This window comes from Burkholderia glumae LMG 2196 = ATCC 33617 (genome assembly GCF_000960995.1).
Lineage (GTDB): Bacteria > Pseudomonadota > Gammaproteobacteria > Burkholderiales > Burkholderiaceae > Burkholderia > Burkholderia glumae.
Map to the genome: position 1 here is coordinate 1028571 of NZ_CP009434.1, position 57369 is coordinate 1085939.

The 57369-nt window shown below is 69.8% G+C and carries 48 protein-coding genes and 1 riboswitch (1 of these 49 cut by a window edge); of the genes, 33 read left to right on the forward strand and 15 right to left on the reverse strand.

From position 1 onward, the window contains the following. The 3 genes from KS03_RS05680 to KS03_RS05690 all read right to left on the reverse strand — a co-directional run. Positions 1-33, reverse strand: the 5' end (the start) of a protein-coding gene (locus KS03_RS05680; protein WP_015877758.1) for a zinc-finger-containing protein. 426 nt of this gene lie to the left of the window's left edge; the window shows 33 of its 459 coding nt (coding positions 1-33); the start codon lies at positions 31-33; its stop codon lies off the left edge, out of view. 223 nt (positions 34-256) lie between these two features. After that, a complete protein-coding gene (locus KS03_RS05685) occupies positions 257-1786 on the reverse strand; it encodes a sensor domain-containing diguanylate cyclase (RefSeq protein WP_015877757.1) in 1530 nt (509 codons plus the stop codon). Between the two features lie 212 nt (positions 1787-1998). Next, on the reverse strand, positions 1999-2850 hold the full coding sequence (locus tag KS03_RS05690) for a LysR substrate-binding domain-containing protein (protein WP_015877756.1): 852 nt from the start codon (positions 2848-2850) through the stop codon (positions 1999-2001). 131 nt (positions 2851-2981) lie between these two features. On the opposite strand from KS03_RS05690, the gene KS03_RS05695 reads away from it, so the two are divergent. Next, the gene (locus tag KS03_RS05695; protein WP_015877755.1) at positions 2982-4190 is read left to right on the forward strand and encodes an aspartate aminotransferase type Ic; all 1209 of its coding nucleotides are present in this window, start codon (positions 2982-2984) and stop codon (positions 4188-4190) included. 56 nt (positions 4191-4246) lie between these two features. On the opposite strand, the gene KS03_RS05700 is transcribed toward KS03_RS05695, so the two are convergent. Further along, the gene (locus KS03_RS05700; RefSeq protein WP_015877754.1) at positions 4247-4648 is read right to left on the reverse strand and encodes a hypothetical protein; all 402 of its coding nucleotides are present in this window, start codon (positions 4646-4648) and stop codon (positions 4247-4249) included. A 198-nt stretch (positions 4649-4846) separates the two neighbouring features. Here KS03_RS05700 and KS03_RS05705 point away from each other — a divergent pair, with 198 nt between their 5' ends. Then, positions 4847-6466, forward strand: coding sequence for a methyl-accepting chemotaxis protein (locus KS03_RS05705; protein ID WP_015877753.1), 1620 nt, complete (start codon positions 4847-4849; stop codon positions 6464-6466). An 86-nt stretch (positions 6467-6552) separates the two neighbouring features. Here KS03_RS05705 and KS03_RS05710 read toward each other — a convergent pair whose 3' ends face one another. From KS03_RS05710 to KS03_RS05720, 3 genes are read right to left on the reverse strand one after another with little or no spacing between them, the layout of a single operon-like run. Beyond that, positions 6553-7584 carry an alpha/beta fold hydrolase gene (locus tag KS03_RS05710; RefSeq protein ID WP_035981565.1) on the reverse strand — a complete coding sequence of 344 codons (1032 nt, stop codon included), beginning with the start codon at positions 7582-7584 and terminating at the stop codon, positions 6553-6555. A gap of 5 nt (positions 7585-7589) precedes the next feature. Beyond that, positions 7590-9239 (reverse strand): flavin-containing monooxygenase, encoded by a 1650-nt coding sequence (locus tag KS03_RS05715; protein ID WP_015877751.1) that lies wholly within the window; start codon positions 9237-9239, stop codon positions 7590-7592. Continuing rightward, on the reverse strand, positions 9236-10141 hold the full coding sequence (locus tag KS03_RS05720; protein WP_015877750.1) for an SDR family NAD(P)-dependent oxidoreductase: 906 nt from the start codon (positions 10139-10141) through the stop codon (positions 9236-9238). Before KS03_RS05720 ends, KS03_RS05715 begins: the two co-directional genes overlap by 4 nt. A gap of 101 nt (positions 10142-10242) precedes the next feature. On the opposite strand from KS03_RS05720, the gene KS03_RS05725 reads away from it, so the two are divergent. Beyond that, positions 10243-10932, forward strand: coding sequence for a TetR/AcrR family transcriptional regulator (locus KS03_RS05725; protein ID WP_373429764.1), 690 nt, complete (start codon positions 10243-10245; stop codon positions 10930-10932). A gap of 412 nt (positions 10933-11344) precedes the next feature. Further along, positions 11345-11734, forward strand: coding sequence for a cytidine deaminase (locus KS03_RS33330; RefSeq protein ID WP_015877748.1), 390 nt, complete (start codon positions 11345-11347; stop codon positions 11732-11734). 27 nt (positions 11735-11761) lie between these two features. On the opposite strand, the gene fnr is transcribed toward KS03_RS33330, so the two are convergent. From fnr to KS03_RS05745, 3 genes are all read right to left on the reverse strand, one after another. Next, positions 11762-12526, reverse strand: a complete 765-nt coding sequence (fnr, locus tag KS03_RS05735) for a fumarate/nitrate reduction transcriptional regulator Fnr (protein WP_015877747.1) — start codon at positions 12524-12526, stop codon at positions 11762-11764. Then, positions 12520-12936 carry a response regulator gene (locus KS03_RS05740; RefSeq protein ID WP_015877746.1) on the reverse strand — a complete coding sequence of 139 codons (417 nt, stop codon included), beginning with the start codon at positions 12934-12936 and terminating at the stop codon, positions 12520-12522. The genes fnr and KS03_RS05740 overlap by 7 nt, the downstream gene beginning before the upstream one ends. A gap of 136 nt (positions 12937-13072) precedes the next feature. After that, entirely contained in the window at positions 13073-13705 is a 633-nt protein-coding gene (locus tag KS03_RS05745; RefSeq protein WP_015877745.1) for a helix-turn-helix transcriptional regulator, read from the reverse strand. Positions 13706-13922: 217 nt separating this feature from the next. On the opposite strand from KS03_RS05745, the gene KS03_RS05750 reads away from it, so the two are divergent. The 5 genes from KS03_RS05750 to KS03_RS05770 all read left to right on the forward strand — a co-directional run bounded on the left by KS03_RS05750 (position 13923) and on the right by KS03_RS05770 (position 19579). After that, positions 13923-15458 (forward strand): amino acid permease, encoded by a 1536-nt coding sequence (locus KS03_RS05750; RefSeq protein ID WP_015877744.1) that lies wholly within the window; start codon positions 13923-13925, stop codon positions 15456-15458. A 630-nt stretch (positions 15459-16088) separates the two neighbouring features. Continuing rightward, the gene (locus KS03_RS05755; protein WP_015877743.1) at positions 16089-16805 is read left to right on the forward strand and encodes an ABC transporter permease; all 717 of its coding nucleotides are present in this window, start codon (positions 16089-16091) and stop codon (positions 16803-16805) included. Further along, positions 16802-17764 (forward strand): glycine betaine ABC transporter substrate-binding protein, encoded by a 963-nt coding sequence (locus KS03_RS05760; protein ID WP_015877742.1) that lies wholly within the window; start codon positions 16802-16804, stop codon positions 17762-17764. The genes KS03_RS05755 and KS03_RS05760 overlap by 4 nt, the downstream gene beginning before the upstream one ends. Positions 17765-17777: 13 nt before the next feature. After that, positions 17778-18431, forward strand: a complete 654-nt coding sequence (locus KS03_RS05765; protein WP_015877741.1) for an ABC transporter permease — start codon at positions 17778-17780, stop codon at positions 18429-18431. Then, positions 18428-19579, forward strand: a complete 1152-nt coding sequence (locus KS03_RS05770; protein WP_017424514.1) for an ABC transporter ATP-binding protein — start codon at positions 18428-18430, stop codon at positions 19577-19579. Before KS03_RS05765 ends, KS03_RS05770 begins: the two co-directional genes overlap by 4 nt. 39 nt (positions 19580-19618) lie before the next feature. Here KS03_RS05770 and KS03_RS05775 read toward each other — a convergent pair whose 3' ends face one another. Next, positions 19619-19804: a hypothetical protein gene (locus KS03_RS05775; protein WP_017432969.1), complete on the reverse strand. Its 186-nt coding sequence runs from the start codon at positions 19802-19804 to the stop codon at positions 19619-19621. Between the two features lie 171 nt (positions 19805-19975). Beyond that, entirely contained in the window at positions 19976-21016 is a 1041-nt protein-coding gene (locus KS03_RS05780; protein WP_035984125.1) for an AraC family transcriptional regulator ligand-binding domain-containing protein, read from the reverse strand. Positions 21017-21135: 119 nt separating this feature from the next. On the opposite strand from KS03_RS05780, the gene KS03_RS05785 reads away from it, so the two are divergent. From KS03_RS05785 to cyoD, 6 genes are all read left to right on the forward strand, one after another. After that, a complete protein-coding gene (locus KS03_RS05785) occupies positions 21136-23169 on the forward strand; it encodes an NADPH-dependent 2,4-dienoyl-CoA reductase (protein WP_015877738.1) in 2034 nt (677 codons plus the stop codon). Between the two features lie 588 nt (positions 23170-23757). Next, a complete protein-coding gene (locus KS03_RS05790) occupies positions 23758-25311 on the forward strand; it encodes a complex I subunit 4 family protein (protein WP_015877737.1) in 1554 nt (517 codons plus the stop codon). 242 nt (positions 25312-25553) lie between these two features. Beyond that, positions 25554-26444 (forward strand): ubiquinol oxidase subunit II, encoded by an 891-nt coding sequence (cyoA, locus tag KS03_RS05795; protein WP_015877736.1) that lies wholly within the window; start codon positions 25554-25556, stop codon positions 26442-26444. A 2-nt stretch (positions 26445-26446) separates the two neighbouring features. Further along, positions 26447-28462, forward strand: a complete 2016-nt coding sequence (cyoB, locus tag KS03_RS05800; RefSeq protein ID WP_015877735.1) for a cytochrome o ubiquinol oxidase subunit I — start codon at positions 26447-26449, stop codon at positions 28460-28462. Then, the gene (gene cyoC, locus KS03_RS05805; RefSeq protein WP_015877734.1) at positions 28462-29073 is read left to right on the forward strand and encodes a cytochrome o ubiquinol oxidase subunit III; all 612 of its coding nucleotides are present in this window, start codon (positions 28462-28464) and stop codon (positions 29071-29073) included. Before cyoB ends, cyoC begins: the two co-directional genes overlap by 1 nt. Then, the gene (gene cyoD / locus KS03_RS05810; protein ID WP_015877733.1) at positions 29074-29415 is read left to right on the forward strand and encodes a cytochrome o ubiquinol oxidase subunit IV; all 342 of its coding nucleotides are present in this window, start codon (positions 29074-29076) and stop codon (positions 29413-29415) included. It begins immediately after the preceding gene. A 101-nt stretch (positions 29416-29516) separates the two neighbouring features. On the opposite strand, the gene KS03_RS05815 is transcribed toward cyoD, so the two are convergent. After that, positions 29517-30002 (reverse strand): hypothetical protein, encoded by a 486-nt coding sequence (locus KS03_RS05815; RefSeq protein WP_197964221.1) that lies wholly within the window; start codon positions 30000-30002, stop codon positions 29517-29519. Between the two features lie 320 nt (positions 30003-30322). Between KS03_RS05815 and KS03_RS05820 the strand changes: the two genes are divergently transcribed. The 3 genes from KS03_RS05820 (at position 30323) to KS03_RS05830 (ending at position 32810) form a co-directional block, all read left to right on the forward strand. Beyond that, a complete protein-coding gene (locus KS03_RS05820) occupies positions 30323-31060 on the forward strand; it encodes a response regulator (RefSeq protein ID WP_015877731.1) in 738 nt (245 codons plus the stop codon). Continuing rightward, positions 31044-32291, forward strand: coding sequence for an ATP-binding protein (locus KS03_RS05825; protein WP_015877730.1), 1248 nt, complete (start codon positions 31044-31046; stop codon positions 32289-32291). Before KS03_RS05820 ends, KS03_RS05825 begins: the two co-directional genes overlap by 17 nt. A gap of 99 nt (positions 32292-32390) precedes the next feature. Then, positions 32391-32810: an HIT family protein gene (locus KS03_RS05830; RefSeq protein ID WP_015877729.1), complete on the forward strand. Its 420-nt coding sequence runs from the start codon at positions 32391-32393 to the stop codon at positions 32808-32810. Positions 32811-32942: 132 nt separating this feature from the next. Here the strand turns inward: KS03_RS05830 and KS03_RS05835 are convergent, their stop codons facing one another. Next, positions 32943-34574: a phospholipase D family protein gene (locus tag KS03_RS05835; RefSeq protein WP_015877728.1), complete on the reverse strand. Its 1632-nt coding sequence runs from the start codon at positions 34572-34574 to the stop codon at positions 32943-32945. A gap of 396 nt (positions 34575-34970) precedes the next feature. Between KS03_RS05835 and KS03_RS05840 the strand changes: the two genes are divergently transcribed. From KS03_RS05840 to KS03_RS05905, 14 genes are all read left to right on the forward strand, one after another. Then, positions 34971-36260 (forward strand): DUF445 domain-containing protein, encoded by a 1290-nt coding sequence (locus tag KS03_RS05840; RefSeq protein WP_015877727.1) that lies wholly within the window; start codon positions 34971-34973, stop codon positions 36258-36260. Between the two features lie 125 nt (positions 36261-36385). Continuing rightward, complete coding sequence (locus tag KS03_RS05845) at positions 36386-37969, forward strand: Na+/H+ antiporter (RefSeq protein WP_015877726.1); 1584 nt, start codon at positions 36386-36388, stop codon at positions 37967-37969. Positions 37970-38209: 240 nt separating this feature from the next. Then, the gene (locus tag KS03_RS05850; RefSeq protein ID WP_017923256.1) at positions 38210-39850 is read left to right on the forward strand and encodes an acetolactate synthase large subunit; all 1641 of its coding nucleotides are present in this window, start codon (positions 38210-38212) and stop codon (positions 39848-39850) included. A gap of 51 nt (positions 39851-39901) precedes the next feature. After that, positions 39902-41338, forward strand: a complete 1437-nt coding sequence (locus tag KS03_RS05855) for an aldehyde dehydrogenase family protein (RefSeq protein ID WP_015877724.1) — start codon at positions 39902-39904, stop codon at positions 41336-41338. A 459-nt stretch (positions 41339-41797) separates the two neighbouring features. Further along, a complete protein-coding gene (locus KS03_RS05860; protein WP_015877723.1) occupies positions 41798-42895 on the forward strand; it encodes a hybrid sensor histidine kinase/response regulator in 1098 nt (365 codons plus the stop codon). Positions 42896-43129: 234 nt separating this feature from the next. Next, positions 43130-44809 carry a methyl-accepting chemotaxis protein gene (locus tag KS03_RS05865; RefSeq protein WP_015877722.1) on the forward strand — a complete coding sequence of 560 codons (1680 nt, stop codon included), beginning with the start codon at positions 43130-43132 and terminating at the stop codon, positions 44807-44809. Positions 44810-44829: 20 nt separating this feature from the next. Then, positions 44830-45345 (forward strand): chemotaxis protein CheW, encoded by a 516-nt coding sequence (locus tag KS03_RS05870; protein WP_015877721.1) that lies wholly within the window; start codon positions 44830-44832, stop codon positions 45343-45345. Continuing rightward, the gene (locus KS03_RS05875; protein WP_039203802.1) at positions 45342-46871 is read left to right on the forward strand and encodes a CheR family methyltransferase; all 1530 of its coding nucleotides are present in this window, start codon (positions 45342-45344) and stop codon (positions 46869-46871) included. The genes KS03_RS05870 and KS03_RS05875 overlap by 4 nt, the downstream gene beginning before the upstream one ends. Next, positions 46855-47580, forward strand: coding sequence for a chemotaxis protein CheW (locus KS03_RS05880; RefSeq protein WP_015877719.1), 726 nt, complete (start codon positions 46855-46857; stop codon positions 47578-47580). Before KS03_RS05875 ends, KS03_RS05880 begins: the two co-directional genes overlap by 17 nt. Then, on the forward strand, positions 47577-50072 hold the full coding sequence (locus KS03_RS05885) for a hybrid sensor histidine kinase/response regulator (RefSeq protein WP_015877718.1): 2496 nt from the start codon (positions 47577-47579) through the stop codon (positions 50070-50072). The genes KS03_RS05880 and KS03_RS05885 overlap by 4 nt, the downstream gene beginning before the upstream one ends. Continuing rightward, on the forward strand, positions 50069-51094 hold the full coding sequence (gene cheB / locus KS03_RS05890; RefSeq protein WP_017433817.1) for a chemotaxis response regulator protein-glutamate methylesterase: 1026 nt from the start codon (positions 50069-50071) through the stop codon (positions 51092-51094). Before KS03_RS05885 ends, cheB begins: the two co-directional genes overlap by 4 nt. A gap of 189 nt (positions 51095-51283) precedes the next feature. Next, positions 51284-52873, forward strand: coding sequence for a helix-turn-helix transcriptional regulator (locus tag KS03_RS05895; protein ID WP_015877716.1), 1590 nt, complete (start codon positions 51284-51286; stop codon positions 52871-52873). 189 nt (positions 52874-53062) lie between these two features. Beyond that, positions 53063-53248, forward strand: coding sequence for a CsbD family protein (locus tag KS03_RS05900; RefSeq protein ID WP_015877715.1), 186 nt, complete (start codon positions 53063-53065; stop codon positions 53246-53248). 181 nt (positions 53249-53429) lie between these two features. Next, positions 53430-53498: riboswitch (Fluoride riboswitch) on the forward strand. An 83-nt stretch (positions 53499-53581) separates the two neighbouring features. After that, positions 53582-54886, forward strand: coding sequence for a voltage-gated chloride channel family protein (locus tag KS03_RS05905; protein ID WP_045678796.1), 1305 nt, complete (start codon positions 53582-53584; stop codon positions 54884-54886). Between the two features lie 39 nt (positions 54887-54925). On the opposite strand, the gene KS03_RS05910 is transcribed toward KS03_RS05905, so the two are convergent. Then, entirely contained in the window at positions 54926-55885 is a 960-nt protein-coding gene (locus KS03_RS05910) for a LysR family transcriptional regulator (RefSeq protein ID WP_015877713.1), read from the reverse strand. 170 nt (positions 55886-56055) lie between these two features. Between KS03_RS05910 and KS03_RS05915 the strand changes: the two genes are divergently transcribed. Beyond that, positions 56056-57270, forward strand: coding sequence for an FAD-dependent monooxygenase (locus KS03_RS05915; protein WP_015877712.1), 1215 nt, complete (start codon positions 56056-56058; stop codon positions 57268-57270). Positions 57271-57369 lie beyond the last annotated feature (99 nt).

Here is a 57369-nt window from a genome sequence, read left to right on the forward strand (position 1 = left end):
AGGCAGGGCGGGAACGGGGCGGCCAACGCGCATGGCGGGGGATCGGGCGAGCGGGATCGGAGTGGAGCCAGCCCACAGTATACGGATCTCGTCGCGCGGTTCGCACGAGGGCGAGCTCCGGGTCGCCGGGGCATGCGCTGCGTCATGCCGGCCGCGCGCCGGCCGGCACGGCGCGCTCGCACCGGGCGCGGTCGGCCGGCCCGCCATCCGCGGGCCGCCGCCCGGGGTGCCGGCATATCGCCGGCAAGCCGGCCCCTCAGGCGAGCACGACGCCTTGCGGATCGCAGATACGGTTGCGGCCCGCCGTTTTCGCGTGGTAGAGCGCGGTATCGGCGAGGCTCACGAACGCGAGGTCGCTCGCCACCGGCGTGTCGCCCGAGGTGACGACGCCGATGCTGACGGTGACGCGGCCGTGGCGGCTCGTCGAGTGCGGGATCGCCAGTTCGTAGATCGAGTCGCGCATGTGCTCGCCGATGTGGGTGGCGCCGGCCGCGTCGGTTTCGGGCAGCGTCACCACGAACTCCTCGCCGCCGTAGCGCGCCACGCTGTCGGACGGGCGCCGCACGCATTGCGTCAACACGCGGCCCACCTCGCGCAGCACCTCGTCGCCGGCCGGGTGCCCGTAGCGATCGTTGTAGGCCTTGAACTGGTCGATGTCGACGAACAGCAGCGACAGCGGCTTGCCGGTACGTTGCGCCCGCAACCATTCGCTGTGCAGCGTGGCATCGAACGCGCGACGGTTGCCGAGCCCGGTCAGCGCGTCGGTGCGCACCAGCCGGTGCAACTGCTGCTCGGCCTTCTGGCGCAGGCGCAGCTCGTGCGACAGCAGCACCGCGCCGGCCAGCACGACGACCGAGAACACCGTCACGATCAGGCCGAGCCACCCGGCGCGGCGCCGCCATTCCAGGTAGATGTCGTCCTCGGCGGGCGCCACGTTGACGATGATCGGCAGCGTCGACAGCCGCCGGAACACATAGAGCCGGCGGGTGCCGTCGAGCTTGGCGAAGCCGGCCACCGAGCCCGACGGATGGACCATCGCGTTGCGATACACGATGGTGTTGCTGACGTCGCGGCCCACCATGGCCTGGTCGAACGGCAGCCGCGTGATCAGCGCGCCGTTGGTGCCGATCACCGACGCCGAGCCGTGCGGGCCGACCGACAGCCCGTCGAGCAGCGAGCGGAAATAGTCGACGCTGAGCGCGCCCACCACCACGCCGCCGAACGAGCCGTCTGCGTTGTCGATGCGCCGCGTGAGCGTGATGATCGGCATGCCGCGGTGCATCGGCGAGGCGAACGGCCGGCTGATGTAAAGGCCAAGCCCGGGATGGTCGCGATGGATCGCGACGTCCTCCCGCATCGCTAGGTTGCCGGCCGGCGGCGTGTCGGAGCGCGAATCGAGCACGATGTTGCCGTGCGCGTCGACCACGTAAATGGTGCCGAGATGGCGGCCGGTGGTGGCGCGATCGAACAGCACGAGGTTGCGCAGATGCGGCGGCAGCGCCATCACCTGCGGCTGGCGCATGCCGTCCGTCACGGCCTGCAGCGACAGGTCGTATTGCTCGATGCTGCGCGCGATGTCGCGTTCCAGCACCAGCACCAGGTTGCGTGCATTGCTCTGCGCGCGCTGGTAGGCGTCCGAGCGCGACTGGTAGAGCACGAGCGCGCTCAGGGTCCAGAAGAACGCCAGCAGCAGCGCGCCGGCGATCAGGACGCCGTTCGGCGTCAGCAGGCGCGCGGGATGCATCTTCGAAAGAAGACGCGGCGAATCGGGCTGGCGATCGGGCATTGAGTGGCTGGCGGAACGGATCGGGCGACGTCGCGGCGCGTGGCATGCGTGCCGCGGCGGCGTGCAGACGGGATCAATTATCGGAGCAAAACGGCCCGGCCAGATCGGCTCGACACAGTTCGTGGCGCATGCGGCACACTGTTTTACGTTGCTGCACTGCAGCATCGGCCCTGGGGCGAGACCCTTAGCCCGCGAGCGGGACCGCCGCCCGGTCAGAGGCTCAGGTCCGACAGCAGCTGATCGGCCAGGAAGTCGCACGGCGGCCGGTTCGAGCGCGCGCTGCGCGCGAGCACGATGTCGAGATCGGGCAGCGGCGGCAGGCCGTGCGCCGGTCCCTGCTGCGAGAAGTGGGCAGGCACCGCGCAGCGCGCCAGCGGCGCCACCGCGAGCCCCGCCTCCACCATGCTGAAGAGGCCCATCAGGCTCGGGCTTTCGTATGAGGTGCGAGACGCGATGCCGACGGCCTCGAGCGCGCGGATCGCGTTGGCGCGCGCCACGCTGCCGGTGCCGAACAGCGCCACCGGCAGGGGCCGCTCGTCCCACACCGCGCCGCCCGACGGCGGGCCGGCCCAGACCATCGGCTCGGTGCGCACGAACGCGCCGTTCAGCCCGCGCATGCGCGTCACGCAGGCCAGGTCGATCTTGTTGTCCTTCAGGAGCGGCGCGAGCGCCCGGCTCGGCAGGCACACCACCTGGATCTCCACCTTCGGATAGCGTGCCGAGAACTTGCGCAGCACCGGCGGCAGCAGCGAGGACGCGTACTCGTCGGGCACGCCGATCGTCACGCGCCCCTTCACCTCCGGATGCACGATCGCGGCCCAGGCCTCGTCGCGCAGCGCCAGCAGGCGGCGGGCGTAGGCCACGAGCGTCTCGCCGTCGGGCGTCGGCATCACGCTGCGCGGGCCGCGCACGAACAGCGACTTGCCGAGCGACTGCTCCAGCGCGCGGATCTGCATGCTCAGCGCCGACTGGGAGCGATGCACGCGGGCCGCGCCGCGCACGAAGCTGCCCGCTTCCGCCACGGCCACCACCATGGCCAGCACGTCGAGGTCCAGTGCCTTCATGATCATCAGAAAAACTGATTGAAAGCGTCAATATAACTCGTTTGTCTGATGGATGGCCGGCGCGCATACTGGTTGGTCCGGTAGTTCCTGGACAGCCCCCAGACGCCGCGACGCGGCAGGAGCCACGATCGATGTTTTCGACCTATGACGGATTCCGGCAACGAGGCATGCGCCTCGACATCTCGCGCGGCAAGCCCGCGCCCGAGCAACTCGATCTGGCGACGCAGCTGTTCGCGGCGGCGGGCGACCCCGGCCACGTCGCGCGCGACGGCACCGATTGCCGGAATTATGGGGGCGGGCTCGGCCTGCCGGAAGCGCGCGAGTTCGGCGCGGCCCTGCTCGGTGTCGAGGCGGCGCACGTCGTGGCGGCCGGCAATTCGAGCCTGGCGCTGATGCACGACGTGCTCGCGTTCGCCGCGCTGCACGGCCTGCCGGGCGGCACCGCGTGGCGCGACGGCCGCGCGGCGATGCTGTGTCCGGTGCCCGGCTACGACCGGCATTTCACCGTCTGCGAGGCGCTCGGCATCCGCATGATCGCCGTGCCGATGCGCGACGACGGCCCCGACATGGCGGTGGTCGAGTCGCTGGTGCGCGACGACGCGTCGATTCGCGGGATCTGGTGCGTGCCGCTCTACAGCAACCCGACCGGCGCGATCTATTCGGCCGAGACGGTGCGGCGGCTTGCGGCGATGCCGGCCGCAGCAGCCGATTTCGTGCTGATGTGGGACGACGCGTACCGGTTTCATCACCTCGGCGACACGCCGCACACCACACCGAACGTCATCGAGGCCTGCGCGGCGGCCGGCCATCCCGATCGCGCGATCGTGTTCGCCTCGCTGTCGAAGGTGACGCTGGCCGGCGCGGGCGTGGCGTTCCTCGCCGCGTCGCCGCGCAACGTCGAATGGTGGGCCCGGCATGCCGGCGCGCGCTCGATCGGACCGGACAAGCTCAACCAGTTGCGGCACGTGCATGCGCTGCGCGACCGGGCCGGCGTGGAGGCGCTGATGGCGCGGCACCGCGCGCTGCTGCGGCCGAAGTTCGAGGCGGTGGAGGCGGCGTTCGCCGCGCGGCTGTCCGGGCTGCCCGGCGTGGCGTGGACGCGCCCGCAGGGCGGCTATTTCGTCAGCCTGCAGGTGCCGCCCGGGCACGCGAAGCGGGTGGTCGCGCTGGCCGCGGCGGCGGGGCTGGTGCTGACGCCGGCCGGTGCCGCGTATCCGTATGGCGACGATGCCGACGACCGCCACCTGCGCATCGCGCCGTCGTTCCCCTCGCTCGAGGCGGTGCGTCTGGCCGCCAACGGGATCTCGGTGTCGGTGCGCCGGGCGCTGGAGCTGGATTGACGGCGGCGGCCGCCTGACGGCAGGCGGCATGTCACCGGAGGCTCATGGCCGGATCTTCATTTCTCGCAGCTGAGGTCCTGCTTACGCACGTCGACGATGACGGGGAAGGTGCCCTGGTCGAGTTCGATGCGCGCGACCACGGAGGTGGTCGTGGCGCCGCTGTCGTCATAGACGCTGACGCGCTCGTGGCGCAGGCTCGTCACGCCGACGCAGGCCGAGGTGCGCCCTTCGTCGGAAACCTTGCACTGCAGCGGGTTGCCGGTCAGGTAGCGGAAGCGGTCCTGGTCGCGGCTCGCCAGATACTCGCGCAGGCTCTGCGGGGCGCCCGCCACGCCGGTCACGTAGCCGATCGCGCAGGGCTCGCCCGCGGCCGCCGCGATGGCGGGCGCATCGGCCAGCGCGGGCAGGGCCGTCAGCGTGAGGACGGCGGCGCAGGCCGCCGCGATCGATTGCTTCATGGTGCCAATACCGGTGTCGGATCGAAGTGCGCCATTGTAATCGGGCCGCGCGACCGGCGCCCGCAGAGCAGGGGCCGGCAGGCCGTAAAGCAGGTCAAGAGGCGTTCGACAAGCTGTTCAAGAGGCGCATGCGCCTGCCGTTAACCCCGTCGTTGCCCCTTCCCCAGAATCGAGTACTTTCTTCCCCTGGTGCCAAAAATGCTCAGCAATATCAAGGTCGCTTCCGGCCTGCTATGCGTTCTGGTTACGTTTTGCGTGTTCCAGATCGCCACGGCGGCGTTCGGCTGCTGGGCGCTGTCGCGCACCCATGCCGACGTCGCCGACCTGTCGAATATCGCAATCCAGCAGTCCAACGCGGCCAGCGCCGCCACCCAGTTGCTGATGGACGCGCGCATCAACCTGTCGCGCGCCGGCACGCGGATGGTCAAGGGCGGCGAGGAGCCGGTGCCGATCGTGCAGCATGCGCGCGAGTCGCTGGCCGCCTCCGATCGCAGCTTCGCGAGCTTCATGGCCGCGGCCACCCTGAACGACGAGAACGTGATGCGCGCGGCCGCGCTCAACGAGCGCTATCAGGCCTATCACAAGGCGCTGGGCGAACTCGCGCAGTATCTCGACGCCGGCAACATCCAGGCCTTCCTCGGCCAGCCGACGCAGTCGTTCCAGGATGCCTACCTGGCCGAGCTGCGCAACTTCACGCAGTTCGGCGACCGCGCCAATCACGCCTCGATCGATGCGATCGACACGCGCCTCACGCTGTTTACCGACGCGGCGATCGGCATCGTGGTGCTGCTGCTGGCGGTCACGGCCTTCGTCTACCTGATGCTGCGCCGCGGCCTGGTGGAGCCGCTCGAGGAAGCCGGCCGCCACTTCGACCGGATCGCCGCCGGGCGTCTCGACACGCCGATCGCGCTGCGCGGCAGCAACGAGATCGGCCGCCTCTACGCCGGCCTCGCCAACATGCAGGCGAGCGTGGCGCGGACCGTCAAGACCGTGCGCGAGGCGGCCGACGCGATCCACCTCGGCGCCGACGAGATCGCCACCGGCAATGCCGACCTTTCCTCGCGCACCGAAAGCCAGGCGGCCTCGCTGGAGGAAACGGCGGCGAGCATGGAGGAACTGACCACCAACGTGCATCACAACGCCCAGCATGCCAGCGAGGCCAATCAACTCGCGGCGAGCGCGCTGTCGGCCACCGCCACCGGCAACCAGGTGGTGGGCGAGGTGGTGGACAAGATGCGCGGCATCGCGCAGAGCTCGGAGCGCATCGCCGAGATCATCTCGGTGATCGACGGCATCGCGTTCCAGACCAACATCCTGGCGCTGAACGCCGCCGTGGAGGCGGCACGCGCGGGCGAGCAGGGCCGCGGCTTCGCGGTGGTGGCCGGCGAGGTGCGCTCGCTCGCGCAGCGCAGCGCGCAGTCCGCCAAGGAGATCAAGTTGCTGATCAGCGAATCGGTCAACCAGATCCGCGGCGGCTCGCAACTCGTCGAGAACGCGGGCGGGGCGATGCGCAACGTGTCGGTCTCGATCGAGCGGGTCGCGCAGATGATGTCGGAGATCAGCGCCTCGTCGCACGAGCAGAGCACCGGCATCGGCCAGGTCAACCAGGCTGTCAACCAGATGGACGAGATGACCCAGCAGAACGCGGCGCTGGTCGAGCAGGCGGCGGCCGCGGCGGCCTCGCTGCACCAGCAGACACAGCGCCTGAAGGAAGCGGTGTCGATATTCCGGATTGCCGACGCGGTGCTGCATCCGGCGGCGGCCTCGCCGTTCGGCGCCGGCGCGCGCCTGCCGGGCATTGAGCCGCGCCTCGCGTAAGCCGCGGCTCGCGGGGGGCGCGAGGCGGCCGGACGAACTGCCCGGCTGCCCGGCGCGCCGTTGCGCTCGCGCGTTGCGCGCCGGTGTCAGCGCCCGGTGGCGAGGCGCACGGCCGGCTGCGCGGTGCCGCCCCGCACGAGCTCGGACGGCGCCGGTTCCGGCCGTGCCGCGTCGGGCTGCGGCGCGGCGGCCGCCGCGGCCACCGCGAGCAGCCAGTCGGTGGTCGCGCCGGGCTGCGTGACGGGCAGCATGTGGCCGCCGTCGACGGCCCTCAGCTCGACGCTGCCGAGCTTGTGCTTGAGACCCTCGCCGTGCTTGTGGAAATCGAGGATCGCATCCTGGCGCCCGTAGAGCATGCTGACCGGCACGCCGAGCGTGGGATAGCGCCGCTCCATGTCGGGCAGATCCTCGGGCGCGGCGACCAAGTCCGACGAGGCCGCGTAGAACGCCTCGGGCCGCAGCCCCATCAGGCCGCCGCCCTTCAGCGGAAAATCGCGCGGCACCGGTTCGGGCGCGAAGATCGCGTCGATCGCCTTGCGGCTTTGCAGGATCATGATCGGAATGCCCATCGTCAGCGACGCGAAGCGGCGCAGCGCCGCCGGGCGCAGCGCGAGCCCGCGGAACGCCTTGGGCGGCGCCGTCTCGGTGTGCGTGAGCGGCGCGATCAGCGCGATGCGGCTCACGCGTTCCGGGTAGTCGAGGCCGACCGCGAGCGCGATCGCGCCGCCGAGCGAATGGCCCACCAGCACGGGCCGCTCGAGGCCGAGCGTCTCGATGAAGCGTGCGATGCTGCGGGCCTGCGCGTAGACGTTCGCGCGCGAGCCGGGGCCGCGCGTCGAGCGCCCCGAGCCGGCCCGATCGACGAGGATCACGCGATGCGATTGGGCGAGCCGCGCCAGGTCCAGGTAGACGAAGTTGCGCAGTTGCCCGCACAGGCCATGCACCATCACGATCGGCGGGCCGCTGCCGTATTCGACGTAATGCAGGCGGTCGCCGTCGATCTCGACGAACTTGCCCTCGGGCGGAAAGCGGCGGCGCACCTGATGGGCGGTGAACAGCGTAAACGCGAACAGCACGGCATAGAGGGCAAGCACGACGGCGATCAGTTGGACGATCATGATGTTCACCTTCTCTCGTAGGCGGGTTCGGAAGCGGCGTGACGCTCGGCCGGCGCGGCGGCCTGGCCGGCTTGCGCCGGCCGCCGCGCGAAGCGCATCGCGCCGTCGACGAGCGAGCCGAAGCGCAGCAGCGCGAGGTCGCGTGCGTAATTCTGGTGCGATTTCCACGGATTGCGCGGGCCCTGCTTCGGCAGCAGCGCGGCCGCGCGCTGGATGTAGCCGGAGCTGAGCTCGACGGCCGGCGCGAGCGGCATGGCGGCGTCGTCGAGGGTGGGCGTGCAGCTGTCGTAGCCGTGCGCGCGCATGTGGTTGAGCAGCCGGCAGACGTACAGCGCGATCAGCTCGGCCTTCAGGGTCCACGAGGCGTTGATGTAGCCGAACGAGGTCGCGAGGTTCGGCACGCCGCTTGCCATCATGCCCTTGTACGACACGGCCTCGCCGAACTCGACGGGGCACCCGTCCACGCTCAGCGTGGCGCCGCCCAGCATGCGCACCTTGAGCCCGGTGGCGCTGACGACCAGGTCCGCCTCGAGCGTGCGGCCGCTTTTCAGCAGCAGGCCCTCCGGCGTGAAGCGCTCGATCTCGTCGGTGGCGATCGACGCGTCGCCGGCGCGGATCGCCTTGAACAGGTCGCCGTTGGGCACCAGGCACAGCCGCTGGTCCCAGGGCGCGTAGCGCGGCGTCAGATGCTTCGCGACGTCGAACTCCGGCCCGAGCTGGCGGCTCGCGGCGCGCAGGATGAAACGCTTGGCCGCCTCGGGGCGGCGCCGCGCGAACCGGTACACGGACATCGTCAGCAGCACGTTGCGGACCCGCACCAGCCGGTGCGCGAGGCCGGCCGGCAGCCAGCGGCGCAGCCGCGCCGCCAGCTTGTCGCGCGCCGGCATCGAGACGATGTAGGTCGGCGAGCGCTGCAGCATCGTGACATGGGCGGCCTCGCGCGCCATCGACGGCACCAGCGTGACCGCCGTCGCGCCGCTGCCGATCACGACCACGCGCTTGCCGGCATAGTCGAGATCGCGCGGCCAGTGCTGCGGATGCACGATGCGGCCGCGAAAGCTTTCCATGCCCGGCCAGCTAGGCGCGTGGCCTTGCTCGTAGTCGTAGTAGCCGCTGCACATGTAGAGGAAGCGGCAGGTGAAGCGCAGCGCCTGCCGCGGCTGGCCGTCGGTGCCGTCGCCGCGCAGCACCTCGACCTGCCAGCGTGCCGTGGCCGAGTCCCAGTTCGCGGCCGTCACGCGATGGTGGAAACGGATGGTGCGCTCGATGTCCGCCTCGCGCGCGGTGTCGCGAATGTAGTCGAGGATCGTCCCGCCTTCGGCGATCGCTTGGTCGCTGTGCCAGGGCCGGAAGCTGTAGCCGAGCGTGAACATGTCGGAGTCGGAGCGCACCCCGGGATAGCGGAACAGATCCCAGGTGCCGCCCAGCGTCGCGCGGCTTTCGAGGATCGCGAAGCTGGCCCACGGGCAGCGCTGGCGCAGATGGTGCGCCGCGCCGATGCCGGACAGGCCCGCCCCCACGATCAGCACGTCGAAATCGGTTGCCGCCTCGGCCGGTTCGGTGCCGCTCGCGCGCTCGGCGGGATCGGCGTCGCGCCCGTGCGGGCGCGACGCGGCGCGGTGGGCCGCCTCGCGCGGCAGGTGAGTGGTGCTCATGCCGCGTCCCTCGTCTCGGCGGAGTGGTTCGCGGCGGCGCCGGCGCCGTGCCGCCGCAGGTTGCGTTCGCGCGAGCTGCGCACGAAGCGCAGCACGAACACCTGGTAGGCGGCGCCGAACAGCCGCGCGATCCGGTCGAGCCGGCGCGCGTCGGCGCCGATCAGCACGCGCCGCGCGTTGCGCGCCACGCCGGCGAGGATCTGCCGCGCGGCCTCGTCGGCGCTGGTCGCGTCGATCAGCTTGTTGGCGGCGCGCCGGTGCGCGTCGGGGCTCTGGCCCGTCAGCGCGGCGATCCGCTCGTCGATGCGCGAGGCCGTGGCGATGTTGGTGGCCACGCCGCCCGGATGCACGCAGGTCGCGCTGACGGGCGCGCGTTCCAGCTCCAGCTCCATGCGCAGCGCCTCGGTGAAGCCGCGCACGGCGAACTTGCTCGCGTTGTAGGTGCTCTGGGTGGGCATCGAGACGAGCCCGAACAGGCTCGAGGTGTTGATCACGTGGCCGTCTCCCGATTCGCGCAGGTAGGGCAGGAACGCCTGCGTGCCGTGCACGACACCCCAGAAGTTGATGTCCATGATCCACGCGAAATCCTCGATGCGCACGTGCTCGGCCGGCGCCGCGAGCGACACGCCCGCGTTGTTGAACACCAGATTCACGCGGCCGTGCGCCTCGCGCGTGGCCTTGGCCCAGCCGAACACGGCCTCGCGCGAGGCCACGTCGAGCCGCTGCGAACTCACGCGCACGCCGTGCGCGCTGCACAGCGCGACGGTCTGTGCCAGGCCGATCTCGTTGATGTCGCTCAAGGCGAGGTGGCAGCCGCGGCGCGCAAGCTCCACGGCAAGGCTGCGGCCCATGCCGGAGCCTGCGCCGGTAATGGCGGCGACCTTGTTGGAAAAATCCTTCATCGACGCTCCTTGCGGGCTTGCCGCCCGGCCGAAACACGGATTAAATGTGGTGTTGAGTGTCACCAATTTAATGATGCCATTGTTTGATGTCAAATAGCGAAATGGAGAAACCCCTCGAAACTGCGGACCAGGGGCGTCCCTACGGCGGGGTGGCCCGCGCGGCGCGCGACGCGGAGCGCCGCGCCGCGCTGATCGACGCCGGCACCCGGCTGTTCGGTTCGCAGGGCTTTCGCAGGACCACGGTGCGTGCGATCTGCCGCGAGGCGCGGCTCAACGACCGCTATTTCTACGCGGCGTTCGCGAATACCGAGGCGCTGCTGCAGGCGACCTACCAGCATCATGCGCAGCGCCTGCGCGAGGCGATCGGCGCGGCGCTCGACGGTGCCGGCGAGCGCCTCGACGCGCGTGTCGAGGCGGGGCTGCGCGCGTTCTTCGCGTTCCTGCGCGACACTTGCGCTGCGCGCGTGCTGCTGCTGGAGGTGATCGGCGTGAGCGCCGAGACCGACGCCACCTACCAGCGCAACCTGCTTGAATTCGGCCGGCAGATCGTTGCGCTCGCGCGCGCGGGCGACAGCGAGGACCCCGAGCAGCGCGCCGACGCGCGGCTGACCGGGCTCGCGCTGGTGGGCGCGATGACGAACGCCGGCACGGCCTGGCTGCTGACCGGCTATCGCGATCCGGAGGCGCGCATGGTGCGCAATTGCCGCCGCGTGCTGCTCGGCACGCTGGCGATGTTCGATGCCGACTGCAGTGCGGCGCGGGCCGACGCCGACGCACATGTCGGCGCCTGAGGCGGCCGGCGTGCCTCGCATGGCCTCGTATGAGGTGAAAGTGCTGTGGCAATGGCCCGAAATCCATCCAGTGCGGCATCGCGCGGCCGATCGCGCCGGACGCGCCGACCAGGCACGGATCGCCCACGCCGGCACGGGCGACGCTGGCTTCATGGCGAGCGCCGGGCCCGGCCCGGACCCCCGCCGTCCTGCTCGCGGCGCGGGCCGCGAGCAGCGGGGCGGTCTGGAACCCGCCGCGTTCGAGCGCGCCCGGAGCGACGGGAAGGGGGACGGGGGAGGGCCGCCCCCTGGCGTTCGGCCGCCGGCGCGGCTAGGATGCCGGCGGCGCGCAGCGGCCCGCCACCGGCGCGCGCACCCGCGGCGGGGCGGCGCGCCCCGAGATGACACGACACGAAGCGGCGAGGAGCAGACGATGGACCACGACACCCTGATCGAAACGGCGCGGCGCGCGCGCGAGCATGCCTACGCCCCGTATTCACGGTTCCAGGTCGGCGCGGCGGTGACGACGCACGACGGGCGCGTCTTCGCGGGATGCAACGTGGAGAACGGCGCATACGGCCTGAGCAACTGCGCCGAGCGCACGGCGCTGTTCGCGGCGATCGCGGCCGGCTGCCGGCCTGGCGATTTCGCGGTGCTGGCCGTGATCGGCGACACGCCCGAGCCGATCGCGCCGTGCGGCGCGTGCCGGCAGGTGATGGTCGAACTCGGCGGGCCGGCGCTGTCGGTGGTGCTGGCCAACCTGCGCGGCGCGCGGCAGGAAACGACCGCGGCGGCGCTGCTGCCGGGGGCGTTCCGTCTCTGAGCGTGCGGCGCGGCGCGCCGGCACGCGTCAGACCTGCACGAGCCGCTGCGCGTCGGTGATGCGGATCTGCCGGCCGCGCGAGTCGATCATGCCGCTGCGCTGGAACTTCGACAGCATGCGGCTCACGGTTTCGAGCGTCATGCCGAGGTAGCAGCCGATTTCCTCGCGCGTCATCCGCAGGTTGAATTCGGCCGGCGAATAGCCGCGCGCCTTGAAGCGCGCCGAGAGGTTCAGCAGGAACGAGGCCACGCGTTGCTCGGCCGTCATGGTGCCGAGCAGCATCATGGCGCGCGATTCGCGCACGATCTCGCCGCTCAGCAGCTGATGCACGTGCTGCTGCAGCAGCCGCATCTCGCGGCACGCCGCCTCGAGCTGCGCGAACGGGATGACGCAGACGGTGCTGTCCTCGAGCGCGATCGCCTCGCTGTGATGCTCGCCGTCGCCGAGGCCGTCGAGCCCGAGCGTCTCGCCCGTGATGTGGAAGCCGGTCACCTGCTCGTGGCCGTCCCGGTGGATCACGAGCGTCTTGAACGAGCCGGTGCGCACCGCGTAGAGATTGGTGAACGGGTCGTGGGCGCGAAACAGCGCGTCGCCGCGCTTGACGTGGCGGGTCATGCAGATCAGCGTGTCGAGCCGGCGGAATTCGGCGTGCGTGAGCCCCGACGGCATGCAGACGTTGCGCGTCGCGCAATTCGAACAGCGCGCGCCGGGCTGCTTCAGCGCGTCGAACTGCGTGGCCGCGGGCGGCGGCACGTCGGAGGCGATGGTGGCGGGCTTCGTGGCGGTCAGCATGAGGGGACTCGTTCGGGGGCAGGTTGAGGGCGGCGCGCGTGGGCGAGCGCGTCGATCGTGTGGCATGCCAGCTCGAATTCCGTGGTCTTGTCGAAGAAGTAATGCGCGCCGGCGTCGCGGCTCGCCGCGCGGAAAGCCGGCCCGGACAGGTTCGTCAGGATCACGGTGGTCACGTGCGGCGCGAAGCGGGCCAGTTCGCCGAGCAGTTCGAACCCGCTGCCGGACGGCAGACGCAGCTCGATCACGGCCACGTCCGCGCCGCTCGACACGATGCCGGCGAACGCCATCGCGTGGTCCTCCGATTCGCCGACCACCGATACGCCCACCAGCGGTTCGAGCAATGCCGCCACGCGCCGGCGGATCGCGGCAGCCGGCTCGACGACGTAGACACGGAGGAGGGTAGCGTCCATGCGAGCCAGTATTGCAGCCGGGCGCAGCGAAGGGAATCGGCGTCGAATGAAATTGGGGTAGGTGTTTCGCTGAAATTTGTAGGCCATTTCCTACAAACCCGGCGCGGGTGCCGGCAAGGTGCGTCCGGCCGGCGCCTTATTTGGCGTCGTTGTAGACGGTGGCGCGCGACACGCCGAGATGTTGCGCGATCACTTCCATGGCGCGACGCACTTCCAGATAGCCCTCGGCGCGCAGCGCCTGCATCAGCTCGCGGCGCTGCTCGGTCTTCAGCGAGCGCGGCGTGGTCGCGAGCGTCATCGCGAAGCGGTCGATCCGCTCGCGGATCGCGTCGGCGTTGGCCGGGTCGAGCGTCTCGCCGAGCTGGTCCGGCCCGGTCTGGCAGAACTGGTTCAGCAGGCCCTGGATGCCGCGGAACAGCGTGACGTCGACGTTCAGGCACAGCGCGGCGACATAGTCGCCATTGGCGTCCTTGATGCCGATCGAGGCGCTTTTCGCGGGCCGCCCGTCCGCGAAGCGGTTCGCGTAGTTCGTCAGCAGCGGGGGGTAATCGCTGTCGGCGATGCGCGCGAGGCCGAGTTCGGTGGTCGGATCGCCCACCGCGCGGCCCGACAGGTTATTGTGGATCGCGATGATCGAGTTCTCGGGAGTGCGCAGGTCGTGTACCACCACCTCGGTGAACGGCGCGAACATCTCGCCGAGCCCTTGCGCGATGGTGCGGACCTGCTCGATCAGCGAGGCCTGTTCCGACACGGAAGTCTTTCGGGGCATATTGGACGTTTTATCCGGAATTTGACGGTATTGTAACCACCGCCCGGGATTGCCTCGCGCGCCGCGCGCGCCAGGCGCAGCGGGGCGGCGGGCGAGTCGGGTAGAATCCGGGCTGCGCGCCAGACGCGCCGGCACCGGTTCGCGGTCACGCCGCCCGACCCGGGCGGCCCACGGCACGCGCGACCGATGCCGCCAGCCCGCCCTCAGCCCGTCCGTCATGTCATTACAAGATCCGAATTCCGAGCACACCGCCACCGCTTCTCCGCACCTCAAGCGCAGCCTCAAGGCCCGCCATCTGACGATGATCGCGATCGGCGGCTCGATCGGCACGGGCCTGTTCGTGGCCTCGGGCGCATCGATCTCGCAGGCCGGCCCCGGCGGCGCGATGCTCGCCTATCTGCTGATCGGCCTGATGGTCTACTGCCTGATGACGAGCCTCGGCGAGATGGCCGCGTTCATGCCGGTGTCCGGCTCGTTCGCCACCTACGGCGCCAAATACGTCGAGGAGGGATTCGGCTTCGCGCTCGGCTGGAACTACTGGTACAACTGGGCCGTGACGATCGCGGTGGAACTGGTGGCCGCGCAGCTCGTGATGGGCTACTGGTTTCCGCACGTACCCGGCGTGTGGTGGAGCGCGGCGTTTCTCGCCGTGATGTTCCTGCTCAACGCGCTGACCGTGCGCGGCTTCGGCGAGGCCGAATACTGGTTCGCGCTGATCAAGGTGGTGACCGTGGTGGCGTTCATCGGCATCGGCCTGCTGATGATCTTCGGCATCCTCACGGGTGGCCCGACGCCGGCGTGGCGCAACTTCACGGTCGGCGACGCACCGTTCGCGGGCGGCCTGCCGGCCATGATGGGGGTGGCGATGATCGCCGGCTTCTCGTTCCAGGGCACCGAGCTGATCGGTATCGCCGCCGGCGAATCGGAGAACCCGCACACCACGATTCCGCGCGCGGTGCGGCAGGTGTTCTGGCGCATCCTGCTGTTCTACGTGCTGGCGATCTTCGTGATCGGCATGCTGGTGCCGTACACCGATCCGAGCCTGCTCAAGAGCGACGTGACCGACGTGGGCGTGAGCCCGTTTGCGCTGGTGTTCCGCCATGCCGGCCTCGCGTTCGCGGCCGGCGTGATGAACGCGGTGATCCTCACGGCGGTGCTGTCGGCCGGCAATTCGGGCATGTACGCGTCCACGCGGATGCTCTACGACCTCGCCAGGGAAGGCCGCGCGCCGCGCGTCTTCGCCCGGCTCTCGAAGGGCGGCGTGCCGCGCAACGCCCTGATCGCGACCACGGCGGTGGGCGCGCTTTGCTTCCTGTCGTCGCGGTTCGGCGACAAGACCGTCTACCTGTGGCTCCTGAACACCTCGGGCATGACGGGCTTCATCGCCTGGCTCGGCATCGCGGTCAGCCACTACCGGTTTCGGCGCGGCTTCGTGAAGCAGGGCTTCGCGCTGTCGCGGCTGCCGTATCGCTCGCGCCTGTTTCCCTACGGGCCGATCTTCGCGTTCGTGCTCTGCCTGGTGATCGCGCTGGGGCAGGACTACCAGGCATTCCTCTCGAACCGGATCGACTGGGTCGGCGTGCTGGCCACCTACATCGGCATCCCGCTGTTCCTGGTCGTCTGGCTCGGTTATCGCGTCACGCATCGCGGCAGCCGCCTGGTGCGCTACGAGGACATGGAAATCGCGCCGTGGCTCGACGACGACACGCGCCGCGAGGCACGCCAGATCAAGCAGCAAGCGGAGACGGCGTGAGCGCCGTCGCGCTGCCCGGCCCGCTGCGGCGGCCGCGCAGCGCGTGCGGGACGTGACCCCTGGCCTGGCCCGGAGCCGGCCGATCGCCCCGGTTTTCCCGAGCGCCTTCGTTGCGCCGCGTAGGCGGCAGTTCTGGGCCGGCGTCGTCGTGCCCGATTTCGAGGGCGGCACGGCGCGGGGCCTGGAACGGCGCGATCGTACCCTTGAAGGGTAGACGTTTTCGCGGAACCTCCTTTATACTACCGCGCATGTCGCCGACTTTTCCGGTGAGTTGCACGCCGATGCGTGCATGATCGCCGCAACCGGAAAGCCGGTTCAAGTACCCCGTCAACCGGAGCAACCTGCTCCTGCGGCATGGGCCTGACCATGCACCGCATCCTTGCCGTCCTCGGGCGGCGCCTGGCCTGGGCGACGCACGCGCGTCGTGCTGGCTGAACATGACAATCGAACGAGCGCGCTGGCGTTCGAGCAGGGCTTCGGCCCCGCGCCTGGCCGGCCGGACGCGCTGCCGTTTTTGTCGGTTCGATCCCGGCCTGCCCGGGATCCGTACCTTCCCATTCGCGACGCCTCACGGCGTTCCCGCGGCGTGTGGCGGTCCGCATGCGCCGCTCCGATAAGGAGGCACTTTTCATGACTCGACGCACTGTCCGTATCGCGGGCAGCCTGTTGCTGGCCATCATCGTGTTGGGCTGGATCGCGCAGGCGATCGGCGCGGACACATGGCGGCAATACTCGGGCGACCTCGTCTACTACACCGGCCGGCACCTGATGCTGGTGGGCTATTCGATGGCGCTCGCGATCCTGGTGGGCATTCCGGCCGGCGTCGCGCTGAGCCGGCCGTCCGCCGCGCGCCATGCCGAGCGCTTCATGCAGGTGTTCAACATCGGCAACACGGTGCCCTCGCTCGCGGTGCTCGCGATCGCGCTGGGCATCTTCGGCATCGGCGAGGCGCCCGCGATCGTCGCGCTGTTCCTCGCCTCGCTGCTGCCGATCACGCGCAACGCCTACGAGGGCATGCGCAACGTGCCCGCGGCGCTGCGCGAGGCGGCGCGCGGCATCGGCATGACGCCGTGGCAATCGCTGGTGCGCGTCGAACTGCCGAATGCGCTGCCGATCATCATCGGCGGCGTGCGCACCGCGCTGGCGATCAATGTCGGCACCGCGCCGCTCGCCTACCTGATCGGTGCCGACAGCCTCGGCACGCTGATCTTCCCCGGCATCTATCTCGACAACCAGCAGATGCTGCTGCTCGGCGCCGCCGCCACGGCGGTGCTCGCGCTGCTGCTCGACGGCATCGTCGCGGCCGGCAGCCGCCACGTGCTGGCCCGCAATGGAGGTGCCGCATGAGCGTCGCGCAATTCGCCCGCGCCGTCCGGGCTGCCGGTGCCGCGCTGGCACGCCGCTGCGCGGCCGCCGTCGCGCTGGTGCCGATCGTCTCGCTGGCCTCGTTCGGCGCGCTCGCCACTGCGCCGGCTGCGGCGCAGTCCTTGACGGTGGGCGGCAAGAACTTCACCGAGCAGTACGTGCTGGCCGAGATCACCTCGCAATACCTGCGCTCGCGCGGCTACACCATCGAAACCCGCACGGGCCTCGGCAGCGTGCTGCTGCGCAGCGCGTTCGTGAACGGCCAGATCGACCTGATGTGGGATTACACGGGCACCGCCGCCCTCGTCTACGACAAGATCAAGGACAAGCTCTCGCCCGACGAGATGTACCGGCGCGTGAAGGAGATCGACGCCAGGCGGGGGCTGGTGTGGCTCGACGCGTCCCCGCTCAACAACACCTACGCGCTGGCGCTGCCCGCCGAGGCCGCGAAGCGGACCGGCATCCGCACCATCTCGCAGCTGGCCGCGAAGATCGCGAGCGACCCCAAGGGAACGCGCCACACGTTCGGGATGGACGCGGAATTCGCCAATCGCCCCGACGGCCTGAAGCCGCTGGAAGCCGCCTATCATCTGCAATTCCGCCGCTCGGAGATCCGCCAGATGGATGCCGGGCTGGTCTACACGGCGCTGCACAACGACCAGCTGACGATCGGCCTCGTCTACACCACGGACGGCCGCGTGCGCGGCTTCGGCATCGTGCCGCTCGAGGACGACCTGCACTTTTTCCCGCCCTACAACGCCACGCCGGTGGTGCGCGCGGAGGTGCTCCAGCGCAATCCGAAGCTCGCCGCGCAGCTCAACGCGCTGTCGGCCGCGCTCAACAACGACGTGATGCTGGACATGAACAAGCGGGTGGATATCGACGGCGCCTCGGTGCAGCAGGTGGCGGCCGATTTCCTGCGCACGCATCCGTTACCGTGACCGGGAGACGACCATGACCGTCCAAGCCTATCTGGCCGCCAACTGGCCCGAACTGCTCCAGCTCACGCTGCAGCACATCTATCTCGTCGGCATCGCGGTGGGCTGTGCGATCGTCGCCGGCGTGCCGCTCGGCATCGTGATCAGCCGCCACGAATGGCTCGCGCCGCCGCTGCTCGGCATCGCCACCGTGATCCTCACGCTGCCCTCGATCGCGCTGTTCGGCCTGATGATCCCGATCTTCTCCCGCTTCGGGCAGGGCATCGGCGCGGTGCCCGCGATCACCGCCGTGTTCCTGTATTCGCTGCTGCCGATCATGCGCAACACCTATCTGGCGCTGCGCAACGTCGACGCCGGCATCAAGGAGGCGGGCATCGGCATCGGCATGACCTCGTGGCAGCGGCTGCGGCTCGTGGAGCTGCCGCTCGCGGTGCCGGTGATCCTCGGCGGCGTGCGCACGGCGGTGGTGATGAACATCGGCGTGATGACCATCGCGGCCGTGATCGGCGCGGGCGGCCTCGGCTCGCTGATCGTCCGCGCGATCGGCCAGAGCAGCATGATGAAGCTGCTGGTGGGCGCGGTGCTCGTGAGCGTGCTCGCGATCGTCGCGGATCTGCTGCTGCAGGCGCTGCAGCGCGCATTGACACCGAAGGGAGTGCAGAAGACATGATCGAACTCGACCAACTGACGAAGAGCTTCGCGCAGAAGGACGGCCAGCCGGTGCGCGCCGTCGATTCCGTGAGCCTGACGGTGCCGGAAGGCGAAATCTGCGTGTTCCTCGGCCCCTCCGGCTGCGGCAAGACCACCACGCTGAAGATGATCAACCGGCTGATCACGCCGAGCTCGGGGCGCGTGCTGATCGGCGGCGAGGACACCGCGAGCCTGAACGAAGTGGACCTGCGCCGCCGCATCGGCTACGTGATCCAGCAGATCGGCCTGTTCCCGAACATGACGATCGAGGAGAACATCACGGTGGTGCCGCGCCTGCTCGGCTGGGACAAGCAGCGCTGCAAGGCGCGCGCGAGCGAGCTGATGTCGATGGTGGCGCTCGACCCGAAGCTGTACCTGAAGCGCTACCCGCGCGAGCTGTCGGGCGGCCAGCAGCAGCGCATCGGCGTGGTGCGCGCGCTGGCGGCCGACCCGCCGGTGCTGCTGATGGACGAGCCGTTCGGCGCGGTCGATCCGATCAACCGCGAATCGATTCAGAACGAGTTCTTCCAGATGCAGCGGCAGCTGAAGAAGACCGTGATCATGGTGAGCCACGACATCGACGAGGCGATCAAGCTCGGCGACCGCGTGGCCGTGTTCCGGCGCGGCAAGCTGGTGCAGTACGACCATCCCGACACGCTGCTCGCGCATCCGCGCGACGAGTTCGTGGGCCAGTTCGTGGGCCAGGACAGCACGCTCAAGCGCCTGCTGCTCGTGAAGGCCGGCGACGCGGCCGCGCAGCCGCCCACCGCGCGCGCCGACACGCCGCTCGCCGAGGCGTTCTCGATCATGGACGACAACGACAGCCGCTACCTGACCGTGGTGGACGACACGCGGCACGCGCTCGGCTTCGTCGCGCGGCGCGCCGCGCGCGGCGCCGCGGGTACCTGCGGCGAGCGGCTCAGCGCGTTTCCGGCCACCGTTTCGGCGGAGGACAACCTGCGGATCGTGCTGTCGAAGATGTACCAGTACCGCTCGTCGTGGATGCCGGTGCTCGACGCGGACGGCGCTTATCTCGGCGAGGTCACGCAGGATTCGATCGCCGACTACCTGAGCTCGGGCCGTTCGCGCCAGCAGACCGGCCAGCCGCCGCGCGTCGTGGCGGCGTGAGCGCCGCCGCCCGCGCCGGGCGGTCCAGCGCGGCGCGCCTCAGTGCGGCGCGTTGGCCAGCCGCAGCAGGGCCAGCAGTTCGTCGACGCTGAAGCGGCCGTCGAGCGTGATGCGGCCGCCTACCCAGTTGGGGCGGTTGTGCGCCGCGTCCCAGTCGATCCAGCCCGGCGCGCCGCGCAGGATGGCGGCAGCGCTTTGCTGCGAGGTGCGTTCGTTGTCCGACATCGAGATTCGATTCCTTGTGGGTGCCGCGCGTCGATCGGATCGGCCGGCGCGACGCGCGTGGGGCGGAGTAGGGCCGGCCGACGCAGGCAAGTGATTGTCGGCCGTGCGGCGGCGTCTGGGTATCGGAATGGCTGGAGATGGTGCCGGTTTCCGCTCTGCCGGCGTGCGGCCTCAGGCGCCGTGCCGGTAGGCGCTCGGCGTCATGCCGGCCCACTTGCGGAAGGCGCGCGTGAAGTTTGCCGGATCGCTGAACTGCAGGCGCGCGGCGATCGTCTTCAGGTCGAGGTCGGAGGCGCGCAGCAACTGCCGCGCATCGCGGTGGCGCGCCTCGTCGAGCAGGGCGCGATAGCCGGCGCCGGCCTCGTCGAGCCGGCGCCGCAGCGTGCGCGTGGAGACGTGCAGGCGGCGCGCGAGCGCGTCCGGGGCCGGATAGCCGTCGGCGCCGAGCACCAGCTCCGCGCGCACGCGCTCGACCCAATCGCCCTCGTCGTGGCGCACCGCCGCGTAGTCGCGCTCGACCTGCGCGAGCGCCTGGCGGTGCGCGATCTCGTCGGCGATCGCGAGCGGCCAGTCGAGCGCCTCGCGCCCCACCCACAGCGCATGCGCGTCGCAATCGAAGCGCACCGGCGGCAGGCGTTCGCGATAGCGCGCGAACCAGGGCGGCTGCGGCCACGCGAAGCGCAGCTCGAGCGGTGGCGGCCCGTCGGTTGCGCGTGGGCCGAGCAGCAGCGGCAGGCTCTGCGCGAGGCCGGTCAGCACGAACTCGAACAGGGTGTGATGGCGCAGCACCGGGCTTGCCTGCAGGCCGGCGAGCGTCAGCGTCGCGCCGTCGCCGTGCTCGGCGTAGGTCAGCGTGTATTGCCGGTTGCGGGTGCGGAAATAGCGAGCGTTGACGGCCAACGCGGTGCGCAGGTCGGGCGCGGTCAGCGCGGCATAGCCGAGGAAGCCGTGCGCCGACGGCCGCAGCCGCAGCCCGAGCTCGAAGCCGAGCCCGGCGTCGCCGCTCAGGCGGATCGCGTTCAGCACCAGCCGCGCCCATTGCGACGGCGCGATCCGCGCGTCGGGCTGCGCCAGCACCTCGTCGCGCAGGCCGGTGCCGGCGCGCACCTCGCGCGCGTCGAGCCCGCGTTCCTCGAACACCTGCAGCAGCAGGCGCGGGTAGGCGACCGGGATCGTCGGCCGCCGCAGCCCGAGGCCGTCCTTGTTTCCCATGCCGGTCACCACGTCGATTTTGGCCACGAATGACAAGCATTATGGCTGTTTGACCCCTCACGCTCAAGGCGCCGCGCGCCTACGATCGGCGGATCACAAAAAAGAGACGCCCCGCCATCATGACGACCTCGTTTCCGCATCTGCTCGCGCCGCTCGATCTCGGCTTCACAACGCTGCGCAACCGCGTACTCATGGGCTCCATGCATACCGGCCTCGAGGACAGCCGCAAGACGCTGCCGCGGCTCGCCGACTATTTCGCCGAACGCGCGCGCGGCGGCGTCGGGCTGATCGTTACCGGCGGCTTCGCGCCGAACCTGGCCGGCTGGACCAAGCCGTTCGGCGGCACGCTGGCGAGCCACGCTGCCGCGCGCCGCCATCGCGCGATTGCCGACGCGGTCCACGCCGAAGGCGGCAAGATCGCGCTGCAGATCCTCCATACCGGCCGCTACGGCTATCACCCGCTCGCGGTCGCGCCGTCGCGCATCAAGTCGCCGATCTCGCCGTTTACGCCGCGCGCGCTGTCGGCGGCCGGCGTCGAACGGCAGATCCGGGCGTTCGTGCGCTGCGCGGTGCTGGCGCGCGAGGCCGGCTACGACGGGGTCGAGATCATGGGTTCCGAGGGCTACCTGATCAACCAGTTCCTCTCGCTGCGCACCAACCGGCGCGACGACGCCTGGGGCGGCAGCTACCAGAACCGCATGCGCTTTCCGGTGGAGATCGTCGCGCGCACGCGCGAGGCGGTCGGCCGCGACTTCATCATCATCTACCGGCTGTCGATGCTGGACCTGATCCCGGACGGCAGCGACTGGGACGAGACGGTGCGGCTCGCCAAGGCCGTGGAGCGCGCCGGCGCGACGCTGATCAACACCGGCATCGGCTGGCACGAGGCGCGCGTGCCGACTATCGCCACCTCGGTGCCGCGCGGGGCGTTCGCCTGGATCACGCGCAAGATGAAGGGCGAGGTCGGCATCGCGCTGGTGACCACCAATCGCATCAACCGGCCGGAGCTGGCCGAGCAGATCCTCGCGGACGGGGCGGCCGACATGGTGTCGATGGCGCGGCCGTTGCTGGCCGATCCGGAGTTCGTGAGCAAGGCCGCGAGCGGACGCGCCGACGAGATCAACGTCTGCATCGGCTGCAACCAGGCCTGCCTCGACCACGCGTTCAAGAACCGCATCGCCTCCTGCCTCGTCAATCCGCGCGCCTGCCACGAGACGCTGCTGAACTTCGCGCCGGCGGCGCGCGCGAAGCGCATCGCGGTGGTGGGCGCAGGGCCGGCCGGGCTTTCCTGCGCGACGCAGCTGGCGCGGCGTGGGCACCGCGTCGAGCTGTTCGACGCGGCCGGCGAGATCGGTGGCCAGTTCAATCTGGCCAAGCGGATTCCCGGCAAGGAGGAATTCCACGAAACGCTGCGCTACTTCGCGCGGCAGATCGAGCTGACCGGCGTGACGCTGCGGCTGGCGCGGCGCGTGGATGCCGACCAACTGATCGCGGGCGGCTACGACGAGGTCGTGCTGGCCACCGGCGTGGTGCCACGCGATCCGCGCATCGCCGGCGGCGACGGCCCGAACGTGCTCGGCTATGCCGACGTGCTGAGCGGCCGGCGGCCGGTGGGCGCGCGCGTCGCGGTGGTGGGGGCGGGCGGGATTGGCTTCGACGTGGCCGAGTACCTGGTCCACGCGGGCACCTCGCCGTCGCTCGACGCGGCAGCGTGGCGGGCCGAGTGGGGCGTCACCGACCCGGCGCTCGCGCGCGGCGGCATCGCGCCGGCGCGGGTGACGCCGCCGGCGCGGCAGGTGACGCTGCTGCAGCGCAAGCCGGCGCCGCTCGGCAAGGGGCTCGGCAAAACCACCGGCTGGATTCATCGCGCGACGCTGAAGATGAAGGCGGTGGAGATGATCGGCGGCGTCAACTACGAACGCATCGATGCGCGCGGCCTGCATGTGACGTTCGGCGAGAAGCGGGAGCGGCCGACGCTGATCGAGGCCGACACGATCGTGCTGTGTGCCGGGCAGGAGCCGCGCCGCGACCTCGAGGCGCCGCTCCGCGCGGCCGGCCTCGCCGTGCATCTGATCGGCGGTGCCGAGCTGGCGGCCGAACTCGACGCGAAACGCGCGATCGACCAGGGTGCCCGGCTTGCCGCGCGGCTCTGAGCGGCATGCCGGCGGCCGGGGCCGGGCACCGCCGGCATGCCAGCGAAGCGCGGCTCACTGCAGGCCCGACGGGTCGCATGGGCGGTTTTCGCTCGCACGACGCTGACGGTTTAGGAAGACAAAGCTTTCAGTTTCGTTGCGAATGCAGTGGCTGCCCGATGGCCGCTTTCTTCATAAATGAAAGTATTTTGTAAAGTAATATGTAGTGGTGTTGAAAGTTTTGGAGGGGACGCAGATCGCTTCGCCTTCGCGTCCAAACTGCCAAATTGACGTCGATTTTGATTTGTCAAGCCCCTCTTTGATGCAGCCTGACCGTCTCGCGCCCGCCACGGCCCTCAAAAAAAATATAATAAAAACAATGGTTTGATTGTTTCGAAAAAATGCAACGGAATGTTGCGATGCAAAAGGTCGCACTTCCCTTTATCCTCGTTAACCCGGCGCGAGGTGGTTTCTTTTGTTACGTAGCTTTCATTGAGATTACAGCGCAGGCGCACCGCCATCGCGGGCGCATCGTCCTTACAAATCTTACGTTTCTTTCGTTCTAGTCGACTGACTCTCTGACCGGGTCTTCATAGGGTTTTTGCTGCCATGCAATCTGTACCATTCCTGAGCCTCGCGATCTGGACGCCGATCGTGTTCGGCGTGGCCGTCCTGCGCATCGGTTCGGATCGTTATCCGCACCGGGCTCGGTGGCTCGCGCTGGTGGGCGCGATCGTCGGCCTGCTGCTCACCGTGCCGCTCGTCGCCGGCTTCGACGCGCACAACACGGCGGTGCAGTTCACCGAATACAAGCCGTGGCTCTCGGCTTTCGGTTCGGCATGGCGGATGGGCGTGGATGGGCTGTCGCTGTGGCTGGTGGTGCTGTCGGCGTTTACGACGCTGGTGATCGTGATCGCCTCGTGGGAATCGGTCACGACGCGCGTGGCGCAATACCACGGCTCGTTCCTGATCCTGTCGGGGCTGATGATCGGCGTGTTCACCTCGCTCGACGGGATGCTGTTCTTCATCTTCTTCGAAGCCACGCTGATCCCGCTGTTCGTGCTGATCGGCACCTGGGGCCACGCGAACCGCTCGTATGCGGCGATCAAGTTCTTCTTCATCTCGTTCGCCGGCTCGCTGCTGATGCTGGCCGCGATGCTGTACCTGTTCGGCCTGACCCACACCTTCGACATGGCGGTCTGGCAGCAGGCCCGGCTGGGCTTCGCGCCGCAGCTGCTGGTGTTCCTCGGCTTCTTCGCGGCGTTCGCGGTCAAGGTGCCGATGTGGCCGGTCCACACCTGGCTGCAGGACGTGTACACCGACGGCCCGACCGGCGCCGCGGTGTCGCTGGGGATGATCAAGATCGGCGGCTACGGCTTCCTGCGCTTCGCGCTGCCGATCGCGCCCGACGCGGCCCACTACCTGGCGCCCGTGATGATCGGCCTGTCGCTGGTCGCGGTGGTCTACGCCAGCCTGCTGGCACTGGCGCAGAAGGACATGGCCAAGATGCTGGCCTATTCGTCGGTCGCGCATATGGGCCTCGTCACGCTCGGCGTGTTCCTGTTCGACCAGATGAGCATCACCGGCGCGATCGTGCAGATGATCTCCTACGGTTTCGTGGCCGGCGCGATGTTCCTCTGCGTTGGCGCGCTCTACGATCGCACCCGCACCCGCGCAATCGCCGAATACAGCGGCGTGGCCAACACCATGCCGCGCCTCGCGCTGTTCGCCGTGCTGTTCTCGATGGCCAACGTCGGCCTGCCGGGTACCTCGGGCTTCGTCGGCGAATTCCTCGTGATCATGGGCGCCGTGCGCGTGAACTTCTGGATCGGCGCGATCGCCGCGCTGACCCTGATCCTGAGCGCCGCCTACACGCTGTGGATGCTCAAGCGCGTGATCTTCGGCGCGATCAAGCACGATCGCGTCGGCAAGCTGATCGATCTGAGCCGGCGCGAGTCGGTGGTATTCGCGGCGCTGGCCGTGATCGTGCTTGCAATCGGTATTTATCCGAAGCCGTTTACCGACGTGATCGACCCGGCCGCCGCCAGTATCGTCGCTCAGCTCGAGCGCGCGAAGCCGGCGGAGGATGGGGCGGGCGCCGCGCCGACGGCTTCCACGATCAGCGTTCAGAGCGATGCGCGCATCCCGCGCACCCCGACCTGAACCTCGACGCCACGCCCGAGAGCCCCACGGGGCGGGCGTAGCGAGCCGGTTGCCAGGGTTGCGCAGGGGCCGGCTGACAAGTTGCATGGTGTGGCAACCTGTCGCAGTGTGGCTTTTGGTAAAGATGATTTGCTAAGATTCACCGCTTTTTCCCACTTCGATGGACTTATGATGCTGGCGCTTGGCGAATCGGGGTATAGCCGGTTTGCTTTTATCGACCACGCGTAAATCAGGCAAATGTGATGAATAGAAAGGCTTTTAGAAGCTTCTTGCTTTTATTGGGTGCCGGGTTGCTCGTCTGTCTATCCGGCTGCAGCTACGACCTGCTGGATCCGAAAGGCAGTGTCGGTGTCGCTGAGAAGGGACTGATCTGGACGTCGACGTGGGTGATGCTGATCGTCGTCATCCCCGTGATCGTGCTGACGCTGCTGTTCGCGTGGCGCTATCGCGAGTCCAACCGCAACGCGACGTATGCGCCGAAATGGTCGCATTCGACCGCGATCGAAGTCGTCGTCTGGACGATTCCGACGCTGATCATCCTGTACCTCGGCATCCTCACCTGGAAGTCGACGCACGAGCTTGACCCGTACAAGCCGCTCGTCTCGAACGTGAAGCCGATCAACGTCGAAGTCGTCGCGCTCGACTGGAAGTGGCTGTTCATCTACCCGGATCTGGGTATCGCATCGGTGAACCAGCTCGCGATTCCGGTCGGCACGCCGGTGAACTTCCGCATCACGTCCGACTCGGTGATGAATTCGTTCTTCATCCCGCAGCTCGGCACGCAGGTGTACGCGATGGCCGGCATGCAGACGCGTCTGCACCTGATCGCCGACGAACCGGGCAATTTCGCCGGCCTGTCCGCGAACTACAGCGGCCGCGGCTTCTCCGACATGAAGTTCCGCACGCTCGCCACCTCGCAGGGCGACTTCGATGCCTGGGTGCAGAAGGTCCGCGCCTCGGCGCAGCGCCTCGACATGAACGAGTACGCGAGCGTCGCGAAGCCGAGCGAAAAGGATCCGGTGCGTTTCTTCTCGACCGTCGATCCGCGCCTGTTCAATAACATCGTTGGCAAGTACAACAACGGCCACGTCATGGAATTCAATGACGCGTCGTGCAGTACGACGAAGGGGTAAGCATGTTCGGAAAACTTACACTCGACGCGATTCCGTATCACGAGCCGATCCTCGTGGTCACGGCGCTCGGCGTCGGCATCATGGGGGCCCTGGTGCTGGGTCTCGTCACTTACTTCGGTAAGTGGAAATATCTCTGGACCGAGTGGCTGACGAGCGTCGACCACAAGCGTCTCGGCGTGATGTACATCGCCGTTGCCCTCGTCATGCTGCTGCGCGGCTTCGCCGACGCGATCATGATGCGTACCCAGCTCGCGCTGGCGTACAACGCGCCGGGCTACCTGCCGCCGCACCACTACGACCAGATCTTCACCGCGCACGGCGTCATCATGATCTTCTTCATGGCGATGGCGTTCATGGTGGGTCTGATGAACCTGGTGGTGCCGCTGCAGATCGGCGCGCGCGACGTGGCGTTCCCGTTCCTGAACTCGCTGTCGTTCTGGATGACGGCGGTGGGCGCGATCCTGCTGATGATCTCGCTGTTCATCGGCGAATTCGCGCAGACCGGCTGGCTCGCGTACCCGCCGCTCTCGGAGCTGGCCTATAGTCCAGGGGTAGGGGTCGACTACTACATCTGGGCGCTGCAGATCTCCGGGGTGGGCACGCTGCTGACCGGCGTGAACTTCTTCGTGACCATCATCAAGATGCGCGCGCCGGGCATGACGCTGATGAAGATGCCCGTGTTCACCTGGACGGCGCTCTGCACCAACGTGCTGATCATGGCGGCGTTCCCGATCCTGACCGTCACGCTCGCGCTGCTCGGCCTCGACCGTTATCTGGGGATGCACTTCTTCACCAATGACGGCGGCGGCAACGTCATGATGTACCTGAACCTGATCTGGGCCTGGGGTCACCCCGAGGTGTACATCCTGATCCTGCCGGCGTTCGGCGTGTTCTCGGAAGTCGTGGCGACCTACGCGAAGAAGCCGCTGTTCGGCTACAAGACGATGGTCTACGCCACCTGCGCGATCATGGTCCTGTCGTTCCTCGTGTGGCTGCACCACTTCTTCACGATGGGCTCGGGCGCCGACGTCAATGCGTTCTTCGGCATCGCCACGATGATCATCGCGATCCCGACCGGCGTGAAGATCTTCAACTGGCTGTTTACGATCTACCGTGGCCGCCTGGAGTTCAGCGCGCCGATCCTCTGGACGCTCGGCTTCATGGTCACGTTCACGGTGGGCGGCATGACCGGCGTGATGATGGCGATCCCGGGCGCGGACTTCGTGCTGCATAACAGCCTGTTCCTGATCGCCCACTTCCACAACGTGATCATCGGCGGCGTGCTGTTCGGCTATCTGGCGGGCTTCAACTACTGGTTCCCGAAGGTGTTCGGCTTCAAGCTCAACGAGAAGCTCGGCAAGCGCGCGTTCTGGTTCTGGCAGCTCGGCTTCATCTTCGCCTTCACGCCGCTGTACGTGCTCGGCTTCATGGGCGTGACGCGTCGTCTGAACCACTACGACAACCCCGCATGGCATCCGTGGATGGAAGTCGCGCTGTTCGGCGCGGTGCTGGTGCTGATCGGCATCGTTCACCAGCTGCTGCAGCTGTACGTGTCGATCCGCGACCGCAACCTGCCGGGCAACCGTGACCTGACGGGCGACCCGTGGAACGGCCACACGCTCGAGTGGGCGACGTCCTCGCCGCCGGCGCCGTACAACTTCGCGATCATCCCGACGATCCACGAGCTCGACGAAGTGTCGTATCGCAAGGAGCGCGGCCTCGGCTTCGGTCTGGAGAAGGGCCAGCAGTACGAGGACATCCACATGCCCTCGAACACCAGCGCGGGCTTCTTCATCGGCATGTTCTCGCTGGTGCTCGGCTTTGCCGGCGTCTGGCACATCTGGTGGCTGGCCATCGTCGGCTTCGTCGGCATCGTTGCGACCGCGATCATCTACAGCTCGCAGAAGAACGAGGGCTACTACATTCCGGCCGACACGGTGCGGAAGATCGAAGAGCAGCGTGGTGGTGCGCGTGTCGCGGCACCGCGTCCTGCTGCAGTGGAACTGGAGGCCAACTGATGGCACAAAGCACCCTGACTGCCGATCACCATCACGCGGCAGAGCATCACCATCCGCCGTCGCATTCGGTGTTCGGCTTCTGGCTGTACCTGATGACCGACTGTATCCTGTTCGGCACGCTGTTCGCCGTGTTCGCGGTGATGCAGCACGAGTTCGCCGGCGGCCCCACGGCCAAGGATCTGTTCGACATCCCGGGCGTCGCGCTCGAAACGGCGGCGCTGCTGCTGAGCTCGATCACCTACGGCTTCGCCATGATCGGCGCGCATCGCAACAACCGCGGTGCCGTGTTCGGCTGGCTGGCCGTGACGTTCCTGCTCGGCGCGTCGTTCCTGTTCATGGAAATCCGCGAGTTCACGCACCTGATCGCCGAGGGCGCCGGGCCGGACCGCAGCGGTTTCCTGTCGTCGTTCTTCACGCTGGTGGCCACCCACGGTCTGCACGTGACGATGGGCCTGATCTGGATGGTCGTGCTGGTGGTCCAGATCGCGCGCAACCCGGAGCTGTCGGAGCAGGACGTGCGTCGCCTGACGTGCCTGAGCCTGTTCTGGCACTTCTTGGACATCGTCTGGATCTGCGTGTTTACCTTCGTCTACCTCGTGAGTGTGATCTAAATGGCCCATTCGCATACGCATGCGTCGCATGACGACGCCTCGCACGGCACCGTCAGCAGCTACCTGGTCGGGTTCGTGCTGTCGGTGATCCTGACGGCCGCGTCGTTCGGGGTGGTGCTCGGCGGCTGGTTCTCGACCAACGAAGTCAAGATCCTCGTGCTGGCCGTGCTGGCCGCGGTGCAGATCGTGGTCCACCTGATCTTCTTCCTGCACATGAACGGCTCGTCGAGCCAGCGCTGGAACGTGACCGCCTTTGCCTACACGGTGCTGACGGTGGGCATCGTGATCGTCGGTTCGCTGTGGATCATGCACAACGTCAGCATCAACATGATGTCGCGCTGATCGAGCGCGGACCCGCCTCGCCCGGGCTGATGGGCGAGGCGGTCGAGAAAAAGCCGCCCCTCGGGGCGGCTTTTTTATTGGCACGGCGGCAGCCGTGCCGCTCAAGAGATGATGTCCGGCAGCAACTTGTTGTCCTTGATGTAGGTGTCGCTGTCGCACCAGGTGAACAGCGCCTGCCCGACCTCATTGTGCTTGGCGTATTCGATCTTGCGGTCGGTGGGGCCGCTGACCTGCACCATGATGGCATTGGGAAATGCGCTTGCAATGTGCAGCGATTGGTCCAATTCTTCGCGCGTGAACGGGTGCGAAAAATTGCCGTCATGGTCGCCATGGAAACCGTAGTAGACGGTGATGGTCCCGGCTGCCCTGATGGCTTGCGCCACCAATGCCAGCTTTTTGGCAAATCCGCCGACGTCGGATTGGCCGTCGTTGGTGAATACGTTCTTCGGGTAAGACATGATCTCGTCCGGCATGATCGATTCCTTGGTTTGGGTGGAAAGCGTTATTGCCTGGCCGGCCTTGCCCGTCAATGCACGCCAATCGCTTCGTTGGTCCCTGGAAACAACGGTCGTGAACAGGCGGCGCATCGCGGACTGCACGCCACGCGATGCGAAACCCGTGGTTCACGCCATCCAGTATCGTCGGCAAGGAAGCGGGGCGATTGAGTGAAGCGACGGGAAATCCGGAGAAAGCAGCGAGATTCCGCGGTCCGGACAACCGCACGCCCCGCAGGCTGCGGTGGCGCCTGCGCACGCCCGGCCCGCACGTAAGACTTCGTAAGCCGTCTTAAGGCGAGGCAAGCATGAGCGCACCGGCTTCGCTTATAGTCATCGGATTGCACGCCGGCGGGGCCGGCCCTTGCCGCGTCGCGCCTTCCGTTTCCGTTTCTTACCGCTTTGCCGAGCACATGTCCGATACGCCCATCCAGGTCCTGCTGGTCGACGACGATGCCGCGCTGCGCGATCTGCTCCGTACCTTTTTCCAGCAGCGCGGCATCGAGGTGTCGGTGCTGCACGACGCCACCACGCTGGAGCGGCGCCTCGAGCGCGAGCGGCCTTCGGTGATCGTGCTCGACCTGATGATGCCCGGCGTCGACGGGCTGACCGTGCTCAAGCAACTGCGCGCGAGCGGCGACACGATTCCGGTCATCATGCTGACGGCGCGCGCCGACGGCGTCGATCGCGTGATCGGCCTCGAACTCGGTGCCGACGACTATCTCGGCAAGCCGTTCATGCCGCAGGAACTGCTCGCGCGAATCCACGCGGTGCTGCGCCGCCACGCGCCGGCCGGCCTCGCGCGGCCCGCCGCCGAGCGGCGCGAGCCGCTGCGCTTCGGCCCGTTCCGGCTCGACTTCACCACCCGCACGCTGTATCGCGACACCGAGCCGCTCAAGCTCACGGGCGGCGAATACGCGCTGCTCGAAGTGTTCGCGACGCATCCGATGGAGACGCTCTCGCGCGCGCGGCTGCTCGACATGCTGCACGGGCCGTATTCGAACCTGACCGAGCGCGGCATCGACGTGCCGGTCTGGCGCCTGCGCCGCCTGCTGGAAGACGACCCCGCCCGGCCGCGCTACGTGCAGACGATGCGCGGCGTCGGCTACATGTTCGTGCCTGGCGGCGATGCCGATGAAACGCCGCTTTGATACGCTGTTCGTCCGGCTGGCGTTGATGGCCATCGGCCTCGTGCTGGTGGTCCACGCGATCGGCCTGGTGCTGCTCGACCGCGAGCGGCTGCGCCTGGAAGTCGAGCAGACGCGCCGCGTGATCGCGCTGTCCACGCAGGCGCAGGCGAGCGGCAGCGCGCTCGGCCTCGCGGTCAGCGCGATGCTCGGCACGTCGTTCGTCGACGTGAAGGATGCCTTGGCGTTCGGCTGCCCGCCGCCGTGCGTCGATACCTATGGCCCGTTCGAGCGCCATCTGCGCGAGGCGATGCCGCCCGGCACGCACGTGGTCGGTGACGGCCGCTCGCGCACCATCTGGGCACGCTATCCGGGCGCGCGCTACTGGGTGACGCTGCCCTCGACGATGCCGTCGGTCACGCGCTTCATCGGCGCCTCGTCGCTGACGATGCTGATCGGCATCGGCCTGGCGATCTTCGGCGCCTGGCGCATCCAGCGCCCGCTGCGGCGGCTCGCGCAGGCGGTGCGCGATTTCCGGCTCGGCAACCGGCAGGCGGCGGTGCCGGTCGGCGGCCCGCGCGAGGTCAAGGACGTGATCGCGAACTTCAACGAGATGGTGAGCGAGCTGGCGCAGGGCGAGCAGGAGCGCGCGATGATGCTGGCTGGCCTCGCGCACGACCTGCGCGCGCCGATCACGCGCATGCAGGTGCGCGCCGACCTGCTGCCCGACCAGGCCACCCGCGACGGCTTCCTGCGCGATGCCGAGGCGCTTTCGCGGATCGTCACGCAGTTCCTCGATTTCGCGGGCGAAGGCGCGGCGCCGTCGCCGACCGCGAGCGTCGACGCGCATTGCCGCCAGCACTACGGGGGCGAGCTCGACGACGCGCTCGTTACCACCGACCTGCGCGCCGGCGAGGGTTTCCGGCTGCCGCTCGTCGATCTCGACCGGATTCTGTCGAACCTGATCGAGAACGCGATGACCTACGGCGAGCCGCCCGTCGAGATCTCCACGGCGGCGCTCGCGCAGGGCTACCGGCTGGTGGTGCGCGACCACGGGCCGGGCATTCCCGAGGCCGAGCTCGAACGCGCGCAGCGGCCGTTCGTGCGGCTCGACGCGGCGCGCGGCGGCGACGCGCACTGCGGGCTCGGGCTCGCGATCGTCAAGCGGCTGGTGCACCAGCGGCGCGGCAGCTTCGTCGCCTCGAACGCCGACGACGGCGGCTTCGTCGTCACCATGACGTTCCCGCCCGCCTGAGGCCCGCCGCCGCTTGCGGGCCGCTCGTGCTTGCGTGTTGGCGCGCGAGCCCCGAGAATCGTCGTTCCTTTCAACCGAACCCAGACGACGAGCGACCTCATGGCTTACGACGACAACAACATCTTCGCGAAGATCCTGCGCGGCGAACTGCCCTGCACGAAGGTCTGCGAGACCGATACGACGATCGCGTTCATGGACATCATGCCCCAGTCGCCCGGGCACGTGCTGATCGTGCCGAAGGAAGCGGCGGTGATGCTCTACGAGCTGTCCGACGAGGCGGCCGCCGAATGCATCCGCATGAGCAAGCGCGTGGCGCTCGCGATCCGCGAGGCGCTGCAGCCGGACGGCCTGTTCGTCGGCCAGTTCAACGGCGAGGCGGCCGGGCAGACGGTGCCGCACGTCCATTTCCACCTGATCCCGCGCTGGGCCACTCAGCCGCTCGGCGCGCACTCGCGCGAGGTGGCCGATCCCGCCGAACTGACGGCGATGGCCGAGCGAATCCGCGCGGCGCTGAAGTAAGCCGCCGCGGCCGGGCGCGCCGCGGCCGCGCATGGCCGTCGCGCGTGCGCCGGCCGCGCCCGGTTCGTGCTCAGGCGGGCTGGCGCGGCCGACCGCCGCCGTCGCCGTCGCCGCGAGGCGCGCGCCGGCGCCTCACAGCTGGCCGTCCACGGGCAGCATCCGGAACAGGCCCGTCAGCACGTTGCGCAGCAGCCCCGCGTGCGGATCGACGCTGTAGCTGCGCTGTTGGCCGTGTTCCACGTCGGTCCAGACGAGCGCCGAGTGCCAGCCGTTCGGCGACGGCGACGGATCGGCGAGCGTCACGCGGTAGCTTTCGGTCGGCGCCGTAACCTGGTCGAACAGCGTGGCGACCTCGCCCGCCAGCTTCGGGCTGCGGATCACGAGCGCGAGTTCGGTGTTGAGGTAGGCCGAGCGCGGATCGAGATTGAGCGAGCCGATCACGAGCGTGCTGCGGTCCACCACGTAGGCTTTCGCATGCAGGCTCGAGCGCGACTGCGAGCCGAACATCCGCACGGTCGAGCCCTGCGGCTGCTCGGCGCGGAACTCGTAGAGCTCCACGCCGCGTTCGAGCAGCGGCACGCGGTAGGGCGCATAACCGGCCTGCACGGCTACCGCGTCGGTGGCCGAGAGCGAATTGGTCAGCACCGCCACCCGCACGCCGCGCGCCACGAGCCGGCCGAGCGCCTCGACGCCGGCTTGGTGCGGCACGAAGTACGGCGAGATCAGCAGGAATTCGCGGCGCGCTTGCTGGGTCAGCCTCGCCAGCTGCTGCATCGGCGGGCTCTGGTAGGTGCCGCGCGCCATCGTGATCTTGTCCGGCGAATCGACCGCGAACGTCGCGTCGGCCCACACCAGCCCGAGCTGCTCGCGCGCGATCTGGTCGGCGAGCGGCGTGGCGTTCAGCGGCTTCGCGTCGTAGGGGCGGGCGTTCTCGCGCCAGTGCTCGCGCAGCGCTTCGCGCGTGCGGTCGAGATCCTGCGGATCGAAATGCTGATGATTGAGCGCGCGCAGCGGATAGGCGCTCGCGCTCGCCCAGTAGGTGTCGAAGCTGCGCGAGATGTCGGCCGTGACGGGGCCGGCCGCGAGCACGTCGAGATCGCGGAACTGCAGCGTCGGGCTGGCGCTGAAATACTCGTCGCCGAGGTTGCGGCCGCCGACGATCGCGAGCTGGTTGTCGGCGATCATCGCCTTGTTGTGCATGCGCCGCGTGAAGCGGTCGATCTTCGAGACGAAATCGGCAGTGCGCGCCAACACGCCGCGCTGGGTCGCCCCGAACGGATTGAACACGCGGATCTCGATGTTGGGATGCGCGTTCAGCGATGCCATCACCTGTCCGATGTCCTTGAAGTTCAGGTCGTCCACCAGCATCCGCACCCGCACGCCGCGATCGGCCGCGTAGAGCGCCGCGGCCAGCAGCAGCTTGCCGGTGGTGTCCTCGGTGGCGATGTAGTACTGCATGTCGAGCGTCTTGGTGGCCGCGCGCGCCAGCGCGATGCGCATCTGCAGCGCATCGGTGCCCACCGACAGCACGCGAAAGCCCGACTGCCCCGGATGGGCGCGCTCGGGCGCGGCGAGCGCCTCGCGCAGCGGCGTGGGCGTGTCCGGCGGCAGCGCATGCGTGACCGAGCGCGGCAGCGTGGTGGCGGGCGGATGCGTGGCGCAGCCGGCGAGCCAGAGCGCGGCCAGGCCGGCTGCGGCGAAGCGGCGGGCCGGGTGCGCCGGACGGCGGACGCGCGGCTCGCGACGGACGGGGATGGCCGGCACGCTGCGGACTCCTTGGGAAGCAAGGCGAGTGGCGCGCCGGCGGGCGGGAGTGCCGGGCGCGATGTGCGCCACGATTCTACGGGCGCCCTCCGCCGGCGGCAACCGGCAGCGGGTCCCCGGCGCGGCCCGCCTCCGGCTCGCTCGGGCAGCGCCGCATGCGGCCGTGGGGCGTGGCGCGCCCGCGGCGGCGGGAACGCGATTTGCGCAGGGGCGGCCGTGCCGGCATCCGCCGCGGCCGGCGCCGGTGGCCGGGCCGCGGCCCCGGTGTACCATCGGACGGCTCGCGCGGGCTGCCGTGAGGCATGCCGCCGCGGCGCGGCCGTGCGAGCACGCAACAACCAGGGGGCCGCCCGTCGGCGAGGGCGGCGTGATGCTGACGATCCGGGACGGGAATCGATGCGGGACAAGGCAGCGGAATTGCAGGCGAGCAAGCGGCGCGCGCTCGGATTGCTGATCGGCGTGACGGTCGTGTTCGTCGCCACGCTGTGGTTTCCGGGCGTGGGCTGGGTGGGCGGCGTGAAGGCCGTGGCCGAGGCCGCGATGGTCGGCGCGCTGGCCGACTGGTTCGCGGTGGCGGCGCTGTTCAGGCGCGTGCCGATTCCGATCGTATCGCGCCATACCGAGATCGTGCCGCGCAACCAGGCACGCATCGCCGACAATCTCGCGCAGTTCGTCCATGACCGCTTCCTCGATCCGGCCTCGATCGTCGCGCTGATGCGGCGCCACGACCCGGCCGAGCGCCTCGCGCAGTGGCTCGTCGAGCCGGCCAACACGGCGCTGCTGGGCGGCTATGTGGGGCGGCTCGCGAGCCTCGCGCTGGACCTGGTCGACGACGCGCGGGTGCGCGGCTTCATCCGCGACGCGCTGCGCGCCGCGCTCGACCGGCTCGACCTGTCGCGCTCGGCGGGCGCGATCCTCGAGACGCTGACGCGCGACGGGCGCCACCAGCAGCTGCTCGACGACGGCATCGCGCAGCTGGTGGCGCTGCTGCGCGAGCCCGACAAGCGCGCCGCGATCGCCGCATATATCGTCGATTGGCTGAAGGACCGCTATCCCAAGATGGAGCGCGTGATGCCGACCGCCTGGATCAGCGAGAGCGGTGCCGAGCTGATCGCGAACATCGTCACGCGCGTGCTGGTGCAGATCGGCGAGGATCCGGACCATCAATTGCGGCGCAGCTTCGATGCGGCCGCCGAGCGGCTGGTCGAGCGTCTCAAGACGGACCCGCGGTTTCTCGAGAAGGGCGAGGAGCTGAAGCGCTACCTGCGCGACGGCGAGGCGTTCACCGGCTACGTGGCCGAGCTCTGGGCCCAACTGCGCGACTGGCTCAAGGCAGATCTCGCGCGCCAGGATTCGCTGCTGCACCGGCAGGCCGCCGCGCTCGGCGGCTGGCTCGGCGAGCGGCTCGCGGCGAGCCCGGCGCTGCGAGCCTCGATGAACGAGCACGTCGAGAAGGCCGCCGCCGAGCTGGCGCCCGAGTTCGCCGCCTTCCTCACGCGCCATATCGGCGACACGGTCCGCAACTGGGACCCGGCGGAGATGTCGCGTCAGGTCGAGCTCAACATCGGCCGCGACCTGCAGAGCATTCGCATCAACGGCACGGTGGTGGGCGGCCTGATCGGGCTCGCGCTGTATCTGGTGACCTGCGCGGCGCGCTGGGCCGGCGCCTGGGTGCCGCCGCACTGAGCCCGGCGCAGGCCGCCTGCATGCCGGGTGCGCCCCGCCCCGCCGGCGCTTATCACCGTGGCGCGACGCGTTGTGGTGTAATCGCGCGGCCGCAAGCCGCCATTCATCCGCGTGAGGGAGTGCCCGTGTCCGCCGTGTCCGTCTTCAAACTGGTCCTGCTGTCGTTTGCCGCGATCGTCGTGCTCGAGCTCGTCGCCAAGAAGCTGCGGCTGCCGCCGGCCGCCGCGCTGCTGGTGGGCGGCGCGGGCATCGCGTTCGTGCCGGGCCTGCCGCCCGTCAATCTCGATCCCGATCTGGTGCTGATCGTGTTCCTGCCGCCGCTGCTGGTGGACGGCGCGTATTTCTCGGTCTGGGAGGAGTTCAAGCGCAACCTGGGCGGCATCATGCTGCTGGCGATCGGCGCGGTGGTGTTCACCACGCTCGCGGTGGGCGTGGCCGTGCATTGGGCCGTGCCGGCGCTGCCGTGGGCGGCCTGCTTCACGCTCGGCGCGATCGTCTCGCCGCCCGATGCGGTGGCCGCCAAGGCCGTGCTCGAACGGGTCGCGCTGCCGCGCCGGCTGATGGTGCTGCTCGAAGGCGAGAGCCTGCTCAACGACGCGGCCGGCCTGGTGCTGTTCCGCTTCGCGGTGGCCGCCGCGCTGACCGGCGCGTTCAGCTTCGAGGGCGCGGTGGTGCGCTTCGCGGAGCTCGCGCTGGGCGGCGTGGCGGTGGGCTTCATCATCGGCTGGCTGCTGATCCGGTTCATTCGGTTGTTGTCCGACGAATACCTGATCGTCACGACCGCCGTGCTCGGCGGCTGGGTCAGCTACATCGCCGGCGAGACGCTGGAGGTGTCGGGCTTGATCTCGGCCGTCACGATGGGCATGATGCTCGGCTGGCATCAGCACGAGGTCTTCAGCGCCACGGTGCGGGTCCGCTCCACGGCGTTCTGGCAGATCATGGTGTTCCTGCTGGAGGCGCTGGTGTTCGTGCTGATCGGGCTGTCGCTGCGCGGCGTGATGCTGCGCCTGGGCGGCTTCGGCGCGGTGTTCGCCACCATGACGCCGGCCCTGCTCGCGGTGCTGGCCGCCGTGATCGGCTCGCGCTTCGTCTGGGTGTTCGCGGTCGAGGCGCTGAAGCTGCCGCGCCGCTGGCTCGGCCACGCGCAGCCGCGCGCCGACTGGCGCGCGGCCACCGTGATGAGCTGGGCCGGCATGCGTGGGGTGGTGACGCTGGCCATCGCGCTGTCGCTGCCCGAGGCGATGCCGGGCCGCGACATGATCCTGGTGGCCGCGTTCGCGGTGATCCTGGTCACGGTGCTGCTGCAGGGGACCACCATCGGCCCGCTGATCCGGCTGGTCGCGCCGCGCGATGCCCATGGGCCGGACGCGCGCCACCTGAGCGGGCCGCAGGCCTGGGCCCGGCTCGCGCGCGCGCAGCTCGCGGCGATCGAGCCGCTGGTGCGCGACGCCGCCGGCAAGGTCGTGCATCCGCGCCTGCTCGAGCAGTACACCTACCGCGCGGCGATGGCCGAGCGCTTCGAGCACGCCGCCGCGTTCCCGGCGCAGGACGTCCACGCGCACTACGACGTGGTGCTCGCGGCGGTCTCGGCCGGGCGTGCCGAGATGCTGAAGATGCACCGCGGCGGGCTGATCCACGACGAGATCCTGCATGAGCTGGAACACGACCTCGACCTGCAGGAAGTCACGGCGCGCCACGCCATGGAATGAGCGGCGCGGCGGCGCCGGTTGCGCCGCCTGCAGCGCGCGCCCCGATCTCCTACAATCGAACCCATCGCCCGCCGCGCCGCGCGCCTCTGGCCTCGCTTCCCCACGTTCGGCCGCGCGCAACGGCATGCTTTTGCATTGGCCAATCTGCAGGTAACGAGCCGCCCGCGTCGTAGGCCGACGCGGGTGTCTGCCACGCCGTGCGCCGGAAGCCGGCACGCGGCATTCACCGAGAGCGTCCCCATGAAGGCATCCGATCTGTTCGTCAAGGCACTGGAAGCGGAGGGCGTCGAATACGTATTCGGCATCCCCGGCGAAGAAAATCTCGATCTGCTCGAATCGATTCGGCACTCGCGCATCAAGCTGGTGCTGACGCGCCACGAGCAGGCGGCGGGCTTCATGGCCGCCACCTACGGGCGGCTCACCGGCAAGGCCGGCGTGTGCCTGTCCACGCTCGGCCCGGGCGCCACCAACCTCGTCACGGCCGCCGCCTACGCGCAGCTGGGCGGCATGCCGATGCTGATGGTCACCGGCCAGAAGCCGATCAAGACCAGCAAGCAGGGCCATTTCCAGATCGTCGACGTGGTCGACATGATGCAGCCGCTCACCAAGCTCACGCGCCAGATCGTGTCGATCGGCCATATCCCGTCGGTGGTGCGCGAGGCGTTCCGGCGCGCCGAGGACGAGCGCCCCGGCGCGACCCACCTCGAACTGCCCGAGGACATCGCGCACGAGGAGGGCGACGGCAAGCCGATCCCGGCCAGCTACAGCCGCCGCCCGGTGGCCGAGCAAAAGGCGGTGGCGCGCGCGGTGGCGGCGATCCGCCAGGCACGCCATCCGCTCCTGATGATCGGCGCGGGCGGCAACCGCAAGACCTGCTGCAAGATGCTGCGCGAATTCGTCGACGCCACCGGCATCCCGTTCTTCACGACGCAGATGGGCAAGGGCGTGATCGACGAATCGCATCCGCTCTGGCTCGGCAACGCCACGCTGTCGGACGGCGACTTCGTGCATCGCGCGATCGACCATGCCGACTGCATCATCAACGTCGGCCACGACGTGATCGAGAAGCCGCCGTTCTTCATGCGCGGCGGCGACCGCACGGTGATTCACGTCAATTTTCTCGGCGCGCAGGTCGATCCGGTCTATTTCCCGCAGATCGAGGTGGTGGGCGACATCGCCAACGCGGTCTGGCAGATCAAGGAGGTGCTGGCCGAGCCGCCGCAATGGGACTTCTCGCGCTTCATGCTGATCAAGGCGCGCTTCGACGCGCACCTGAGAAAGGGCGAGGACGATCCGCGCTACCCGCTGCATCCGGTGCGGGTGGTGCACGACCTGTACGGCGCGCTGCCTGCGGACGGCATCGCCTGCCTCGACAACGGCATGTACAAGATCTGGTTCGCGCGCTACTGGCGCGCCCACGAGCCGAACTCGCTGCTGCTCGACAACGCGCTCGCCTCGATGGGCGCCGGGCTGCCCTCGGCGATCGCCACCAAGATCGTTCATCCGCACCGGAAGGTGGTGGCGATCTGCGGCGACGGCGGCTTCATGATGAATTCGCAGGAGCTGGAGACGGCGGTGCGCCTGAAGCTCGACCTGCTGGTGCTGGTGCTGCGCGACGACGCGTTCGGCATGATCCGCTGGAAGCAGGAGAACATGAACTTCCCCGACTATGCGATGACGCTCGACAATCCCGACTTCGTCGCCTATGCGCAAAGCTACGGCGCGCAGGGCCATCGCGCGGAATCGGCCGACGCGCTCGCGCCCTTGCTCGCGCACTGCCTCGCGAGCCCGGGCGTGCATCTGGTCGACGTGCCGATCGACTACTCGGACAACGAGAAGATCCTGAACCGCGAGATCCCGCGCCTGTCCGCGCAGCTCTGAACGGCCGCCGCGCCCTTGTTCCCCACCGTCTTTACCGCACGGAGGCATCCCATGCTGAAGGAATCCTATCCGTACTACCTCGCCAACGAGGCCGTGTACGCCAACACCGATCTCGAGGTGACCGACAAGTACAGCGGCAAGGTGGCCACGCGCGTCGCGCTGGCCGACGCGAAGGCGATCGACGCCGCGATCGCGGCCGCCGTCGAGGCGTGCAGGCCGCTGCGCGACTGGCCCGCGTTCCGCCGCCAGGCCGTGCTCGACCATTGCGTCGCGCGCTTTCGCGAGCGCTTCGACGAGCTGGCCGACGCGCTCTGCGTCGAGGCCGGCAAGCCGATCAACGATGCCAAGGGCGAGGTCACGCGCCTGATCGACACCTTCCGGGTGGCCGCCGAGGAATCGGTGCGCATCGGCGGCGAGCTCGTGAACCTCGAGATCTCGAAGCGCGCGCAGGGCTATTCGGGCTACACGAAACGCGTGCCGATCGGGCCCTGCTCGTTCATCTCGCCGTTCAACTTCCCGCTGAATCTCACGGCACACAAGGTCGCGCCGGCCCTCGCGGTGGGCTGCCCGTTCGTGCTCAAGCCGGCCAGCCGCACGCCGATCGGCGCGCTGATCATCGGCGAGGTGCTGGCCGAGACCGACCTGCCGAAGGGCGCGTTCTCGGTGCTGCCCGCGCACCGCGACGGCGCGGACCTGTTTACCACCGACGCGCGTTTCAAGCTGCTGTCGTTCACGGGCTCGCCGGCGGTGGGCTGGGACCTGAAGCAGAAGGCCGGCAAGAAGAAAGTGGTGCTCGAGCTGGGCGGCAACGCGGCCGCGATCGTCGACGCGGACCAGCGCGAGCGGCTCGACTACGTGGTGGAGCGGCTGATCTTCGGCGCGTTCTACCAGTCCGGCCAGAGCTGCATCGGCGTGCAGCGCATCCTGGCCCACGCCAGCCTTTACGACGCGCTGCGCGAGAAGCTGATCGCGAGGACGCGCGCGCTCAGGATGGGCGACCCGAAGGACCCGCAGACCTTCGTCGGGCCGATGATCTCCGAGTCCGAGGCGAAGCGGCTGGCGGGCTGGATGGAGCAGGCGGTCGGCGCCGGCGCGAAGATCGTGGCGGGCGGCAGGGTGGACGGCGTGATGTTCGAGGCGACGCTGCTCGAGCACGTCGGCCGCGAGCAGGACCTCTACCGCAAGGAGGCGTTCGGGCCGGTCGCGCTGCTCGAGCCGTTCGAGCACTTCGACGAGGCGCTCGCGCGCGTCAACGACAGCGACTTCGGCCTGCAGGCCGGCGTGTTCACCGATTCGCTCGCGCACGCGCATCGCGCCTGGGACGAGCTCGAGGTGGGCGGCGTGGTGATCAACGACGTGCCCTCGTTTCGCGTCGACAACATGCCCTACGGCGGCGTCAAGGATTCGGGCCTCGGCCGCGAGGGCGTGCGCTATGCGATGGAGGACATGACCGAGCCGCGCCTGATGGTGATCCGCAAGCCGTCCTGATCCCGCCCCGGGCGGCCCGCAGCCAGCCGGCGGCGCCTCGGCGCGGGCCGCACGCCCTGGCCGGCCGGCGTTGCCCGCTTGGCGGGCATTCCCGCCGCCTCCCCCCCGGTCTCGCCGCTGCCGCCCGAGGCCCGCGGGTTCGCCCGGCTCGCGCCGCGCCGGTGCCGCCCGGCGCCGGCGCCTTCCCCGCCTTTGCCGCTTCCGTCAAGTCCCGCGTGCCGTGAACCTTCCCCTGTCGCGGTAATCCCACCGTTTGCGGCCCGATTCCGTCATTGTTGTATGGCTGGAAGGAAAATCATTTAAAATCATCGGCTTATATTTACTTAAAAGAATCAATGCCGTGCAAAACCGGCGATTCGTAACCGGGGATGCGCTAGCAAGGACGTCGGCGGTGCGGGTGCCCGCGCCCGGCGAACCCGCCGTCTGCCGCGGCCGCAAGGCGATGGCATTCGCGATGCGATGAATGGAATGACTCACACGAACTACGCATCGGATTCTTACGAATCCGGCATCTCTGTGCTGCTCGTCGACGACCAGGCCTTCGTCGGCGAGGTGATCCGCCGGCTGCTGGCCGCCGAGACCGACATCGCGCTGCATGTCTGCGGCGATGCCGGCAGCGCGCTCGAACTGGGCCGCACGCTGCGCCCCACCGTGATCCTGCAGGATCTGGTGATGCCCGGCGTCGACGGGCTGGAGCTGGTGCGCGCCTGGCGCGCCGAGGCGGCCACCGCGCAGGTGCCGATCATCGTGCTGTCGATCAACGACGATCCGCTCGCCAAGCGCGAGGCATTCGTGGCCGGCGCGAACGACTACCTCGTGAAGCTGCCGGACCCGATCGAGATGATCGCGCGGATCCGCTACCACTCGAACTCGTACCACATGCTGCGCCAGCGCGACGAGGTGCTCGACTTCCTCTCGCACGACATGCGCGCGCCGCAGGCCTCGATCCTCTCGCTGCTGGAGGGCTATCGCGCGACGCACGGCGAGATGCCGATGCTGCTCGAGCGCATCGAGGTGCATGCGCGGCGCGCGCTCGCGCTGGCCGACGGCTTCATCCAGCTCACGCGCGCGCAGTCGGAGAAGCGGCCGAGCGAGCTGGTGTGCCTCAACGAGGTGCTGCTCGACGCGGCCGACCAGCTCTGGGAGAAGGCGGCCGCCACCGGCAGCCGCGTGAAGGTGGTGCTTCCGGAGGCCGAGTGTCTCTGCGTCGGGGACCGGATGATGCTCACGCGCGCGCTGGCGAACCTGATCGACAACGCGCTGAAGTACGCGCCGCCCGCCTCCGAGGTGCGCGGCCTGATCGCCGACGACGGCGAGCGCTGGCTGATCGGCGTGGAGGACGAGGGCGAGGGGATCGCGCCGGCGCAGCGCGCGAGCGCCACCGAATCGTTCGTGCGGCTCACGCACGGCCCGGACTCGCAGAAGGGCGGCTTCGGGCTCGGCCTCGCGTTCGTGCGCGCCACCGCCACGAAGCACGGCGGCGCACTGCTGATGCGCTACACGCCGCGCGGTTTCATGGCCGGGCTGGGGCTGCCCAAGGCGCGTGCGGCGCGCTGAGCCGGCGCCGGGCGGCCGGGCCGCGCGCCGGCGGCCGCAGGCGCGCGGTCGGTGCGCGTGGGTGGCGGCAGGTGGTGGCGGGTGGTGGCGGGTGGCCGGTGCGCCGGAATGCGATCCGGTGCCGGACGGGGCGGCCCGGGCTGTCTCGGCGGCCATAAAGAAAGTACACTTTGCTGGCTCGCGCCCGCCGGTCGGCGGCTCCTGAACGCATCTGCAGACTACCCATATCGAAACATGGCCAACGTGTCGCCTCGCGCAAGCGCCGAACGTCGTTCCCAGCCCCCCGTCGGTGCGCGGATCACGCTCGGCAACCGGATCCTGCTCAGCTTCGGCGTGCTGTTCGTGCTGATGCTGCTGATGGCGGGCCTGTCCTACACCCAGCTGCGCTCGATCGACCAGGAGACGGTCAGCATCCAGCGCGACTCGCTGCCGGGCGTCTATCTGGCCACCTCGCTGCGTGCGGCCGCCAACGAGTCGTATACGGCGATGCAGCGGGCGATCTTCGTCGATCCCGATTCGGAGGCCTCGCGCCGCGATCTCGACCGCATCCCCGGCATGCTGGAGTCGTTCGAGAAGCTCTCGACCGCGTACCAGAACGCCACGTTCCGCGACGAGGACCGCGCCCGCTTCGCCACCTTCCGCGCTGTCTACGATCGCTATCTGCCGCTTCTGGCCGACGCCGTGCAGAAGGCGCGCACGGGTGCCCATGCCGACGCGGTGGTGGCCTACGGGCGCGTCACGCCGGTCTGGGAGGACGTGATCCGCAATGCCAACGTGCTGGTCACCGAGAACCGCACGTTCGCCGACCAGTCGGCGCAGATGATCCGCGAATCGGTGTACGGCACCGAGGTCACGCTCGCCACCGTGCTGGCCGTGGTGCTGATCTGCTCGGCCGTGCTCGGCTGGCTCCTGTACCGCGCCGTGATGCGGCCGATGACCGAGCTGGTCGACGTCCACGACGTGATGCGCACGGGCGACCTGACCCGGCGGCTCGACCTGCGCCGCCACGACGAGTTCAACATGCTCGAGACCGGCTTCAACCGGATGGCCGACGAGCTGACCACGCTGGTCGCGCAGGCCCAGCAGTCGTCGCTGCAGGTCACCACCTCGGTGGCCGAGATCGCCGCCACCTCGCGCGAGCAGCAGGCCACCGCCAACGAGACGGCCGCCACCACCACCGAGATCGGCGCGACCTCGCGCGAGATCTTCGCGACTTCGCGCGACTTGCTGCGCACCATGAACGAGGTGTCGTCGGTGGCCGAGCAGTCGGCCTCGCTCGCGGGCCTGAGCCAGAGCGGCCTCACGCAGATGGGCGAGACCATGCGCAGCGTGATGGACGCGGCCGGCTCGGTCAACGCCAAGCTCGCGATCCTCAACGAGAAGGCGCTCAACATCAACCAGGTGGTGGCCACCATCACGAAGGTCGCCGACCAGACCAACCTGCTGTCGCTGAACGCGGCGATCGAGGCCGAGAAGGCCGGCGAATACGGCCGCGGCTTCGCGGTGGTCGCCACCGAGATCCGCCGCCTCGCCGACCAGACCGCGGTGGCCACCTACGACATCGAGCAGACCGTCAAGGAGATCCAGTCGGCGGTGTCGGCCGGCGTGATGGGCATGGACAAGTTCTCCGAGGAAGTGCGGCGCGGCATGCTCGACGTGCAGCAGGTGGGCTCGCAGCTCTCGCAGATCATCCACGAAGTGCAGACGCTCGCGCCGCGCTTCCAGCTCGTCAACGAGGGCATGCAGACCCAGGCGAGCGGCGCCGAGCAGATCACCCAGGCGCTCTCGCAGCTGTCCGAGGCGGCCCAGCAGACGGCCGAATCGCTGCGCCAGTCGTCGCAGGCGATCGACGACCTGACGCTGGTGGCCAACGCGCTGCGCACCAGCGTGTCGCGCTTCAAGGTCGAGGCGTGAGCACCGAGGCCCGCCGCGCCATGCTGTTCCTGCTGTTCGAGCTCGACGGCGTGCGCTACGCGCTCGACGTGGCCGACGTCGCCGAGGTGCTGCCGCTCGCCGGGACCAAGCCGATCCCGGGCGCACCCGACTGGGTGGCGGGCATCCTGATCCATCGCGGCGAGCCGGTGCTGGTGCTCGACGTGACGCGGCTCGCGCTGGGCCGTGCCTCGGCGCGCATCCGCTCGACCCGGCTCGTGATCGTGCGGGTGCGCCTGCCGCTGGCCACCGACGCCGAGCCCGCGCAGGCCGACGACGAGCGCCGGCTCGGCCTGATCGTCGAGCACGGCACGCAGACGGCGCGCTTCGAGCGCGCGGCGTTCCGCGACGGCGGCATCGATACGCCGCACGCGCGCTGGCTCGGGCCGGTGGCGCACGACGCGCATGGCGTGGTGCAGTGGGTGACGGTGCGCCATCTGCTCGGCCCCGAGGCGCGCGCGCTGCTGTTCGCGGCCGCGCGCCAGGCGCGGCCGGAGCCGGCCGGAGGCCAGGCATGAAGGCGGCGGGCGGTTTCGAGGCGCGTTTCCATGCATGGCTGTCGCGCGAGACCGGCATCGATCCGGCTTCGCTCGGCGCCGATTTCGTCGCGCGCGCGCTGGCCGAGCGGATCGGCGCGACGTTCGGCGGCGACGCCGCGCGCGAGCTGGCGGCGGTGGCGCGCGCCTGGCAGCCGTCGCCGGCCGAGCTCGACGCCTACTGGCAGCTGCTGAACGCGTCGGCTGCCGAGCGGCACGCGCTGATCGAGCTGTTCGTGGTGCCGGAGACCTGGTTCTTCCGCGAGCGCGAGGCGTTCGCCGCGCTCGCCGCGCTGGCCGTGGAGCGGCTGCGCACGCGGCCCTCGCAGCCGGTGCAGGTGCTGAGCGCGCCGTGCTCGACGGGCGAGGAGCCCTATACGGCGGCGATGGCGCTGATCGATGCCGGCCTCGACGCGGCGCAGCTGCGAATCGATGCGCTCGACATCAGCGCGCGCGCGATCGAGCACGCGCGGCGCGGCGAATACGGCCGCAACTCGTTTCGCGGCCACGCGCTCGAGTTCCGCGCCCGCCACTTCGAGCCGACCGCCCACGGCTGGCGCCTGCACGAGCGGATTCGCGACTGCGTGCAGTTCCGCCATGCCAACCTGCTCGACCTCGACCTCGACACCGACGACGCGTCGCGCTACGACTTCATTTTCTGCCGCAACGTGCTGATCTATTTCGACCGCGGCGCTCAGGAGCGCGTGCTGCGCACGCTCGATGCGCGGCTTGCCGACGACGGCCTGCTGTTCGTCGGCCCCGCCGAAACCGGGGTCGTGATGCGCTACGGCATGAGTTCGGCGAGGATTCCGCTCGCCTTCGGTTTTCGCCGCCAGGCGCGGCGCGCCGCCGCCGTGCCGGCAGCGCCGGTGGCCGCCGGCCGCGCCGGCTTCGGCACCGCGCCGCCGCCGCCCGTCGGTGCGCGGCCGACGCTCGTCGCACCGCCCGAGCCGGCCGCGCGCGCGGGGTCGGGCGAGCTGGCGCGGCCGCTGCCCGGAGCCGCGCCGCGTCCGGCCGGCGCGCCCGAGGGCGGGGCCGGTTTCGCGGGCGCGGGCCGGAGCGGTGCGCCCGGCCGGCCGCCGCGCGCGCCCGCCGTGCTCGGCGCCGTCGCCTCGACGCGTTGCTCGCTGGCGGTTCCCGCGTCGCCCGCGCCGGCGCGCGCCGGCTCGCTCGAGGCGGCCCGCGCGCTCGCCGACGCGGGCCAGTTCGAGGCGGCCGAGCGCGCGGTCCGCGCCGTGCTGGACGAAGCCGGCCCGAGCGCCGACGCCTACTACCTGCTCGGCCTGATCGCCGACGCGCAGGGGCAGCCGGGCGCCGTCGCGCATTACCGCAAGGCGCTGTACCTGGCGCCCACCCATCGCGAGGCGCTCACCCACCTGGCGACGCTGCTCGACATCGCCGGCGACCACGAAGGCGCGCGCTGGCTGAAGGAGCGCGCGCGCCGCGCCGACGCGCAGGCCGGCAAGCACGGCGAACCGGGAGGACGCAGCCATGCACGACGCCGCTGAAACCGGGCGCGCGCCCGACCTGGCGCCGGGCGCGATCGACGATTGCTGGAACCGCATCGGCGTGCGCGGCGACCATTCGTGCGAACGCCTGAGCGAGGTCTCGCGCTGCCTGAACTGCCCCGTGTTCGCGCGCAACGCGGCGCGGCTGCTCGACCGCCCGCTATCCGCCGACGATCTCGCCCAGGCCGCGCAGCGCGTCTCGGAGCCGGTCGCGCCGGAGTTCGGGCGCACCGGGCCGGAGGCGGGCGCACGCCAGTCGGTGCTGGCGTTCCGGGTGGCCGACGAATGGCTCGCGCTGCCCACCGAGGTGGTGCGCCAGATCGTCGACGACCGGCCGGTCCATTCGCTGCCGGACCGTCGCGCCCGCGCGGTGCTCGGCATCGTCAACGTGCGCGGCACGCTGCGCATCGCGGTGTCGCTCGCCGAGCTGCTCGGCCTCGAAACCGGCGCGCCGCGCGCGGCCGGCGACGCGCGCGCCGGCTTCCGGCGCATGCTGGTGGTCGCGCATCGCGGCGAGCCGGTGGTGTTCCCGGTCGACGCCGTCGAGGGCGTGCTGCGCTTCGGCGCCGCCGACCGCGCGGCCACGCCGGCCACCGTGGCGCGCGCCGGCAGCGCGCACACGCGCGGCGTGTTCGTCTGGCGCGAGCGGATCGTCGGGCTGATCGACGAGGAGCGGCTGTTCGAATCGTTGTTGCGGAGCCTGCGATGAGCCAAGACGACGACCTGAGCCGCCAGTCGCTGCTCGAGCTGTACCAGGAGGAGACCCAGACCCAGACCGAGGCGCTGTCGCGGCAGTTGCTCGCGCTCGAACATGGCGCGCAGGACGCGGCCGCATTCGAGGCCTGCATGCGCGCGGCGCATTCCCTGAAGGGCGCCGCGCGCATCGTCGGCGTGCCGCAGGGCGTGGAGATCGCCGGGCGCATGGAGGATTGCTTCGTCGGCGCGCAGCGCGGCGAGCGCGTGCTCGGCGCGAGCCACATCGACGCGCTGCTGATGGGCGTGGACCTGCTGGTGCGGGTCGGCGATCCGCGCCGCGCCGCGTCGGTCACGCCGATCGAGATCGACGCGTTCGCGGTCGCGCTTGCCCATGCCGACGGTGCCGGCGATGCCGGGCGCGCGGCGCCGGATGCGGCCGCGCCGCTGCCGCCGGGCTTCGCCTCGGGGGCCGTCTCGGCGCTGTCGGCCGACGCGCCGGGCAGCGCCGATTTCCCGGCGCTGGCGGATCTGTCCGCGCTGCTGCGGCTCGACGCGCCGGGCGCCGGGGCGTCCGACACAGCCGGCGTGCCGGGCGGATCGTTGGCCGCCGGCGCCGGGCCGCGCGAGGCCGAAGCGGCGCGGCCGGCCGATCTGGCCGCCCAGCTGCGGCTGGCCGCCGACGCGGCGCCGGCCGCGAGGCCGCCGGCACCGCCGGCACCGCCGTCCGAGGCGCCGGCGGCGCCCGAGCCGGGCGGCGACGCCGGCCAGATGCGCCGCGTGCGCGCCGACAGCCTGAACCGGCTGCTGAGCCTGGCGGGCGAATCGCTGGTGGAATCGCGCTGGCTCAAGCCGTTCGCCGAATCGATGCAACGCATGCGGCGCACCCAGCGCGACGCGGCCCGCGCGCTCGATGCCTTGTACGACGCGCTCGCCGACGATCTCGACCCGGCCCGCGAGGCCGCGATGAGCGAGGTCCGGCAGATGCTCAACGACCTGCAGCGCACGTTCGCGGCCCGCATGGACGACCTGGACCGCTTCGAGCGGCGCAGCATGCACATCGCCGAGCAGCTCTACGACGAGGCGCTGCAGTGCCGGATGCGCCCGTTCGGCGATGCCACGCGCGCCTATCCGCGCATGGTCCGCGATCTGGCGCGCTCGCTCGGCAAGCGCGTGCGCTTCGCGATCGTCGGCGAGACCACCCAGGTCGATCGCGACCTGCTCGACCTGCTCGACGCGCCGCTCGGCCACCTGCTGCGCAACGCGCTCGACCATGGCGTCGAGCCGCCCGAGACGCGGCTCGCGCGCGGCAAGCCGGCCGAGGCCGTCATCACGCTCGAGGCGCGCCACAGTGCCGGCTCGCTGCTCGTCAGCGTGACCGACGACGGCCCCGGTGCCGATCTCGCGGCGGTGCGCGCCGCGATCGTGCGCCAGCGGCTCACCGACGCCGAGACGGCCGCGCGGCTGACCGATGCCGAGGTGCTCGAATTCCTGCTGCTGCCGGGCTTCTCGATGCGCGAGCAGGTGACCGACGTGTCGGGCCGCGGCGTCGGCCTCGACGCGGTCCACGAGATGGTCAAGCGCGTGCGCGGCGCGGTGCGGATCTTCAACGAGCCGGGCCAGGGCATGCGCTTCGTGCTGCAGCTGCCGCTCACGCTGTCGGTGATCCGCAGCCTGCTGGTCGAGGTGGGCGGCGAGCCCTATGCGTTCCCGCTGGTCCACGTGCGGCGCGCGCTGCAGCTCGAACGCGGCTCGATCGACGTGCTCGAGGGCCAGCAGCACTTCTCGCTCGACGAGCGCCGCGTCGGGCTGGTCACCGCGCACCAGCTGTTCGACGCGGGCGAGCCCGAGGGCGTGCGCGCGAACACGGCCGTGGTGGTGGTCGGCACCGAGCCGGAGACCTACGGCGTGGCGGTGGACCGCTTCCTCGGCGAGCGCATGCTGGTGGTGCAGCCGCTCGATGCCCGGCTGCAGAAGATCCGCAACGTCGCGGCCGGCGCGCTGCTCGAGAACGGCGATCCGGTGCTGATCGTCGATGTCGAGGATCTGGTGCGCTCGATCGACAAGCTGATTCGCGGCGGCCAGCTGACCAAGCTGCGCAGCGGCGCCGACGGCGCGCTCGCGCGGCGCCGCAAGCAGGTGCTGGTGGTGGACGATTCGCTGACGGTGCGCGAGCTCGAACGCAAGCTGCTCGAGAAGCGCGGCTACGCGGTGACGATCGCCGTCGACGGCATGGACGGCTGGAACGCGATCCGCAGCGACACCTTCGACCTCGTCGTGACCGACATCGACATGCCGCGCATGGACGGCATCGAGCTCGTCACGCTGATCAAGCGCGACCCGCTGCTGCAAGGCGTGCCGGTCATGATCGTGTCGTACAAGGACCGCGACGAGGACCGCCGGCGCGGGCTCGACGCCGGCGCCGACTATTATCTGGCGAAGGGCAGCTTCCACGACGAGGCGCTGCTCGACGCCGTCCACGATCTGATCGGAGAGGCGACGTCATGAACATCGGCATCGTCAACGATTTACCGCTCGCCGTCGCCGCGCTGCGCCGCGCCATCGCGCACCGGCCCGACCATCGCGTGCTGTGGGTGGCCGCCGACGGCGAGCAGGCGGTGGATTTCTGTCAGGCCAACCCGCCCGACCTGGTGCTGATGGACCTGGTCATGCCGAAGGTGGACGGCGTGGCCGCCACGCGGCGCATCATGGAGCGCTGGCCGTGCGCGATCCTGATCGTCACGGCCAGCGTGGACGCCAACAAGGCCACCATCTACGAGGCGATGGGGGCCGGCGCGCTCGACGCGGTGGATACGCCCACGCTCGCGCAAGGCATGATCGCCAACGAATCGCAGCCGCTGCTGGCCAAGATCGACCAGATCGGCCGGCTGCTCGCCACGCGCGGGCCGCTGCTGCCGCCGTCGCAGCCGGCCGGCTCGGCGGCGCTCGCGCAGCCGCCGCTGGTGGCGATCGGCGCGTCGGCGGGCGGCCCGACCGCGCTCGCGGCGCTGCTCAAGCCGCTGCCCGAGGATTTCCCGGCCGCGATCGTGATCGTGCAGCACGTCGATCAGGCGTTCGCGATCGGCATGGCCGAGTGGCTCGACGGCTTCACGCGGCTGCCGGTGCGCATCGCCAGGGCCGGCGGCGCGCCGCAGCGCGGCGAGGTGCTGCTGGCCGCCACCAACGACCACCTGCAGCTGAACTCGCGCGGCCAGCTCGGCTACACCCGCTATCCGGAGGAGACGCCGTACCGGCCGTCGGTGGACGTGTTCTTCCACAGCGTCGCCGAGTGGTGGCGCGGCGAGGCGCTCGGCGTGCTGCTGACCGGCATGGGCCGCGACGGCGCGCTCGGCCTGAAGGCGATGCGCGCCAAGGGCTTCTACACCATCGCGCAGGACGCCGCGACCAGCGCCGTCTACGGCATGCCGAAAGCCGCCGCGGCGATCGACGCGGCCTCGGCGATCCTGCCGCTCGAGCGCATCGCGGAGCGTCTGATGTCGCAATTACAGCGCGCGCCGCGCCCGCGCTGAACCGGGGCACGCCGCTTGCGCGGCCCGCCAGGCCCGCCCGGCGGGCGAGAGCGGGCCGCGCAAGCGGTCGCGGCAGGGTGGGCACGTGGCGTGCTCGCCCTGGGGGGTCTCCACGTCCGGTACCCCACCATGTCGCGCATCCCCCTCGTTTCCGGCCTGGCCCGGCGTCCCTACCGAACGCACCCGTCGATGACCCAACCCGCCAACGAACATCAACCCGCGCCGGCCGACGAGCAGGCGCTGAAGACCCACACCGACCGGCGCCAGCTGCATCAGATCATCGCCGGGCTGACCGAGGGCGTGATCCTGGTCGAGCCCGACCAGCGCATCGTCTGGGCCAACGAGGCCGCGCTCGCGATGCACGGGGTGGCCACGCTCGCCGAGCTCGGCGCCGACGTGACCGAATACCGCGAGCGCTTCCGGCTGCGCGACACCAACCACGACCCGGTGCGGCAGGGCCAGTATCCGATCGACCGGGTGATCAGCGGCGAGCAGTTCAGCGACGTGACGGTGGAGGTGGAGGCGGCCGCCGACGAATCGCAGCGCTGGGTGCACCGGATTCGCAGCCTGGTGCTGACCAACGCGGCCGGCGAGCCCGACTGTCTCGCGCTGGTGCTGCACGACGCCACCGAGTGGGCCAGCGCCGAGCAGCGCTTCGAGCGCACCTTCAACGCCAACCCCTCGCCGGCCGCGATCTGCCGGCTCAGTGATTTCCGCTACGTGAAGGTGAACCAGGGCTTCCTCGACATGACGCGCCATGCGCTCGACGACGTGATCGGCCGCTCGGTCTACGAGCTCGACGTGTTCGATCGCGCCGAGCATCGCGAGCTGGCCGTCGAGCGGCTCGGCGAGGGCATGACGATCCCGCCGATGGAGGCGCTGCTGCGCACCGCCGACGGCGGCGACCACGCCGTGATCGTGTCCGGCCAGCCGATCGACCTGGGCGACGACGCCTGCATGCTGTTCACGTTCACCGACCTGGAGCCGCGCAAGCAGGCCGAGATGGCGCTGCGCCAGAGCGAGGAGCGCTTCGCCAAGGCGTTCCGGATGGCGCCCGTGGCGATGGCGATGCTGACCGCCGAGCGCTTCGAGATCCTCGACCTGAACGACGCGTTCGTCGCGATGACGGGCCACGAGCAGGGCGAACTGCTCGGCCGCGCGGCCGACGAGATCGGCCTGTGGGCCGACCCCGGCGCGCTGCGCGAGATCGCGGCGGCGCTGGAGGGCGAGGCCGTGGTGCGCATGCGCGACGTGCAGGTGACGACGCGCGACGGCGACCTGCGCGACTGCGTGGTGTCGGCCGACGCGGTGGCGATCCACGGCCAGGACTGCATTCTGATGGCGCTGCTCGACATCAGCGAGCGCAAGCGCACCGAGATGGAACTGATCCAGGCGATCGAGACGGCCATGCAGGACGCCTCGTGGTTCAGCCGCACGCTGATCGAGAAGCTCGCCAACGTGCGCCGCGCCAAGGCGCCCGATGCCGGCGCGCAGCTCGCCGACCTGACCGCGCGCGAGCGCGACGTGTTCGACCTGCTCTGCCACGGGCTGCCCGACAAGGAAATCGCGAACCGGCTCGGCCTCGCGCCGAACACGGTGCGCAACCACGTCGCCACGATCTACACCAAGCTCGACGTGCACAGCCGCGGCGAGGCGATCGTCTGGGCGCGCGAGCGCGGCATCGTCGGCGCCGATCCGGGGGCGGCAAACCCCGCCGAGGCGGCGCCGAAAGCGGCATCGAAGTCCGGCCGCACGCCGCGCAGACCGGCGCGAAAATGAAGGCAAATCGAATCGATCGGGAAATATTCTTGAAAAAAATACCGGGGCGGCCGGTGCGAATGCACTAGCGGCGCTGGCCCATCTGCACCTGCCGCGACGCGCGCGGCGGCGCGATCATGGTGACTCCCGGCTCGCGGCCCACGGCCAGCGTGGCCGGTTCCCCCGACGAATCTCTCGAAGGAGTCGACCATGGACAAGAACCGAATCGACGGCAAGCTCAAGCAGGTGAAGGGCTCGGTGAAGGAAGCGCTCGGCAAGCTGACGGGCGACCGCAAGACCGAGGCGGAAGGCGTGGCCGAGAAGACCCAGGGCAAGCTGCAGGAGAAGGCAGGCCAGACCGCCGACGCGATCCGCAAGCACTCGAAGCTGCACTGAGGCGGTTTTGACCCGTTGCCGGCCCGGCGCCCGCCCGCCGGGCGGGCAGGGCCGCACGGCTCACGCCCCGCCGCGCCATCTCGCGCGGCGGGGCGTTTTCGCATCGGGCGGGGCGCTCCCGGCCGCGGCGGCGGCAGACGCGAGCGGGCGCTTGCCGGCCGCGCGGCCTGTCGCGTAGAATCCGCGCTGCGGAGATGGCATGCCTCCGCCCCCAACCGCCGCTCAGCCGGCTGATGATGCCTACGGATTCCTGGGAACAGGAGGTCGTGGGCCGTCTTGATCGCAAGCGTCGTCCTGCCGCCCGGGTTTGATGTCCTGTCGAACCTGAACACCATGAAAGCTTTGAAAACCGTCGAGCAGTTCGCGATGCTGCGCGCGCTCGGCCGCTGGCTCGCCCTGTCGTCCGGGGTCGGCGCGCTGGCCGGCAGCGCGTCGGCGCTGTTCCTCCAGCTGCTCGACCTGGCCACCGGCACGCGGCTCGCGCATCCGTGGCTGCTGGCGCTGCTGCCTGCGGCCGGCTTCGCCACCGGCTGGTTCTACCTGCGCTTCGGCAGCGCGGTGGAGGGCGGCAACAACCTGCTGATCGACGAGATCCACGATCCCGCGCGCGCGGTGCCGACGCGCATGGCGCCGCTGGTGATGCTCGCCACCGTCGTCACGCATCTGTTCGGCGGCTCGGCGGGCCGCGAGGGCACCGCCGTGCAGATGGGCGGCGCGCTCGCCGAGCGCCTCGCGCGGCTGCTGCGCGTGCAGGCCGAGACGCGCCGCATCCTGCTGATGGCCGGCATCGCCGCCGGTTTCTCGTCGGTGTTCGGCACGCCGCTGGCGGGCGCCGTGTTCGGCCTGGAGGTGCTGGCGATCGGGCGCCTGCGCTACGACGCGCTGCTGCCGTGCGTGGCCGCCGCGATCGTCGCCGACGCGGTGTGCCGATGGTGGGGCATCCATCATCCGCTCTATCCCGTGCCGTTCGTGCCGGCGCTGAGCCTGGCCACCGCGGCCTCGGCGATCATCGCGGGCCTCGCCTTCGGCGTGGTGGGCATGCTGTTCGCCGACGCCACGCACGCGCTCGGCGCGCGGTTCAAGCGCTGGATTCCCTACGCACCGCTGCGGCCCGTGGCGGGCGGCGCGCTGGTGGCGCTGGCGGGCGGCGCGCTCGCGGTGCCGCAGTACCTCGGGCTCGGCATTCCCACCATCGAGGCCGCTTTTCGCGGGCCGTTGCCGGTCTACGAGTTCGCCGGCAAGTTCGCGTTCACGTTGGTCACGCTCGCCTCGGGCTTCAAGGGCGGCGAGGTCACGCCGCTGTTCTACATCGGCGCGACGCTCGGCAACGCGCTTTCGCACCTGCTCGCGCTGCCGCTGCCGGTGCTGGCCGGGCTCGGCTTCGTGGCCGTGTTCGCCGGCGCGGCCAACACCCCGATCGCCTCGACGATCATGGCCATCGAACTGTTCGGCGCGCCGATCGGCGTGTTCGCGGCGCTCGCCTGCGTGGTGGCCTATCTGTTCTCGGGGCATACCGGCATCTATCGCGCGCAGCGCATCGGCCATGCGAAGTATCCGTGGCTCGACGCGAGCGGGCGGCTCGCCGATCTGGCGGCGCGGCGCGTGGCGACGAGGCGCGAGCGCGACCCGGCGGGTTGAGCGCGCGAGCCGGCGCAACGGTCGAGCCGTGGCGCGGCCTCACCGCCTGGGTCTGCTGTTCTTCCCGGCGGCTGGCAGCGTGCGCGGCGGCGCGGCGGGCCCGGAAAAGAGCTTCGCGATGACTTCGCGCAGCCATCGATTGCCGTCGTCCTGATGCACGCGGGTATGCCAGAAAAGATGAATCGGGGCGCGGGGCATCGCCGCCGGAAGTGGCCGTATTGCCAGCGAGAACGGCTCGGCCAGTTGCATCGCCAAACGCTCAGGCACGGTAGCGATCAGATCGCTGCGCTGCAGGATATGTCCCACGCTCATGAAGTGAGGTACGGTCAGCCGGACGTTACGCGCCACGCCGCGGCGCTTCAGCCACGCGTCCACCTGTCCGTGCCCGGTGCCGGCCGATACCACCACGACATGCCCGGCTTCACGCCAGTTCGTCATCGTCAGCGGCGACTTCGCGAGCGGATGCCCCGCCCGGAACACGCACACGTAAGCTTGATCGAACAGCCGGCGCTGGTGGAAGCCCGCCTGCAGCTGGGGAAGCAGCCCGATCGCCAGATCGATCCGGCCTTCGGCCATTTCCTTGCCCAGGTCCGCATGGGTGTCGTGCACCGTGTTGAGCACCATGCGCGGCGCGACCGCCGCCAGGCGCTCGAGCAGGGCGGGCAGAAATACCACTTCGCCGATATCGGTCATGCCGATCGTCACGACGCGCTCGTCATGGGCGGGATCAAAACGCGTCTCGGGATTGAGCGCCGAGTGCAGCATCGAAAGCGCTTGCGCGACGGGCTCCGCCAGCCGCAGGGCGAACGGCGTCGGCACGATGCCGCCGGGGCCGCGCACGAACAGCGGATCGCCGAGCCGGCGGCGCAGCTTGGCGAGCGCGTTGCTGACGCCCGGCTGGCTCATGCCGGTCTGCTCGGCGACCGTCGAGACGCGGCGCGTTTGCATGAGCCGCTGGAACAGCACCAGCAGGTTGAGATCGATGTCGTCCAGTTGCATGCGCCTCGTCGACCGTCCGCTTATTTCATCCGGTGATGCGGTGGATTATCGGTATTTTATTGTGGGATGAGAACCCTGGTCACACAATAGCCGCACGGTGCAGACACCGGGCGAGGCCTCCCACGCGCACGGCATCGCCTCGAACCACGCAAGTCAGACGGAGACACCCCATGACGCAGGACTGGAAAATCGCGATCGTCGGCGCCGGAATCGGCGGGCTGACGCTGGCCATCGCCTTGCGCGAGCACGGTATCGACGCCGATATTTACGAGCAGACGGACGAACTGCGGGAGGTCGGCGCGGCGGTCGCCTTGTCCTCGAATGCGACACGCTTCTACGACCACATGGGATTGCGTCCGGCCTTCGACGGCATCTGCGCCGAGATTCCGGCGCTGGTGTTCCGGGACGGACGCAGCGGCGCCGTGATCGGCCACCATCGAGGCAGCCCCGACTATCGCCGCGAATTCGGCGGCTCGTACTGGGGCGTCCATCGTGCCGATCTGCAAGCAGTCCTGTCGAGCGCGGTCGGTCTCGACCGCATCCATCTCGGCTGCCGCCTGGCCGGCATCGCGCAGCAGGCGGATCACGTCAGCCTGACGTTCGAAAACGGCCGGCATGTCGACGCGGAGCTCGTCATCGGCGCAGACGGCGCCCGTTCGCTGACGCGCCGCTGGATGCTGGGCTACGACGACGTGCTCTATTCGGGATGTTCGGGCTTTCGCGGCATCGTGCCCGCCGATCTGCTCGACCGCCTGCCCACACCGGAAGCGATCCAGTTCTGGGTCGGAGCGGGCGGGCATCTGCTGCACTATCCCATTGGCGACCGCGGCGACCAGAACTTCCTTCTGGTGGAGCGGCACCCGTCGCCCTGGCCGAGCCGGGAATGGATCATGCCGGCCCGGGAAGGCGAGCAGTTCGCCCGCTTCAGCGACTGGCACCCGGCGGTGACGCAGATGATAACGGCCGTGCCGATCAGCCAGCGCTGGGGGCTCTTCCATCGTCCGCCGCTGGGCAAGTGGAGCCAGGGGCGGGTGACGCTGATCGGCGACGCGGCGCACGCGCTGGTCCCGCATCATGGACAGGGGGCCAACCAGTCCATCGAGGACGCCATGGTGCTGGCCGAGCAACTGGCCAGGTCGGGGCCCGGGAACTGGCGGGAAGCGCAGGCCGCCTACGAGCGACTCAGACGTGGGCGTACCCGCAAGGTTCAGTACGCGTCGATTACCGCTGCGGACGTGCTGCATCTGCCCGACGGCCCGGCCGCGGAGGCGCGCAATGCCCGCCTCCGCGATCGTGACCGCGTGTTCCGGCATCTCGACTGGATTCACGATTTCGACGCGCTGAAGCAGGAGCCCAGCGATCGCCAAGGAGGGACCTGGCTTTAACGGCACCCGGATCGTCACGCGCCCGGCATACCCATGACGGACGTGCCAATGCGTGCCAATGCGTACCAATTCGTGGCAAGACGGTTTCGTGCACGGCCG

Excerpts from the sequence above, each read along its gene's own strand:
- KS03_RS05685 (WP_015877757.1), bottom strand. The coding sequence starts at position 1,786 with ATGCCCGATCGCCAGCCCGATTCGCCGCGTCTTCTTTCGAAGATGCAT.
- KS03_RS05690 (WP_015877756.1), bottom strand. The coding sequence starts at position 2,850 with ATGAAGGCACTGGACCTCGACGTGCTGGCCATGGTGGTGGCCGTGGCG.
- KS03_RS05695 (WP_015877755.1), top strand. The coding sequence starts at position 2,982 with ATGTTTTCGACCTATGACGGATTCCGGCAACGAGGCATGCGCCTCGAC.
- KS03_RS05700 (WP_015877754.1), bottom strand. The coding sequence starts at position 4,648 with ATGAAGCAATCGATCGCGGCGGCCTGCGCCGCCGTCCTCACGCTGACG.
- KS03_RS05705 (WP_015877753.1), top strand. The coding sequence starts at position 4,847 with ATGCTCAGCAATATCAAGGTCGCTTCCGGCCTGCTATGCGTTCTGGTT.
- KS03_RS05710 (WP_035981565.1), bottom strand. The coding sequence starts at position 7,584 with ATGATCGTCCAACTGATCGCCGTCGTGCTTGCCCTCTATGCCGTGCTG.
- KS03_RS05715 (WP_015877751.1), bottom strand. The coding sequence starts at position 9,239 with ATGAGCACCACTCACCTGCCGCGCGAGGCGGCCCACCGCGCCGCGTCG.
- KS03_RS05720 (WP_015877750.1), bottom strand. The coding sequence starts at position 10,141 with ATGAAGGATTTTTCCAACAAGGTCGCCGCCATTACCGGCGCAGGCTCC.
- KS03_RS05725 (WP_373429764.1), top strand. The coding sequence starts at position 10,243 with ATGGAGAAACCCCTCGAAACTGCGGACCAGGGGCGTCCCTACGGCGGG.
- KS03_RS33330 (WP_015877748.1), top strand. The coding sequence starts at position 11,345 with ATGGACCACGACACCCTGATCGAAACGGCGCGGCGCGCGCGCGAGCAT.
- fnr (WP_015877747.1), bottom strand. The coding sequence starts at position 12,526 with ATGCTGACCGCCACGAAGCCCGCCACCATCGCCTCCGACGTGCCGCCG.
- KS03_RS05740 (WP_015877746.1), bottom strand. The coding sequence starts at position 12,936 with ATGGACGCTACCCTCCTCCGTGTCTACGTCGTCGAGCCGGCTGCCGCG.
- KS03_RS05745 (WP_015877745.1), bottom strand. The coding sequence starts at position 13,705 with ATGCCCCGAAAGACTTCCGTGTCGGAACAGGCCTCGCTGATCGAGCAG.
- KS03_RS05750 (WP_015877744.1), top strand. The coding sequence starts at position 13,923 with ATGTCATTACAAGATCCGAATTCCGAGCACACCGCCACCGCTTCTCCG.
- KS03_RS05755 (WP_015877743.1), top strand. The coding sequence starts at position 16,089 with ATGACTCGACGCACTGTCCGTATCGCGGGCAGCCTGTTGCTGGCCATC.
- KS03_RS05760 (WP_015877742.1), top strand. The coding sequence starts at position 16,802 with ATGAGCGTCGCGCAATTCGCCCGCGCCGTCCGGGCTGCCGGTGCCGCG.
- KS03_RS05765 (WP_015877741.1), top strand. The coding sequence starts at position 17,778 with ATGACCGTCCAAGCCTATCTGGCCGCCAACTGGCCCGAACTGCTCCAG.
- KS03_RS05770 (WP_017424514.1), top strand. The coding sequence starts at position 18,428 with ATGATCGAACTCGACCAACTGACGAAGAGCTTCGCGCAGAAGGACGGC.
- KS03_RS05775 (WP_017432969.1), bottom strand. The coding sequence starts at position 19,804 with ATGTCGGACAACGAACGCACCTCGCAGCAAAGCGCTGCCGCCATCCTG.
- KS03_RS05780 (WP_035984125.1), bottom strand. The coding sequence starts at position 21,016 with ATGGGAAACAAGGACGGCCTCGGGCTGCGGCGGCCGACGATCCCGGTC.
- KS03_RS05785 (WP_015877738.1), top strand. The coding sequence starts at position 21,136 with ATGACGACCTCGTTTCCGCATCTGCTCGCGCCGCTCGATCTCGGCTTC.
- KS03_RS05790 (WP_015877737.1), top strand. The coding sequence starts at position 23,758 with ATGCAATCTGTACCATTCCTGAGCCTCGCGATCTGGACGCCGATCGTG.
- cyoA (WP_015877736.1), top strand. The coding sequence starts at position 25,554 with ATGAATAGAAAGGCTTTTAGAAGCTTCTTGCTTTTATTGGGTGCCGGG.
- cyoB (WP_015877735.1), top strand. The coding sequence starts at position 26,447 with ATGTTCGGAAAACTTACACTCGACGCGATTCCGTATCACGAGCCGATC.
- cyoC (WP_015877734.1), top strand. The coding sequence starts at position 28,462 with ATGGCACAAAGCACCCTGACTGCCGATCACCATCACGCGGCAGAGCAT.
- cyoD (WP_015877733.1), top strand. The coding sequence starts at position 29,074 with ATGGCCCATTCGCATACGCATGCGTCGCATGACGACGCCTCGCACGGC.
- KS03_RS05815 (WP_197964221.1), bottom strand. The coding sequence starts at position 30,002 with ATGCGCCGCCTGTTCACGACCGTTGTTTCCAGGGACCAACGAAGCGAT.
- KS03_RS05820 (WP_015877731.1), top strand. The coding sequence starts at position 30,323 with ATGTCCGATACGCCCATCCAGGTCCTGCTGGTCGACGACGATGCCGCG.
- KS03_RS05825 (WP_015877730.1), top strand. The coding sequence starts at position 31,044 with ATGAAACGCCGCTTTGATACGCTGTTCGTCCGGCTGGCGTTGATGGCC.
- KS03_RS05830 (WP_015877729.1), top strand. The coding sequence starts at position 32,391 with ATGGCTTACGACGACAACAACATCTTCGCGAAGATCCTGCGCGGCGAA.
- KS03_RS05840 (WP_015877727.1), top strand. The coding sequence starts at position 34,971 with ATGCGGGACAAGGCAGCGGAATTGCAGGCGAGCAAGCGGCGCGCGCTC.
- KS03_RS05850 (WP_017923256.1), top strand. The coding sequence starts at position 38,210 with ATGAAGGCATCCGATCTGTTCGTCAAGGCACTGGAAGCGGAGGGCGTC.
- KS03_RS05855 (WP_015877724.1), top strand. The coding sequence starts at position 39,902 with ATGCTGAAGGAATCCTATCCGTACTACCTCGCCAACGAGGCCGTGTAC.
- KS03_RS05860 (WP_015877723.1), top strand. The coding sequence starts at position 41,798 with ATGAATGGAATGACTCACACGAACTACGCATCGGATTCTTACGAATCC.
- KS03_RS05865 (WP_015877722.1), top strand. The coding sequence starts at position 43,130 with ATGGCCAACGTGTCGCCTCGCGCAAGCGCCGAACGTCGTTCCCAGCCC.
- KS03_RS05870 (WP_015877721.1), top strand. The coding sequence starts at position 44,830 with ATGCTGTTCCTGCTGTTCGAGCTCGACGGCGTGCGCTACGCGCTCGAC.
- KS03_RS05875 (WP_039203802.1), top strand. The coding sequence starts at position 45,342 with ATGAAGGCGGCGGGCGGTTTCGAGGCGCGTTTCCATGCATGGCTGTCG.
- KS03_RS05880 (WP_015877719.1), top strand. The coding sequence starts at position 46,855 with ATGCACGACGCCGCTGAAACCGGGCGCGCGCCCGACCTGGCGCCGGGC.
- KS03_RS05885 (WP_015877718.1), top strand. The coding sequence starts at position 47,577 with ATGAGCCAAGACGACGACCTGAGCCGCCAGTCGCTGCTCGAGCTGTAC.
- cheB (WP_017433817.1), top strand. The coding sequence starts at position 50,069 with ATGAACATCGGCATCGTCAACGATTTACCGCTCGCCGTCGCCGCGCTG.
- KS03_RS05895 (WP_015877716.1), top strand. The coding sequence starts at position 51,284 with ATGACCCAACCCGCCAACGAACATCAACCCGCGCCGGCCGACGAGCAG.
- KS03_RS05900 (WP_015877715.1), top strand. The coding sequence starts at position 53,063 with ATGGACAAGAACCGAATCGACGGCAAGCTCAAGCAGGTGAAGGGCTCG.
- KS03_RS05905 (WP_045678796.1), top strand. The coding sequence starts at position 53,582 with ATGAAAGCTTTGAAAACCGTCGAGCAGTTCGCGATGCTGCGCGCGCTC.
- KS03_RS05910 (WP_015877713.1), bottom strand. The coding sequence starts at position 55,885 with ATGCAACTGGACGACATCGATCTCAACCTGCTGGTGCTGTTCCAGCGG.
- KS03_RS05915 (WP_015877712.1), top strand. The coding sequence starts at position 56,056 with ATGACGCAGGACTGGAAAATCGCGATCGTCGGCGCCGGAATCGGCGGG.